Below are 56035 nucleotides of genomic sequence, written 5' to 3'. Positions count from 1 at the left end.
CGCGGCCTGATGGTGCCCGTCGTCCGTGACGCCCACCGTCTGACCACGGTCCGACTGGCGGCGGAGCTGGCCCGGTTGACCGACCTCGCCCGAAGCGGCAGCCTCCCGCCGGCGGCGCTGACCGGCGGCACGTTCACCCTCAACAACTACGGGGTGTTCGGCGTCGACGGCTCGACGCCCATCATCAACCACCCGGAGGCGGCCCTCCTCGGCGTGGGCCGCATCGTCGACAAGCCGTGGGTCGTGGACGGAGAGCTGACCGTCCGCAAGGTCACCCAGCTGTCGCTCAGCTTCGACCACCGCGTCTGCGACGGCGGCGTGGCCGGCGGCTTCCTGCGGTACGTCGCCGACTGCGTGGAACGCCCGTCGACCCTGCTCGCCGACCTCTGACGGACCTGTCTTCTCCCTCCCTCTGCCACCCGCCGCCACACCTCCGTGAAGGAGTCCGCCCCATGCCCGACGAGGTCTATCTGATCGACGGCGCCCGCACCCCGCTGGGCCGCCATCGCGGAGCCCTGGCCTCCGTCCGTCCCGACGACCTGGCCGCACGCGTCGTCGCCGAGGCGGTACGGCGCTCCGCGATCCCCGCCGAGGCCGTGGACGAGGTGATCCTCGGCGCCGCCAACCAGGCCGGCGAGGACAACCGCAACGTGGCCCGGATGGCGGCCCTGCTGGCCGGACTGCCGCACTCCGTGCCCGGATACACCGTCAACCGGCTCTGTGCGTCCGGCCTGACGGCCGTGGCGTCCGCCGCCCAGACCGTCCGGGCGGGCGAGGCCGACCTGGTCGTGGCGGGCGGAGTGGAGTCGATGACCCGCGCCCCCTGGGTGATGGCCAAGCCCGGCACGCCCTGGTCCCGGCCCGGCGAGGTGCACGACACCCCGCTCGGCTGGCGGTTCACCAACCCGCGTTTCCCCGCCGACACCACCCTGTCGATGGGCGAGACCGCCGAGGAACTCGCCGCCCTGGACGGCATCACCCGAGTCGAGGCGGACGCGTTCGCGCTGCGCAGCCACCGCCGGGCCGTCGCCGCCCAGCAGGCCGGCCGGCTCGACCGGGAGATCGTCCCCGTGCCGGTGCCGGACGGCGAGGTCACCCGGGACGAAGGCCCCCGGCCGTCCACCTCGCTGGAGCGGCTGAGCGGGCTGCGCCCCTCCTTCCGCGGCGACGGCATCGTCACCGCGGGCAACTCCTCGCCACTGTCCGACGGGGCGGCCGCTGTGGTGGTGGCGAGCGGGGCGGCGGTCGAACGGTACGGCCTCACGCCACGGGCCCGTGTCGTCACCGCCGCCTCGGCCGGGGTCGAGCCCCGTCTCATGGGGCTCGGCCCGGTGCCCGCCACCGCCAAGGCACTGGACCGGGCCGGCTGGAACATCGCCGCCCAGGTACTGGCGGTGGTGCGCCGCCTGAAGGTCGACGAGGACCGGGTCAACGCCGACGGCGGCGCGATCGCCCTCGGGCACCCGCTCGGCTGCTCCGGCACCCGGATCGTGCTCACCCTGCTCGGCCGGCTGGAGCGCGAGGACGGCCGCCGCGGTCTGGCGACCATGTGCGTGGGAGTCGGACTGGGCGTGTCGCTGCTGGTGGAGCGCGTATGAGCACCACGACGGCAGACTCGTACGCCTACGACACACTCCTCGTCGAGGAACGCGCGGACAGGGTCGTGGTCACCCTGCACCGGCCCGAGGCCCGCAACGCGATCGACGCCCACATGATCGCCGAACTCCACCGTCTCTGCGAGGAGTTGGAGCGTCACCCGCGTCTGCTGCTGCTCACCGGGCACGGGGGCGTCTTCGCCGGCGGTGCCGACATCGCCGAACTGCGCGACCGGGGCCGCGACGAGGCCCTCCAGGGCATCAACAGTCGCCTCTTCGAACGGGTTCGCAGGCTGCCCCTGCCCACCGTGGCCGCCGTCGACGGCTGGGCGCTCGGCGGGGGCGCAGAACTGGCCTACGCCTGCGACCTGCGGATCGCCGCCCCCGGCGCGGTCTTCGGCAACCCCGAGCCGGGCCTGGGCATCCTCGCCGCCGCCGGGGCCTGCTGGCGGCTCAGGGAACTGGTCGGCGAGTCGGTGGCCAAGCAGGTGCTGCTCGCCGGCCGGACCCTCGACGCGCCCGCCGCACTCGCCTGTGGGCTGGTCATGGACGTCGTACCGGCCGAGCGGCTGGCCGCCGAGGCGCACGCCCTGCTCGACCGGATGGCCCGCGCCTCCGCGCTCGCCCTGCGGCTGACCAAGCTCGTGACGGACGCCCCCGGCGGCCACCCGGTCGCCGACGACCTCGCCCAGGCCGTGCTGTTCGAGGGCCGGGACAAGCAGGAACGCATGACGCGCTTCCTGGAGAAGAAGGGAGGCCGGGCATGACCTCGGCAGCATCGACGGCACCCGCCGTCGTCGGGGTGATCGGCGGCGGGCGTATGGGCGCGGGGATCGCCCAGTCCTTCGCCGCCGCCGGGTCGGCGGTGGTGGTCGTGGAACAGGACGCCGATGCCACGGACGCCGCCCTGGCGCGCATCGCGGTTGGTCTGCGGCGGGCCGGGGCCGAGGAGGCCGTGCCCCGGGTCACCGCGGTCGCCTCGGTGACCGAACTGCCGCGCGACGCCGACCTGGTCGTCGAGGCGGTCCCGGAGAACGCGGCACTCAAGGCCCGCCTGCTCGCCGCCGCCGAACAGCGCGTGGGGGAGCGGTGCGTGCTCGCCAGCAACACCAGCTCCCTCTCGGTCACCGACCTCGCGGCGGCCCTGCGGCACCCCGGACGGTTCCTGGGCATGCACTTCTTCAACCCCGTACCGGTCTCCGCCCTCATCGAGCTGGTCACGGCACCCGACACCACCGGCGACACGCTGGAGTCCGCCGTCCGCTGGACCAGGGCCCTCCGCAAACAGGAGGTGATCGTCGGTGACTCGCCCGGCTTCGCCAGCAGCCGCCTGGGACTCGCCCTCGGCCTGGAGGCGATCCGCATGGTGGAGGAGGGCGTCGCCACCCCGGACGCCATCGACACCGCCATGTCCCTGGGCTACAAGCACCCCACCGGACCCCTGCGCCTGACCGACCTCGTCGGTCTCGACGTACGCCTCGCCATCGCCGACCACCTGCACGCCACCCTCGGCGAACGGTTCGCGCCGCCCCGGCTGCTGCGGGAGAAGGTCGCCCGCGGTGAACTCGGCCGCAAGAGCGGACAGGGGTTCTACCCGTGGCCGTGACCGGCACCGACGAACACCTCGCCCGCTGGTTCGGCGCGGGCGCCCGTACGCCGGTCCGACGGCCGTAGCCCCCGGACGGTCAGGAACTGCGCTGCAGCGCCCTCGTGTCGTCCGTGCGCCCTGCCGTCCTCGGCTGCGCCGGCCAGTAGGCGGCGGCGTGGGCCAGCGCCCGGCCCTCCAGCAGCGTGACCATCCGCTCGAAGAGCCGGACGGCGTCCGGGCCGCTCCAGTCCTCGGCCAGCACCTCGCGCGGCAGCCCGGGGTCGCGGAACGGCAGCTTGCGCCAGTGGTCGACGACCGCGAGATAGGTGACGAAGGCGTGGTCGCCGTCGATGACGGCGGCCTCGCCGAGCCGGTCGGCCTCCCCCTCGTACTCGTCGATGAACTCCCGGTAGCGGCGGTCGATCTCGTCGAGGTCCCAGCCGCCGCGGACCATGGCCGTCAGATCCTGTCCGGCGACGTAGTCGCCGACGAAGACGGCGCACTGCGCGGTGAGGTCGAGTTCGGCGATGGCGCGCTGGGCGGCCGGGAGCATCCGCGCCGGGGCGATCCAGACCGCCGATCCGATGTTGCCGAAGCCGAGGGAGGTGAGGTGTGCGGTGAGCCGGTGCCGCAGGGCACGAGCGGACTCCGGTACGGAGAAGTTCACGAAGCACCAGCCGTCGCCGAGGTCGGCGGGCTGCCGGGCGTGCCAGATGACCTCGTCACCGGCGACGAGCGCCTCCAGAGCGGCCGGGGTCAGGGTGTAGCCGCGCATGCCCGCACGGCTCTCCGAGACCAGCCAGCCGCGTTTCTTGAGCCGGAAGACCGCCGTGCGGACGCTCGGCGCGTCCAGCCCCAGACCGGTCAGCAGCTCGACCGTGCCGGCGATGGGCATCCAGTTGCCCATCTTGCGGACGACGGCGCCGAGGAAGCTCACGAGCACTGTCCGGGAACGCCGGGCGGCCGGGGAGGGCCGGTCGCCTTTGATCGTACTCATTCCAGTGAGTATGCCGGACGGTCCTGCGGCGACCCGACCGGCCCGGTGAGCGCGGCGACCCACTCCTTCGGCCACGGAGCGCTCGCGGCACCACCGCGGTGGTCCCCGCCGATGTGGACGGTCACATAACGGCCTTGCGCGGCCCGGCCGCGCGGGCGGCCGCGGAACTCCTCGCCCCAGACCTCGAAGTCGAAGGTCATCGACGTGGTGCCGATCCGCACCGGCTCCACCACCGCGCACACGTCCTGGCCGAAGAAGAGCGGCGCCTCGAAGTCCACCTCGTAGCGCACGCGCGGAGCGACCGGGAAGTAGCCGTGCAGGCCGAGCCCGTGCATGAGCGACGCCTCCGCGGCCTCCACGAAGCGTACGACCGTGCTGTTGTGGTAGATCCCGGCCGCGTCGGTGTCGATCCACTCGATCCGTGTCCGGTGCACGCCGACCGGACCGCCGGCCCGGAGCGAGGTGCTCACGCGGGCACCGTGCCGGAAGCGGGGGTCCACCGCAGGTGCACATCGGCCGCGGCCCCCTCGCGCAGCAGCGACAGTCGGGGCGCGACCTTGTCGGTGCGGGAGGAGGGCGGCTTGCGGCGACCCGCCGACCACTGCACCGGCCACCGCGCGCCGGGCCCGCGGTACTCCTGCTCCGCCGCCGCCTGCAGCGTCCACTGCGGGTTGTACAGATGGGTACGCCCCAGCGCGCACAGGTCGGCCCGCCCGGCCAGCAGGATCGAGTTCACGTCGTCGTAGGAGGAGATGGCCCCGACGGCGATCACCGGCACCCCGGCGGGCCCGGCCACCTTGTGCCGGATCCGGTCGGCGAACGGCGTCTGGTAGGAGCGGCCGTAGGCGGGCTGTTCGTCCCGGGCGACCTGCCCGGAGGAGACGTCGATGGCGGCCGCGCCGTGCTCGATGAACGCGCGGGCGATGTCCACGGCGTCGTCCTCGGTGTTGCCGTCGGGCATCCAGTCGGTCGCCGAGATACGGACGGTGACCGGGACGGAGGAGGGGACGGCCCGGCGCACCGCGTCGAAGACCTCCAGGGGGAACCGCAGCCGGTTCTCCAGGGAGCCGCCGTACGCGTCGGTGCGCCGGTTGGCGACGGGGGAGAGGAAGGACGAGAGCAGGTACCCGTGGGCGGCGTGCACCTCGATCAGGTCGAAACCCGCCTCCACCCCGCGCCGGGCGGCACGGGCGAAGTCCGCGACCACCTTGTCCAGGTCCGCGCGGGTGGCCTCGCGGGGGACATGGCACCCGGCGCCGTACGGCAGCGGCGAGGGGCCGATCACCTCCCAGTTGCCGTCCTCCAGCGGCTCGTCGATGCCCTCCCACATCAGCTTGGTCGAGCCCTTGCGCCCCGAGTGGCCGAGCTGCAGACCGATCTTCCCGCTCGTCCGCTCGTGCACGAAGCCGGTGACCCGGCGCCAGGCGTCGCGCTGCTCGTCGGACCACAGCCCCGGGCAGCCCGGGGTGATCCGCCCCTCCGGGGACACGCAGACCATCTCGCTCATCACCAGCCCGGCTCCGCCCAGCGCCTTGGAGCCCAGGTGCACCAGATGGAAGTCACCGGGGACGCCGGAGTCGCAGGAGTACATGTCCATCGGGGAGACGACGACCCGGTTCTCCAGCGCGAGCGGACCGATCCGGACCGGCTGGAACATCGCCGGGGCCACCTCCGGCGCCCGCTGGCTCCGGGCGAACTCCGCCTCCATCAGCGCGGCGAACTCGCCGTCGCGTTCCCTGAGACTGTCGAAGGTGATGCGCCGCGAGCGGGTGAGGAGGTTGAAGACGAACTGCGCCGGCTCCTGACCGGCGTACATCCCGATGTTCTCGAACCACTCCAGCGACGCCTGCGCCGCCCGCTGGGTCGACTCGACGACGGGCTTGCGTTCGCTCTGGTAGGCGGCGAGCGCGTCGGCCACCGTCGGGTGCTCGTGCAGGCAGGCCGCCAGCGCGAGAGCGTCCTCCATGGCCAGCTTGGTGCCCGAGCCGATGGAGAAGTGGGCGGTGTGGGCGGCGTCGCCGAGCAGGACCACATTGCCGTCGTACCAGCGCTCGTTGCGGACCGTCGTGAAGTTCAGCCACTTGGAGTTGTTGGTGAGGATCCGGTGGCCCTTCAGCTCGTCGGCGAAGATCTCCCCGATCCGCGCGACCGCGTGCTCGTCGGAGACACCCGGCGGGAACACCTCGTCCGCCGTCCGGTCGAAGCCGGCCCGCCGCCACACGTCCTCGTGCATCTCGACGATGAAGGTCGAACCCGTGGCGGAGTAGGGGTAGCCATGGATCTGCATGGTGCCCCACCGCGTCTGCTTGACGAAGAACTGGAACGCCTCGAAGACCAGGTCGGTGCCCAGCCAGATGTACTTGTTGCGCCGGGTGTCCAGCGACGGTCCGAAGACGTCCGCGTACTTGGTGCGGACGGCCGAGTTGAGGCCGTCGGCGGCCAGCACCAGGTCGTGGGAGGCCCGCAGTTCGTCCACGTCCGGGGCCTCGGTCCGGTAGTGGACGGTGACGCCGAGGTCCGCGGCCCTCCGCTGCAGGATCTGCAGCAGCTCCTTGCGGCTCATCGCCGCGAAGCCCTGGCCGCCGACGGTGAAGCGGCTGCCGCCGAACTCGACGTCGATGTCCGTCCAGCGGGCGAAGCGGCTCTCCATCGCGGCGTGCACGGTGTCGTCGGCGTTGTCGATGCCGCCCAGGGTCTCGTCGGAGAAGACGACTCCGAACCCGAAGGTGTCGTCGGGCGCGTTGCGTTCCCAGACGGTGAGTTCGTGCGCCGGATCCAGCTGCTTCATCAGGGCCGCGAAGTACAGCCCGCCCGGGCCGCCGCCGACGATGGCGATCCTCATGCTCGCTCCTCCAGGAGCCGACGGAGCTTGAAATGCTGCAGTTTGCCGCTGGGATTGCGTGGCAGGGCCTCCACGAAGCGCACCTCGCGCGGGTACTTGTACGGCGCGATCTGCTGTTTCACGTGGTCCTGGATGTCCTTCGCCCGCACGGCGTCACCGACGACCCCGTCGCGCAGTACGACGAACGCGCAGACGATCGCGCCGCGTTCGGCGTCCGGCGCGCCGACGACGGCCGCCTCGACGACGTCCGGGTGCGTGTCGATGGCGGCCTCCACCTCGGGACCGGCGATGTTGTAGCCGGACGACACGATCAGGCTGTCGTTGCGCGCCCGGTACCAGAAGTAGCCGTCCTCGTCCCGGAGGAAGGTGTCACCGGTGATGTTCCAGCCGTTGACGACGTAGCCGGCCTGCCGTTCGTCGTCGAGGTAGCGGCAGCCGACCGGGCCGATCACCCCGAGCAGGCCCTCGGTTCCCGGGCCCAGTTCCTCGCCGTCCGGCCCGAGGATCGCCGCACGGTAGCCCGGTACGGGTCTGCCGGTCGCCCCGGGGCGGATGTCGTCGCCGGCCGCCGAGATGAAGATGTGCAGCATCTCCGTGGCGCCGATCCCGTCGATGACCCGGAGGCCGAGCCGGTCGCGCAGTTCCTCCCACAGGCCCTGCGGGATGTGCTCGCCGGCGCTGACCGCCCGGCGCAGTCCGGCCAGCCGCGACACCTTCCCCGCGTGGAGGATCTGCCGGTAGGCGGTCGGGGCGGTGGCCAGGACGCTCACCCCGTGCTCGGCCACCAGGTCGGCGAGCCGCGGGGGCGGCACGGGTTCGGTGAGGAACGCGCAGGCGCCCGCCCGGAGGGTGAAGACGACCAGCATGCCGAGGCCGAAGGTGAAGGCGAGCGGCGCGGTGCAGGCGACCAGGTCGTCGGAGCGCAGCCCGAGCGTGTTCCTGCCGAAGGTGTTGTCGATCGAGAGGAGGTCGCGGTGGAAATGGGTGGTGATCTTGGGGACGCCGGTGGTGCCCGAGGTCGGGCCGAACAGCGCGACGTCGTCCGCTGCGGTGTCGACCGCCGCGAAGCGGCCCGGCTTCCGCCCGGCCCGGCCGCTGAGGTCGTCGGCCCCGGCCCCGCCGCATGGCACCACGGTCAGCTCCGGTGCGACCGTGTCCCGCACCGCGAGCACGTCGTCCAGGAAACGGGGGTCCACCAGCGCCACGGCGGGCCGCGTCTTCGCCACGATCGGCGCCAGCTCGCGGGCCCGCAGCGCGGTCATGACGGCGACGGCTATGCCGCCCGCCCGGAGCACGCCCAGCCAGGCGGCCACGGCCCAGGGCGTGTTGGGGGAGCGCAGCAGGACCCGGTTGCCGGGCACCAGACCCAGGTCCTCCGTGAGCACCTCGGCGATCTGCGCGGAGCGCCGCCGCAGCTCGCCGTAGCTCCATACCTCCCCGTCGGGCGTGCGCAGCGCGGGCCGGTCGGGGCCGAGGGCGGCGGCCGGACGGTCGATCAACTCGACGGCCGCGTTGAGGCGTTCGGGGTACCGCAGCTGGTCCGTGGTGAACTCCAGCACCGGCCAGTCCCCGGCCCCGGGGAGGTGGTCCCGGGCGAAGGTGTCGACGTGGCCCGAGGGCGACAGGGTCATGCCGGTCCTCCCTCGGACAGGGGCCGCGAGGCGCGGAAGCCTGCCGCCCGGATCATTCCCTCCTGGGCGACGGTCGCCAGGTGGGTGCCGTCCGGGGTGAAGAACCGGCCGGAGCCGAGCCCGCGTCCGCCGTCGGCCGCGACCGCCTGCTGCGTGTACAGCAGCCAGCCGTCCGTCACCCCCGCACGCGGAGCGCGGTGGAACCACATCGCGTGGTCGAGGCTGGCGGTGACCAGCCCCTCCTGTGCCCAGGGCAGACCGAGGACCCGCAGGACGGGCTCCAGGACGGTGTAGTCGCAGACGTACGCGAGGGCGGCCGCGTCACGCTGTGCGTCGGTGAGCCCGTCCACCGGCCGCAGGGCGTCGAACGGCTTGACCCAGACCGCCTGGTGCGGCTCCCGGGCACCCTCGACGTCGAGGTAGACCGGACCCGGCACATGGCGCATGTCGAAGCCCCGGCCCTCCGCCCAGTAGCGCTGCGACTCGGCGGTCATCGTGCCGCCGGTGCGTCCCGCGAGGTACTCCGCGGAGCTGGGCAGTTCCTCGGGATCGGGCAGGTCCCTGCCCAGCCAGTCGGGGACGGCGCCGGTGTGCGTTCCGCCGGGCTCGCCCGCCGCGAAGTTCGCCAGGCAGACGTAGAGCGGCTTGCCGTTCTGGTAGCCGCGCACCTGCCGGGTCGCGTAACCGCGGCCGTCCCGCAGCAGCTCCACCTCGTAGCGCACGTCGGCGCCGATGTCGGCGGGGCGCATGAAGTAGGAGTGCATGGAGTGCAGCGTCTTGCCGTCGTCGACGGACCTCATGGCCGCCGCCGCGGCCTGCGCGACCAGGTCGCCGCCGTACGCCTTCGGCCAGGGGCAGGGCTGGGTGACCGCGGTGAAGGCGAGGTCGAAGCGCTCGGCCTCGACCGGGGTCAGGGTGACGGCGGCGGTGAAGACGTCCGAGGTGGTGTCGGTCATCAGGGGCGGTCCGTCCAGTCACGCAGGTCCGTGTCGTCGACCTGGGGGAGGTTGACCACGATGTTCTCCGGAGTCCGGGTCGTCATCCAGGTCAGCGGCCGATTGCGGTCGAGGTTGCACTCGACGTGGGGCAGGAACGGCGGGACGAAGACCCAGTCGCCCTCCGCCATGTCGATGTAGTCCTCGAACCGGGCGCCGAAGTAGATCCGCGCCCGGCCGGAGAGCACGTAGCCGCCGGTCTCCGCCTCACCGTGATGGTGGGGCACGGAGCGGTAGCCGCCGTCGTTGTGGACCTTGCCGAACCAGATCCTGGTCGCCGGGGTGTGCTGGACGCTGACCCCCGAGATCCGGGTCGCGCCGGCGGACTGCCCGGTGTCCCCGGGCTCCGCACCGGCCCGTGTGACGACCGGTACGACCAGGCCGCTCGCGTCGGCGTACATCGAGTTGTCGCCGTCGAGGACGTACGGCCCGGGGTCGGGCCGCACCGGCAGGGCATGACCGGGGAGGGAATGTCCCGGGAGGGATTGACCGGGGAGGGAATGACCTGGGACGAATCGATCGGGATCGGGGTTCACGCGGTCTCCTGGTCGGTCGCGACGGGCAAGAGGCGGAGAGGGTCGGGCAAGAGGCGGAGAGGGTCGGGCAGGAGGAGATAAGGGGAGCGGTCGGAGAAGGAGGGGGAGCGGTAGCAGAAGGCGGGGGCGGCAGAGGGAAACGGGGGGCGTCAGTCGGTGAAGCGCACGGTGTTGCGCAGGGTGCCGATGCCGGCGATCTCGGTCTCCACGACATCTCCGTCGCGGAGGTAGCGCGGGGGCGTCCGGGCCGCCCCGACGCCGCCGGGCGTACCCGTGAGCACGAGGTCGCCGGGCCGCAGCACGGTGAAGGCGGAGATGTACGCGAGCAGGTCGGCGGCGTCGAACACCAGCGTCCGGGTGGTGTCGTGCTGGACCTGCTCGCCGTTGACGCGGCAGATCACGTCGAGGCCGTCGGCGGGGTCGATCTCCTCCGGTGTCACGACCACGGGACCCAGGGGAGTGGACGCGTCCCACGCCTTGCCCTGGAACCACTCCAGGGTGCGGTACTGCCAGTCGCGTACGGACAGGTCGTTCGCCACCGTGTAGCCGGCGATTCCGGCGAGCGCGGTCTCCCGGTCCGCGCGCCGCAGGGTCGCGCCCACCACGACGGCGAGTTCGGCCTCCCAGTCGACCTGGAGGCCGCCGGGCAGGACGATGTCGGCATCGGGGCCGGTGAGGGTGTCGGCGTACTTGGGAAAGAGCGTGGGGTGGGCCGGAAGCTCCCGGCCCGTCTCCCGGATGTGGTCGGCGTAGTTCAGTCCGCAGCAGATCACCTTGGTGGGGGCGGGGAGCGGAAGCACGGGAACGGCATCGTCGAGGACGTCGCCGGCCAGGTCCGCGAACCGTTGCGGTGGCGTGGTGGTCAGCAGCGCCGACAGGTCGGGGGCGGGGAGTGCTCGCCACGTGCCTCCGTGGAGGACCGCGGCGCTCGTACCCGCTGTGTGGGAGACGGTCGATAGACGCATGAGTGATCCCTCTCCGGGCCGTGTTCCGACCCTCGGGGTATTTCATTATTTCTACGACCGTCAGTGTCGTGTCAATAGATGCTACGGTGAGGCGGCAGGCAGCCAGCCACGGCAACGTTCCGCAGGAGCTTTCTATGGCGACCCACTCGGCCCCGGTTCCGATCAACCCCGCGTCCCTGCCCGAGCCCAGCGGCTACTCGCACGGGACACTCAGCGGCAACACGCTTCACCTGGGCGGCCAGACCGCCCTCGACCGGAACATGCGGATCGTGCCCGGCGGCATCGTGGAGCAGTTCCGGCAGGCTTTCACCAACATCCTCGCCACGCTGTCGGAGGCGGGCGGCCTCCCCGAGGACATGGTGAGCATCACGATCTACCTGACCGACATTCCCGACTACCAGGCGCACGGCAGGGAGATCGGCAAGGTGTGGCGCGAACTGGCGGGCCCGGTCTATCCCGCGATGGCCGGCATCGGCACCACGGCGCTGTGGCAGCCCGAGGCTCTGATCGAGATCGTGGGAGTCGCGGTCATCCCCGATGAGCGGCTGGTGCGGCCCGGGGCCGCGTGAAGTCCCCCCGTGGGGGCCCGTGCTCCGAGGCGGCCCGCGAAAGGCGGCGGCCGCTCCGATCCCGGATCCGGGATCGGAGCGGCCGCGTGACATGTCCGGCGCGGGCGGCGCTCAGTTCACGTTGACCGCGCTCCAGGCCGCCGCCACCGCGGCGTACTCGGTGCTGTCCGCGCCGTAGAGGTCGCGGGCCGCGTTCAGGGTGGCCGTCCGCGCCCCGGCGTAGTTCGTCGAGGACGTCATGTAGACGGTCAGGGCGCGGTACCAGATCGCGCCGAGCCCGGCGCGGCCGATACCGGTGACGGTCGAGCCGTTGTACGTCTCGGAGTGGTAGCTGACGCCGTTGACGGTCTTGCTGCCGCTGCCCTCCGCGAGGAGGTACGCGAAGTGGTTGCCGACGCCGGACGAGGAGTGGACGTCGAGCCGGGCGACCGCACTGCTCCAGTAGTCGACCGAGCCGCCGTCCTTGCTCGGCTTGTCCATGAAGCGCAGGGCGGCCCGTCCCAAGCCGGAGCGGACGACCTTCTCACCGATCAGGTAGTCCCCCGGGTCCTGCGCGTTCCCCGCGTGGAACTCGACCAGCATGGCGAAGATGTCGGACGTGGCCTCGTTCAGCCCGCCGGACTCGCCCGAGTAGACCAGCTTGGCCGTCCTGGAGGTCACGCCGTGGGACATCTCGTGCGCGGCCACGTCCAGTCCGACCAGCGGCCCGAACTGGGTGCCGTTACCGTCGCCGTAGGTCATGCAGAAGCAATTGTCGCTCCAGAAGGCGTTGGAGAGATTCTTGCCGTAGTGGACGCGGTTGAAGGAGCCCCTGCCGTCGTCGGCGATGCCGTTGCGGCCGTGGACGTCCTTGTAGTAGTCCCAGGTCATGTCGCTGCCGTACTGCGCGTCGACGGCGGCGGTCGAACGGTCGGCGGTCGTGCCCGTGCCCCAGCGGTTGTCGTCGTCGGTGAAGGGGGTGGTGGCGACACCGCCGCAGGTACCTGCGGTGCAGGTGTCGGTCCTGTCGGCCGCGTCGATGGTGTGGGTGTGACCGCGCGTGGCGTCCTTGAGCTGGTACGCCGAACCGGAGAGGGTCGTCTCCAGCGGGACCGTACCGCTGTACAGGGACTTGCCCTCACCGGTGACGGTCTGCATGGTGTCCCAGGCGTCGATCCGGGCACCGGTGCGGGCGTCGGTCAGCACCGTACGGGCGACCGGGTTGCCGAGCGGGTCCAGCCCGGTGGCTTCCGTGCGCCAGGCCAGTCTCGGGGCACCGTGCAGGGCGTCGACGACGAGCCGGGGCTCGGCCCCGGCCTGCCGCAGCGCGTCCCCCGGGTGGGCGGCGCGCAGGGCGTTCACGGCGACGCGTTCCGCCTCGGCGGCCGACACCTTCGGGGTGGTGGCAGGAAGCGAGATCACGGCCCTCGTCGCCCGGTCGGCACCGCGGAAGGTTCCGTCAGGATTCAGGTGGACGACGAAGTCGCCGCCCAGCACGGGGAGTTGACGGTACGTGCGGTCGTAACGAACGTGCTGGGTCCCGTCCTCGTCCACGATCACGTCCGTCACGGAGGTGTCCTGCGCGGAGGTGAGGCCCAGGGCCGCCGCCCGGTCGACGAGAGCCGCCGCCGCGTTGTCGAGGACGGTGGCGCGGGCGGGCCCGTCGGCCGCGTCGGCGGCCGGGGAGAGTAAGCCTGCCAGCAGCGTGGCGGTGGAGGCGAGGCCGGCCGTGGCGAGACGCGAGGCCCGGGCGTGCTGCCGTATCCAACTCATCGCGGTTCTCTGTCTCCTGGAGAAAGGCGCCGTCGGGCGCGTGTGGGGGTGGCGCCGTGGGTGGCGCGTAGGCATGACGCTGAGAGCGGCGCCGGAGGCAGCGCTGATCTTGTCCTGGCATTCAAGAGGCCGCAGCCCTGTCATGTCCATACCCCTACTGCCGTTCCCCGGACGGCACCTTCCACCCCGTCGGTCTCCCCGACCGGTGGGCCGCCGGGAGGGCACGGCCCTCCGCGGCCCGAGGTGGTGAGCGAGCGTCAGAGCATCAGCAGCAGGCGGGTGTTCGGAACGAGCTTGCGGTTCACGCTGGTGCTCTGCACGAAGATCGTGAAGTCGTCGTTGTGGTCCGGCTTGACGCGGACCTCCGTGTTCGGCAGGCCGAGCAGGGCTCGCGCCTCGGGCCCGGTGTACACACGGTCCGTCTTCTTCTCCAGCACCGCTATCTGCTTGCGGGACTGGACCTTCTCCGACTTGCTCAGCTGGTAGAAGGCGCACCCGGTGCGGTAGGTGTGCCCGCACTCGACGACCCAGTCCCGGATCGCCGCGTCCCGGGCCACCGGGATGAGCTGGTACTTCGACGCCTCCACCGGGGTGAGGCCGGCCGCCGCGATGGTCTCCTTGTTGACGGCCTCCGCGCCGGTGGAGAACACCGCCCGCGATCCCCTGATGCCCTGGGTGCGGCCCACCATGAAGTTCTCGGTGGCCTGTCGGATGACCTGACCGGCCTCCTCCAGACCCTGGGTGCTGGTGGCGTCCCAGATGGCGATGTTGTCCTTCGGGAAACCGCACTGCATGGCTTCGCGCTTGCCCATCTGGTCCGGCACCAGGACGGCCAGCGTCCAGTTGTCGTCCTGGGTCGCGATCATCTCGGCCACGGCCTTGACCAGTTCACGCTGGTTCCTGGCCGGGGCGTCCGGGCAGCGGTGGCTCGCGTTCTCCTGCCCGTCGGTCAGCACGAACGTCAGGAAGCTGTGGTCGCCGTACAGTTGGGCCGTCTGTGCCAGCTCCCGCTGCGACTTCAGGGCCGCCGCCAGCAGGGCGGTCATTCCGCCGGCGCGGTACAGCTGCTTCAAGGACGGCATCCGCAGCACGTCCTTGTCGTAGATGACGCACTCCACCTTGTCCGAGAAGACGTACACGGTCACCCGGGTCTCCTGGTCCAGCTCCCCCGACCGGCGGGCGAGGTAGGCGATCTGCTGGTCGGCGACCTCCACGACCTTGCGGCTCAGGTGCGACATGGACGAACTGGCATCCAGCACGAGAGCGACGTGGTTGATGTAGTTCTGGCTTCCGGACATGGAAAATCCCCCAATTTCGCGGCCTGTTGGCTTCCCGACCTGATGCTTCTACCTTCTCACCCACCACTGACAATCGATCTTGAACGCGGTGGAGGTGGGCGGACGTCCGGGAGGCCGGCCGGAGTTGTCGCAGTGCTGCCTCCGCTTCCCGGTCGGCCGGCGCTCACGATCGTGACGGCGACGCGCGAGCCGGGCTGTCAGAAGGTCCGGAAGTGCGGGGCGGCCGCGGGTATCGCCGGGACCTCTGTCAGGTGGACACCGCGGCGCACCAGCAGACGGTGCAGCTTCTCGAACCGCAGCCCGCGGGCGAACCGTCCGTACCGCGTGCGGAGCGTGTCGTCGGTACGGGTGCGGTCCCAGTAGAACTCGGTGAGCCCGTAGTCGCGGCACATGCCGTGGTCGCCGAAGGTGTCCTCGGCGAAGGCCGGCCCCAGGATCTCGGCGACCCGTGCGGGGGAGTCCGCGGGACCCGCCCCGAGCGCCGTGCCGGTGGTGACGACGTCCCCGTGGAACGCCAGGGAATGCGGTGTCAAAGACCGTCCCCCGATGTGGTGTGTCCGGCATGAGCGAGGGGCGCGGTGGCTCGGCGGCTCGGCGGCTCGGCGGGGCCTTACTTCAGGCACCCATCGAACTTGCGCGAGGAAACCGATCGGTTTACCTTGGTGGAAACCGATCGGTTTCCTGGTGTGGAGGCAAGCATGACCGCATTGAAGGGCGCACACGTCCTCGTCACCGGCGGCAGCCGGGGCATGGGCAAGGCCCTGGTGGAGGAGCTCTACGCGCGCGGCGCCGGCAAGGTCTACGCCACGGCCCGCGACCCGCGCGACGTGACGCACCCCGACGCGGTCCCCCTGGCCCTGGAGGTCACCGACCCGGCGTCCGTGGCGGCAGCCGCCGCACAGGCGCAGGACATCACCGTGCTGATCAACAACGCCGGCGCCTCGGTCGGCGCGTCCTTCCTCGACTCCCCGGTGGAGCACGTACGCCGGGAGTTCGAGACCAACTTCTACGGCCCCCTCCTGGTCACCCGGGCCCTGGTGCCGGTGATCGAGCGCAACGGCGGCGGCCACCTGCTCAACGTGCACTCCGTGCTCTCCTGGCTCGCCCTCGGCGGCTCCTACAGCGCCTCCAAGGCCGCCCTGTGGTCACAGACCAACTCCCTGCGCCTGGAGCTGCGCCCGCGCGGCATCGCCGTCACCGGACTGCACGTCGGCTACGTGGACACCGACCTCGCCGCCGGCGTCGACGCGCCCAAGTCCGACCCCCGCGCCGTCGCCGCCCTCGCCCTCGACGGCGTCGAGGCGGATGCCCACGAGGTGCTCGCCGACGACATCTCGCGGCAGGTCAAGGCGGGCCTGGCCGGTGACCTGGCAGGGCTGTACCCCCAGTTGGCGAAATAGCCCGCACGCACGAGGAGCCGACGAGATGCCCCACCACGGGTCACGTCCCACCATCACGATCCCCGGGACCACCAGCCACACCATCGCCCCGCGCGCGGGCGGACACGGCCACGAAGGACGGCTGCGCTACCTCAAGGCGGGCACCGGCGCTCCGCTGGTCCTGCTGCACACCGTGCGCACCCAGGCCGAGCACTTCCGCCACCTCATCCCGCTGATCGCGGACCACCACACCGTGTACGCCCTCGACCTGCCCGGGATGGGGTACTCCGAGATCGTGCCCGGCGCGTCCTACGACGAGCCGGCCATGCGCGCGGGCGTCCACCGGCTCCTCACCGCACTCGACCTCCACGACGTGACCCTGGCGGGGGAGTCCATGGGGGCGGTGCTCGCCCTCACCACCGCGGCCGATCTCCCGGAGCGGGTGCGGCGCGTCGTCGCGGTCAACACCTACGACTTCCGCGGCGGGATCGCCCGCTCCGGCCTCCTCGCCCGCGTGGTGGTCGGCGGAGTGCTCACGCCGGGAGTGGGCCCGGTGATCGCGGGGGTGGAGCCCCGGCCCGCCCTCGCCAGAATCCTCCGGGACGGTCTCGGCGACCGGAACGCACTGCGTGAGGACTACGTGGACGAACTCCTCCGGGTGGGCAGCCGCCCCGGCTACCCGGCCGTCGCCCGAGCCGTGTACCAGGCCCTGCCCACCCTGATCGCGGCCCGCTCGCGCTACCCCGAGGTGAAGGCCCCCGTCCACCTCGTCTACGGCGAGCACGACTGGTCCCGGCCCTCGGACCGGGAAGCGAACAGGCTGCTGCTGCCGGACGCCGCCTTCACGCACGTGCCGTCGGCGGGCCACTTCATCGCCCTGGAGCGGCCCGACGTCCTGGCCGACCTGCTGAACGCGAGGGCGTGACACGACGGAACCAGCCCTGGTGGCACCCCTGCCGACAAGGCAGGGGCGGCGCGGCCAGGAGCCAACCGCCGGAAGCCGCCCGGCGCCTGTGCCGTCCTAGGCGTCCCCTGTCGGGCGTCCCCTATGCCGCCCCGCCCTTCGGCCTGGTCATGGTCCTTCTCACCAGCACGGGGCCGCCGTCTGGCGGCTCCAGGTGGACGACAGCGAGCGCCCCCGTCTGCCGACGGGGGCGCTCGCTCACTTCCACTTCCCTTGTCCCGCTTGCCTCACTTCTCGGGGCTGTGCCCCTCACACTCCGCCTGATCGGCCCGTCAGGCGTGAGCGTGCCCGCGCCGGTGTCCGCGGTTCGTGAACAGCCGGTACAGCGCGAGGAGGATGACGGACCCGATGATGGCCGCGATCCAGGTGGAGAGATCGAAGAATCCGTCGATCGAGTCGACCCCGAATATCACCTTGCCGAGGAATCCTCCGAGCAGACCTCCGGCGATACCGATGAGCATGGTGACGATAATTCCGCCCGGGTCCTTGCCCGGCATGAGCGCCTTGGCAATGGCCCCGGCGAGCAGACCGATAGCTATCCACGCGATGATGCTCATGGCAGCGATTCTCCCTTGCGTTCTCTTCGATTCGCCAGACGTGTTTCCAAGAGAGACGCAGTCAAACGGAAGTCGACGACAGTTCCTCGGGCGCGTCGCCCCGGGAGCGGATCGGGAGGAGGGGCGAGCGCGATGATCGCCCGCCCTCCACGCCCTGTCCGGCCGTCCATCCTCTTCGTCGAATCAGCCGATTGATTTGAAACGCGGTGCCGGGGATTTCACGCCACTTCGTCCATTGACGGTCCCCTTGATGGTGATCGTCGACCGAACCGAAAGGTCGATCAAGGCTTTCCATGCGAAGAGTAAGGTCGCAGGGACATTGCCTCCGCAGGCGCGGGGAAAGGGACGGGTCAGTCGCCCGTCTCCGCCGCTTCCGAGGCGGGGGTCATGGGAATCCAGCCCTCGGAGTTCCGGTACCAGTACTGCTTGAGCCCCTCGATGCTCGTGGTGCGGAACGGGCGGCCGTGGTCGTCGATGCGCACCGTGCCGGAGCGGTCCTGGGAGGACCAGTCGAGTTCGAGGTACCAGTCGCAGGTGCAGGACTCGGTCTGCGCGGAGACCAGCAGGATCTCGGGCTTCCGCAGGGACACCTGATAGGGGAAGTCGATCGCCGGACCCGGCCTGTCCGGGTCGTTGCTGGGCATCGAACGGGCCAGCGGACGGCGCGCGTCGAGGTCCACGGCGAAGTGGCGAGGGACGAGGATGGCGCCGCAGCCTTCGTACGTGGAGTAGGCGATACCCCGGTCGGCGGCGGGGACGCCGCGGTCCACCATGCGTACCCGCAGGGCCTCCAGCACGACGGCGGCGGAGCCGCGCCCCTGCACCGAGATCCTCAGATCCGTGGTGCGCCCGTGTACGGCGCCCTGGGACGCCGCCCACACCGCCGCGTCCGTCGGGGACGGCGGCGGTGGGACCTGCCCGGGCGGCTTGGCGATGACGTAGTCATGGGCGCACTCGTGCTGCCAGAGCTGCGAGTCGGCCGTCCAGGTGAGCGGGACCTTCGGCGCGTCCGCGTCGGCGCTCGCCCGCGTCTCCCGCGAACCGCTGTCGGCCTGCGGGGCGGGTTCCGAGGGCTGCGGGGTGGTGCGGGCGGAGGACGGCGACTCGGGATCACGGGAGGGAGGCGCGGCAGCGGAGCGCGGGACGCCGTCGCGGCGCGGGGCCGACACGGGGGACCTCGGTGCGGTGCGGGCGGAAGCCGACGACTCGCCGCCCCCGGAAGGGCGCCCGGCGGCGGACGAGGCGAGACCGGCGAGCGCGAGGGTCAACGAGGCCGCCAGCGCCAGCGACCGCACGGACCGTCGCCGGAGACGCCTGGCACCGGGCCGTCGCCCGGCCGGTGCGGCAGGCCCGGGGGCCTCCTCCGCCGGGTCGCCGGGGGACGTGGACAGGGCTGAGGCGGCGGTGGCGATGCCGTCGGGCGTGGGCCCGGCGGAGGCAGCGGAACCGCTGCCGGACGCGCAGGCGGCGGAGTCCGCGGTGTCGACGCCGTGCGGCGTGGCTGCGGCAGAAGCCGCCGTTCCGGTGTCGTGGGGCGCGGGCACCGCCGCGGCCGCTCCGCGCGGGCCAGGGTGCGCGGGGGCCCGCCGCGCGTCGGACGCGCGTGAGCGTTGCCGGGCCGCGACGGCCAGGATCCACCGGCGGTGCAACTCCACGCGCTCCTCCGGGGAGGCTCCGCAGAGCGTGGCGAACCGCTCGATCCCGTTGAAGTCCGCGGGAACGGCCTCACCCGCGCAGTAGCGGTGCAGCGTGGAGGCATGCATGCCCAGCCTCCGGGCCAGTGCCGCGTAGCTGCGGTCCGTGCGCTCCTTCAGACGCGTCAGCAGAAGCGCCAGCTCCACAACGTCGTCGTGGATTGCATCCATGTGGTCGTACTCGCATCCATCCGTGTGCCCGGGCCCTCGTGTCCAGAACCGGGACCGCATCCAGGCCCTCTCCCTACCTGTACGCCCGGGCGCCCGGGACGGTTGCACGCGTGTGCCCGCCCTGCCGTCACAACCACCCGCACTCGGCGCCGTGTTGGAGCCGTGCCGGACTCTCCGGTCATGTCCGGCGGTGTGCGGTCAGGCGCCGAGCAGAGCCGTCTCCAGGTGGCGGCCCCAGCGCAGGGCGGCGGCCACGCACTCCTGGGTCCTGGGTTCCAGGCGTCGCCGCGGGCCCACGACCTGCACGGCGGCGACGACCTCGCCGGTGAAGTCACGGACCGGTACGGCGACCGAGTACAGGCCCGGCTCGGCCTCCTCGTCGACGACGGAGTAGCCACGTCGTCGCGTCAGCTCCAGCCGGCGCAGGAAGTCGTCCAGGTCGGTGGGTGTGTTGGGGCCGTGGCGGACGAACTCGGTGCGGCTGAAGACCGCGGCCACCTCGTCTTCGTCGGCGTCGCTCAGCAGGGCCTGGCCGCAGTCGCTGCAGTAGGCCGGGTAGGGACGGCCGATCCACGAGCCGAGCTGACGGCTGCCGGGGGGCACCCGCTCCGCGATGGTGACGGTGGTGTCGCCTGCCAGGACGCCGAGGTAGCAGCTCTCGCCGGTCTCGGTCGCCATGCCTTCCAGGGCGGTGAGCCCGTCCGTGCGCAGCCGGTGGGCCGTGAGGTCGCGTGCCGCCGTGTAGAGCCGCCAGTGCGGTGTGACACCCCCCGACACGTCGTCGCGGACGACGAACTCCTCCGCGGCCATGGCGGTGAGCATGCGGGACAGCTGGCTGCGGTCGCGTCCCATCTGCCGGGCCAGCTCCGAGACGGACGGGGCGGGACCGGACCGGGGTCCTCCGGCCGTACCTCGGGCGAGCGCCGACAGGGCGTCAAGGCCCTTCGTCACGCTTGAGTCCACGTGCTCCTCCGCCGTGCCGACGTGTGCCTGCGCCGGGGTGCCGGCCGCGTGACTGTCGGTCCGCACTGTATCGCCGCCCTGACATCCTGCCCAAAATTGTGCAGCATCTGCATCTTGCCGTGCATTTAATGCACGGCCTAGCATCCCTCCATCAGCCACCGCCCGAAAGCCGAGGGACGCATGCGCATGGCCACGACGACGTTCACACCCGGAGCCGGAGCCGGAGCCGGAGCCGGAGCCGGAGAGGAGCGGAGTGCCGCCCTCGCCTCCGTCCGACGGCGGACGGTCCGGACGGTCAAGGTGTACTGGCCGGTCGGAGCGGCCACCCTCGCCGCGTGCGCGGAGGGGGACCTCGAAGCACTGCGCGCCGACGAGTCCTTCGCCTCGCTGCTGCGAGTCCTGGAGTCCTCACCCGAACTGGGGGACTTCGGCGTCTACGGCGACGTCTTCGAGGTCGCCTTCGGCGCGGAGGGCTTCACCGTCCGGCCCGGCGCCCGCCCGTCCCTCGGCTCGGTCGGCGGACGGTTCCTCTCCTCCACCCTCGCCGTCACCACGTACGTCGACGCCGAGGCGGACGACGACGACCTGGCGCGGGTGCTCGCCCGCCTCGCCGACGCCCACCCCTGGGAGATCCCCGTGATCGAACTCTCCGCCCCGCTGGACCTCGTCTCCCGGGCCTGACCCACCCCCTCAGCCCGCCCACCCCCCTCGGACGTGCGCGAACACCCCGACGCGCACCCCCACCCGTCGAAAGTGGCCCCACCCCACAGCCATGCCGTGCCGATCACCCCCCACCCCACCCCGCACCTTCCGCTCAGCTCCGCAGAGGAGACCGCCATGTCCGTCTCAGCCGTACCGGAGAACGCTCCGGCCACCGCCGACTCCGCCCCCGAGCCGCCCGGCGACGGCCTGCGCCGCACCATGCGCTCCCGGCACCTCGTCATGATCGCCATGGGCGGTGTCATCGGCTCCGGGCTCTTCCTCAGCTCCGGATTCACCGTCTCCCAGGCCGGCCCGCTCGGTGCCGTCCTCGCCTACCTCGTGGGGGCGTTCGTCGTCTGGCTGGTGATGGCCTGCCTCGGCGAACTCGCCGTCACCTACCCCGTCTCCGGTGCCTTCCACGTCTACGCCAGCCGCTCGATCGGCCCGGCCACGGGCTTCGCCACCGCCTGGCTGTACTGGCTGACCTGGGCCGTCGCCCTCGGCTCCGAGTTCACCGCGTGCGGACTGCTGATGCAGCGATGGTTCCCGGGCGTCGACGTCTGGATCTGGTGCGTGGTCTTCGCCGCCGTCGTCTTCGGGGTGAACGCCTTCTCGGCCCGCGTCTTCGGTGAGACCGAGTACTGGTTCTCACTGGTGAAGGTCGTCGCCGTGGTCGCCCTCATCGTCCTCGGAGGCGCGGCGCTGGCCGGTTTCCACCCCCTCGCCGAGGGTGGTTCCCACCCGTTCCTGCTGGAGAACTTCAGCACCGAGGACGGCCTGTTCCCGCACGGCTTCTCCGGCGTCCTGGTCACCGTGCTCGCCGCGTTCTACGCCTTCTCCGGATCCGAGCTGATCGGCGTCGCCGCCGGCGAGACCGAGAACCCGGCCCAGGCCGTGCCCAAGGCGCTGCGCGTCACGGTCATCCGGCTGCTGGTCTTCTTCGTCGGCGCGATCACCGTGATCGCCGCGACCATCCCGTACGACGAAGTGGGCCTGGACGAGAGCCCGTTCGTCACCGTCTTCTCCTCCATCGGCATCCCCTACGCCGCCGACGTCATGAACTTCGTGATCATCACGGCGCTGCTGTCGGCCGGCAACAGCGGTCTCTACTCCTGCGCCCGCATGCTGTTCTCCCTCGCGCAGGAGAAGCAGGCGCCGCAGGCGCTGCGCCGGCTCACCCGCCGCGGCATCCCCCTGACCGCGCTGTCGCTCAGCATGCTCGGCGGTCTGGCCTCCCTGGTCAGCAGTGTCGCGGCGCCGGAGACGGTCTACCTGGTGCTGGTGTCGATCGCCGGATTCGCCGCGGTGGGGGTCTGGATGTCCATCGTCGCCGCGCAGTTTTTCCACCGACGGGCCTTCGTCCGCGGGGGAGGGGACCCGCGCACCCTGGCCTACCGGACGCCCTTCTATCCGGTGGTGCCCGTCCTCGCCTTCGTCCTGTGCCTCGCCTCGCTGGTCGGTATCGCGCTGGACCCGGCCCAGGCGACCGCCCTGTACTTCGGCGTCCCCTTCGTCGCGGGCTGCTACCTCTACCACTGGCTGCGGCACGGCCGGGACCGCACCTCAGGCACCGCGGACACGGTCGCGTGACGCCGCCCGCGGACCACGGGGCCGGCAGAGACAACCATGATCACCGAGACAGAGGACGAGCACGTATGACACCCGCCACCACCGCCGCCACGACCACCGTCGTACCGCCCCTGTGGGCCCTGCACCGGGAGCTGATGGGCAAGACGGTCCGCACCGACCTCACGCACGCCTTCCACCCCGGTCAGCCGCACTTCCCCGCCTTCCCGGACGAGAAGCGCGAGATGCCCTTCGACATGTCCCGCGGCGACGGCTTCAACGTGCACCTCTACACGATCGTCGGACAGTGGGGCACCCATGTCGACCCGCCCGTGCACTTCGTCGCCGGAGCCCGCGCCCTGGACGAGATCCCCGTCGACGAGATGATCCTCCCGCTCGTCGTCCTCGACATCTCCGACCGCGTCGCCGCCGATCCCGACGCCGTACCCACCCTCGACGACGTCGCGGCCTGGGAGTCCCGCAACGGCCGTGTCCCGCAAGGGTCGTTCGTCGCCCTGCGCACCGGCTGGGGCCGCCGCTGGCCCGACCCGGACGCCATGGCCAACAAGGACGAGGCGGGCGTCAGCCACTACCCCGGCTGGTCGGCGGACGTCCTGCGTTACCTCTTCGAGGAGGCCGGCGTCACCGCGATCGGCCACGAGCAGACCGACACCGACCCCGGACTGGCCACCTCGGCGGGCGACTTCAGCCTGGAGAGCTACGTCCTGGAACGGGACCGCTGGCAGATCGAGCTGATGGCCGGCCTCGACCGGGTGCCCGAGGCGGGCGCGCTGATCGTCGCCACCTGGCCCAAGCCGCAGGGCGGTTCGGGCTTCCCCGCCCGCGTCTTCGCCCTGCACCACCAGGACTGAACCCGGTCGTACCCGCACACACGGCTCCGGTGGCCCCAGGCCACCGGAGCCTTCGGCCAGTCAGGAGACGGACCGCGCCATGGACTCCATCGACGAGCAGATCATCACCGAACTCACCCGCAACGCCCGGATCTCCCACGCCGAACTGGGCCAGCGCGTACGGCTGTCCCGCAACGCCGTACGCCAGCGCGTCGAACGTCTGGAACGGCAGGGGCACATCGGCGGCTACACGATCGTCCGTCCCTCGTGCGGACCGGACCGGACCACGGTCGCGGCACACGTCCTGGTCTACCGGGAGGACCGGATGCGCGGCGGAGACGTCCTCGCCGCGCTCAAACGCATCCCCGAGGTGGTCTCCTGCGACGTCCTCAGCGGCCAGTTCGACCTGCTGGTCAGTGTGGAGGCCGCCTCCCTGGAACGCGTACAGGGCATCTGGGAACAGATCGCCCAGATGCCCGGTGTACGGGACACGGTGACAGCGCTGGCGCTGTCCCGGGTCGTCAGCCGGCCGCGCCGCTCATGATCCGCAGCACGGTCTCCCGGTCCAGCAGACCGAGTTCGACGACGACGTCGGCCATGTCGGTCCCGGTCCGCGACGCCCGGCGGGCCGCCTCCGCGGCGGCCTCGTGCCCGATGTGCGGGGCGAGCGCCGTCGCCGCGCCGACCGTCCCGGCGGCCCCGCGCGCGAGATGCTCCCGGTTGGCGGTGATGCCCTCCACGCACAGGGTGCGCAGCGCTGCGCAGCCACGCGTGAGCCAGACGATGTGTGTCAGCAGCAGATGCCCGATCAGCGGCTCGAACGCGTTGAGCTGCAGCTGCCCGTTGTCGGCGGCCATGGTGATGGCGACGTCCGCGCCCGCGGTGGCGAACGCGATCTGGTTCACCATCTCGGGGATCACCGGGTTCACCTTGCCCGGCATGACCGACGAACCGGCCTGTCGCGGCGGCAGGTTGATCTCCGCCAGACCCGCGTGCGGTCCGCTGGCGAGCAGCCGCAGATCGCTGCACACCTTCGACAGCTTCACCGCCGTCCGCTTCAGCACACCCGACACCAGCAGGAACACACCCGTGTCCGACGTGGCCTCCACCAGGTCGGCGGCCGGAGTGACATCGAGCCCCGTCAGCTCCCGCAGGTGCCGTACGACCGCCGCCGCGTAGCCCGGTTCCGCGGCGACGCCCGTACCGATCGCCGTCGCGCCGAGGCTGGTCTCGGCCAGCAGCGGCAGCGTCTCGCCGATCCGGGCGACGTCCTCGGTGAGCGTGACACCGAAGGCCGCGAACTCCCGGCCGAGCGTCATCGGCACGGCGTCCTGCAACTGGGTACGGCCGACCTTCACCACCGTGGCGAACTCCTCGCCCTTCGCCGCGAACTCGGCCGCCAGCAGCGTGAGTTCGGTGCGCAGTTCGGCGAGACAGGCGCTGATCGCGATCCGCAGGGCGGTCGGGTAGGTGTCGTTGGTGGACTGACAGCGGTTGACGTCGTCGAGCGGGTCCAGGTGCTCGTACCGTCCACGCGGGTGACCCAGGTGTTCCAGGGCCAGGTTCGCGATCACCTCGTTGGCGTTCATGTTCGTGCTGGTGCCCGCACCGCCCTGGACGACGTCCACGACGAACTGCTCATGGTGCCGCCCCTGCGCGACGGCCCGGCAGGCCGCCGCGATGGCCCGTACCTTGTGCGGCTCCAGCACACCGATCTCGCCGTTGGCCAGGGCCGCGGCATGCTTCACCTGGGCCAGGGCCCGTACGAGGTGGGCATGGACGCGGACGGGAACACCGCTGACGCGGAAGTTCTCCAGGGCCCGTGCCGTATGCACGCCCCAGTACGCCTCCGCGGGCACCGCCGCATCACCCAGCGCGTCGCTCTCGATCCGGAACCCGGTGCCCCGAGCACGGTTCGCCCCGCCGAATCCGCTGAGCGCGAGGTCGTGTCCAGCCATGCGGACCTCCTCCTTCCTCTCCGGTACGCCACCCGTCCGGCGGCGCGACCTCGCTCAGCGTCCCGCCCCGCGAGGTCGGTACGGCCATGCCGAAACGGCCGACGCGGCTGCCGATGCGCTCCGGTCCCACGCCACTCGTCCTGCCGTCCCTCCGCCACGACCCCGAGCCGTGGATCATCGGCCCGATATAGTGCCCGGGTGACGACCAACGGCCCCACATCCGGACAGCCGGGCCTGGGAGCGGCCTCCTCGCTGCGGATGGCCCTGCGCATGGTCAACACCGTGCTGGACCGCGAAGCCTCCGGCCGGACCGGCTTCAACGTCAGCAGGCTCGCCGACGAGGTCGGTGTCGAGCGCAGCAAGGCGTCACGCACCACCCAGGACCTGTGCGACAAGGGCTTCCTCGAACGTCGCGACGACTCGACCCTGCGCGCCGGCAACGCCTTCTTCGCCGCCGCCGCGTCCCTGCACCCGGGGCTGCTGCGCCGCAGCCGCCCCCTCCTGCGCCGCATCGCCGTCGAACACGGCGTCGGCGCACGCCTGTCCGTCCGCGACGGCGTCCAGGTCCGGCTGCTGCGTGCCGAGTCCGCCGCGGACTTCGTCCACGAGTGGCCGGGCCGGGCCGGTCTCGTCACCCCGTGCTGGTGCACCGGCGCGGGCCGTGCGCTCCTCCTCGACCACAGCGCCGAGGACATCTCCGCCCTGCTCGACGACTACGAGCTGATCGGCGTCGGCGGCCCCAACGCCGCCCACTCCGCCGCGGAACTGACCGCCGCCAACGACCGAGACCGCCTGCGCGGCATCATCGCGGCGCACGGCGAGTTCGAACATGGCGTCACCGAGTACGCCGTACCCGTCCGCGACACCGACGGGCACATCCGCGCCGCCGTGTCGGTCGTCGGCAGACAGCAGGACCTGCTCTCCCGCGAGCGCACCCTGCACACCGCCCTCACCACGGCCGCCGCCGCACTGGCGGAATCCATCGACGGCGACACGACCGACCGCTAGGTCCTCGGCCCCACCCTCGTACGCCTGCGTCTCCTCGCGCGCGACAACGTCGCAGGCCGGGCTCCCCATCCCGGACGGGCATCCCAGGCTGCCGTGTTTCTGCAGGTCACCGGGGGTGGGATCACCCCACCGTTGCATCTTGAGGGCTGGCGTTGCTCCCGGCCCATGAGGCAGCCGACGCTATGTCCGTCGCACCGGCTGAGCGGCCGTCACGACGGCGCCGCCGCGACACTGCGGCTCACGCATATCAACATGCCGCCATACCGACATGCCGATACCGGGTGGGCCAATACGTCGATACACCGACACACCGATCAGAAAGAGGAACACGCACATGAACACGAAGCCCCTCCCCGCCCGCCGAGTGGCCGTGGCCGCAGGGCTCGTCCTGGCTCTCGGATGCGGTGTGTCGGCACAGGCGTCCACCGCCGGGCCGCAGACGGTCGACGCCAAGGCCACCATCGCCGCCTGCTCCCAGAAGGACCTCGGGGTCTCCGCCACGAAGGAGCCCGCGGACAGCAAGGACGCCCGGCACCTTCTCCTGACCGTCCAGAACGCCGGCGACAAGAAGTGCAACCTCTACCGGTACCCCCTGGTACGGCTCGGCGCCGGCCGGAACACGGCCCCCGTGATCAAGGAGAGCGACGCCACCCCGGGGGTGCCCGTCACCCTCGCTCCGGGGCAGGAGGCGTATGCCGCTCTGCTCGTCAACGGCCCCATGGACGAATACGAGGCCAAGAGCATCACCCTCAGCCTCCAGGGCAGCAAGCCCGGCAGCGCCGCGGGCAAGCCGATCGATGTCCCCATGCCCGTCCCGACGCTGTACGCCAACGACTTCCAGCGGGTCACCTACTGGACGACCGCATCCGGTTTCGCCCTGGATTTCATCATGTCGCTGTGACGGACCCCGACCGGCACCGTTTCCCGGTGATCGACCGGACCCCGGGGTCCCGCTGATCACTGGCTCAACACCGGCCGGTGACACGACAGTTCCCCACGCGCCCACCTGCCCTACGCCCATCCCTGGGACACCCATGTCCTCAAGCCCAGGACACGGGGTACGGCAGGTGGGCGCGGCGATTTCCGTGCCCCGGGAGTTCGGCGAAAGTTTCGGGTCAGTCATCGAGCGGAGCCCCTGTGGGCCACCGGCCTCGGTCGGTGCGATGTGCTCCTGACCTTGCCGCGTTCGAGTCGCCCGGTGTAGGTAGCGGACTGAACGGGCTGCCGCACTCGACGGCCGGCCGAGGTGAGGAGATGCCGATGGGGTTCCAGGAGCGGTGGCAGAGCAGACAGGAAGAGCTCGCGGCTCAGGCGGAAGTCCGAGAGGGCGCCGCCGCCGATCAATGGGACGATTTCGTGGAACGGCTCCAGGGCCCCATCCTCGAACAGGCGCGGCTGGCGTTCGAACGCGGTGACGGCTGGTTCGAGACCGAGATCGACCAGCGCAGCTCGGGCAGTCTGAACCCCTACGGCAACACAGGGATGGACCTCGGCTCGCCGGCCGTGGGCAGGGTCAAGGTGGACCGCCCTGAAGCGCCTCCCTCGCCGCGTGGCGACCTGCTCTCCCGCATCGAGGATGTCGGCTGGAAGCTGCATACCGCTCAGTACATCTACGTACAGCTGGGCGAGGAGTCACGCGACAAGTGGTTGTCGTCGGGGCAGCGGGTGGCGATCAAGGGGAAGATCGTCGGCATGTACCTGTTCGAGAGGGTGGCGCCGCCGCGCTGAACCGGAGGGCGGGCGGCGGCACATCTGCGGCCCGCGCTTCGGCGCGGCGCGGCGCGGCGGCAGTGCCACCGGACCCTCTTCGGCGCGGCGCCCCGGGGGACGGACTCTCTTCGCTGATGCAAGGCGCGGTCGGCGGCTTCAGTGGCAACCGACAGCGGCGGGGCGATTCGAAAAATTCGGCGTCCATGGCGAATCTTGCGTGAAGTATTGACGTCGCCTGTCGCTTCCCTATGATCCGACTGGTCGACACTTCGCCCCTCGTTCGATATTACGCACACGCCAGACCTGCCCGCTCGCAGAGCGAGGCGGTTCCGGGTCGCGCCCACGCCATGCCGAGCCGCAGGGAGTACGTCGCTCATGTCTATGTCATGCACGCGTCACTACCGCACCTGAGGCGAGACCCGCGGCTCTGCCGGACCCCGGCTGCTCACGGACGGCGGTCCGACGGGCCGCGCCACACGGAGCCCCAGCCCCTCACCCAAGAATCGAGAGGTCGTCATGCGCAAAGCGAACTTCACCCGTAAGCGTCTGTCCATGGGCCTGGCCGCCACGGTCGCGGCCCTGGTCTCGACAGCGGCGTCGCTCGTCGCCAACCCGGCTCAGGCGGCCACCAACGCGTGCGCCCTTCCGTCGACGTACCGCTGGACATCGACCGGCGCGTTGGCGCAGCCGGCGAACGGGTGGACCTCGGTGAAGGACTTCACCACCGTGACGTACAACGGAAAACACCTGGTCTACGCGTCGAACGTGGCGGGCTCGTCCTACGGCTCGATGCGGTTCAGCCCCTTCACGAACTGGTCGGACATGGCCTCGGCCGGCCAGGCCGGCATGAACCAGGCCGCGGTGGCACCGACCCTGTTCTACTTCGCACCCAAGAACGTGTGGGTGCTGGCGTACCAGTGGGGTTCGTGGCCCTTCATCTACCGCACGTCGAGCGACCCCACCAATCCCAACGGCTGGTCCGCGCCGAAGCCGCTGTTCACCGGCAGCATCTCGGGCTCGGGCACCGGTCCGATCGACCAGACGCTGATCGCCGACGGCCAGAACATGTACCTGTTCTTCGCCGGTGACAACGGCAAGATCTACCGGGCGAGCATGCCGATCGGGAACTTCCCGGGCAGCTTCGGTTCGTCGTACACGACGATCATGAGCGACACCGAGAAGAACCTGTTCGAGGCTCCGCAGGTCTACAAGGTCCAGGGTGCGAACCAGTACCTCATGATCGTCGAGGCTCGGGGCGCGAGCGAGCGGCGCTACTTCCGCTCGTTCACGGCCAGCAGCCTGGGCGGTTCGTGGACGCCACAGGCGGCCAGCGAGAACAACCCCTTCGCGGGCAAGGCCAACAGCGGTGCCGGGTGGACCAACGACATCAGCCACGGCGACCTGGTCCGCAACAACCCCGACCAGACCATGACCATCGACCCCTGCAACCTGCAGTTCCTCTACCAGGGCAAGTCCCCCTCGGCGAGCGGTCCGTACAACCAACTGCCCTGGCGGCCGGGCGTCCTGACCCTGCAGCGCTGACCCGGCGCGTCCGGGACGCCGATGAACGAGTGCCTGACAGGACAGCTTTCCCGTCAGGCACTCTCGCGTACGGGCGGTGCCGTCGCGCTCGTCCGCCCCCAGTGCGCCCCCGGCGCCGCCCACCCCCGTGGTGTGCGCCGATCTACGATGTGGGGGCGTGTGCGCGCAGCAGTGCGGGGGAGGATGACGTGGCCGTCTACGAGCTGAGGAACCGTCTGGTCGTCGGTATCGCCTCCAGCGCACTGTTCGACCTGGCCGAGGCGGACGCCGTCTTCCGCGACCAGGGTGAGGACGCCTATCGCGCGTACCAGGAGGACCATGTCGACGACACACTGGGGAAAGGGGTCGCGTTCCCCTTCATCCGCAGGCTGTTGTCCCTGAACGACCTCTCACCCGAGGACCCCTTGGTCGAGGTCATCATCCTGTCCCGCAACGATCCCGACACCGGTCTGCGGGTCATGCGGTCGATCCAGACCCACCATCTGCCGATCAGCCGGGCGATCTTCATGCAGGGCCGCTCGCCGTACCACTTCATGCCCGCCCTGAACATGTCCCTGTTCCTGTCCGCGAACGAGGACGACGTCCGCGAGGCCGTCGCGCTCGGGCTGCCCGCCGGGCGCGTGATCGGTCCAGCCGTGGCGGACGTGGGCGACGACCAGGATCTGCGGATCGCCTTCGACTTCGACGGCGTCCTCGCCGACGACGCCGCGGAACAGGTCTACCAGGCCGACGGCATCGAGGGCTTCCGCTTCCACGAGACGGCGAACGCCGCCACTCCGCACGACCCGGGCCCGCTGCGCGACTTCCTCGCAGGCGTGAACATGCTCCAGCGGCGGGAGGAGGAGCGACGGGCCGCAGACGCCGACTACGCGAGCCGCGTCCACGTCTCCCTCGTCACGGCCCGCGACGCGCCCGCCCACGAACGGTCGGTGCGCAGCCTGAAGAACTGGGGCGTGACCGTCAACAACGCCTTCTTCCTCGGCGGCATAGACAAGAGCACGATCATGGAAGTCCTCAGGCCCCATATCTTCTTCGACGATCAGGTGGGGCATCTGACCGGCACCGCCCGCAGCACGCCCAGCGTGCATGTGCCCTTCGGCAAGATCAACGCACCGGGCGGGCCGGCGTCCGACCAGGCCCAGCGCCAGGGCTGACGGCCTTCTCCTACGCCCTTGTTCCACGTCCTTGTCTCACGCCCTTGTCCCGCGCCCCTGTCCCACGCCCTTGTCCCGCGCTCTTGTCCGACCGCCGAGCCGGCGGGGATCATGATCGCGTGCATCCCCGAGAGAGACTCCACGCCCTGCTCCCGTGCGCCGGACTCACGCTTGTCGAGGACGTACGTCCAGGGAGCCTGTTCCCGCCGGAGGCTGGCTGGCGCGTCGCACGAGGCATCGCGGCACCGGACGGTGTCGTGCGGGAAGCGCTCGACGCCGGGTGGTGGCGCCGGCTCGCGGACGCCGAAGGCGAGTTCCTGGTGGCCGTCCTCGGACACAGGATCGGCGGCAACGACGCCTGGTGGACCCGCGTCCGACACGACGGCACGGGTGTGCCGGGGCTGACCGGGGACCCCGGCTTCGTGGCGCTCTCCCTCGACGGGCAGGTGCTGCTCGCCGAGGTGCCCGCCGAGGACGGCACCCGGGTGACCGCGGTGGACCGGCTGCCGGAGCGACTGGAGGAGGCCGCCGCGGCCGTCGCGCGCGAGACGGAGGCCGAGCGTGCCGAGGTGTGGGCCGCGGTGCCCGGCCGGCCCGCGTGGCCGCTGCGCTGGGCGGAGGGCATCGGCTCGAATCCGGCCGCACCGGACGACCTGCTGATCGAACTGCTGGATGTCGCGGAGGGCTTCCTGCACGGCTGCGAGCGGCCCGCCGTTCTCGACGCCGCCGTCGCGCACCCCGATCCACGGGTGCGCGCGAGGTCGGCCGACACCTTCCGTCCCAAGCTCACGCCCGATCAGTGGATACGCCTCGTCCGCTCCGAACCCTCACCGAGCCGGCGCGTGCTCTGGGCGGAGCAGGCCTGCGTGTGCGGCGTCGAACTGCCCGAGGACCTGTACGACGAGTTCCTCGCCGGTCCGTCCCGTGACCTGGCCGCCCGGTTCCCCGGACTCCCCGCCGACCGTCTCCCGGACCTCGCGGCCGACGCCGATCCCGGGGTGAGGGAGGCTGCCTGCGCCCGGTGGGACGACCTCACCGCGGCACTGCGGGAGCGGCTGCTGGCCGACACCGACGACACCGTCCGTACGGCCGCGTTGCTCGCCCACCACGCCGGTGTCCCCATGCCGCGCGAGGTCTTCGCCGCCCTGCCCGACCCGTCGCGGGCGCTCGAACGATGCCGCCTCGCACCCGAGTTGGAGGCGGAGCTGGTCCGGGACGGGGACGCCGGGGCGCGCCGTGCGCTGGCCGCCAATCCGGGCCTGAGCGCCGCAGGCGTCGCCGTGCTGGCGGAGGATCCCCAGGCAGGCGTTCGCTCGGCGGTGGCGCTGCGCCCCGACCTCACCGAGGAGCAACGAGCCGGCGTACGCCACGACTTCGACCCCAAGCTGATGTCGCACACCCTGCCCTGGGTGCGCGACCTGCACGGTGATGCCGATGCCCTGCGCCGGCTCGCCGCGTCGTCCCACCCGCTGGTCCGCCGCAGCGTGGCGCGAGCCCGGCACCTTCCGCCGGACGTCGTGGAGCTTCTGGCCCGGGACGAGGACCGGGCCGTTCGCCTGTTCCTCGCCGAATCGTGCGACGACGCACCGGCCGACCTGCTGTTGGAGGTCTGGGGCTGGTGGGACGGCAGCTTCAGCCACCCCGGCCGCCCGCGCAGCCACCCCAACTTCCCCCGGACGGGCCTGCTGCGCCATGCGGACGACCCCAGCGGGCGGATGCGCCGTCTGGTCCTGGACGACCCGGAGTCGACACCGGCCGATGTCGCACGCCTGGTCCGGGATCCCGAACCCGAGGTGCGCCGCCGCGCGGCCGAGGACCCCCGGCTGTCACCGATCGACGCCGTGCGGCTGCTGGACGACCCGGAGTCCTTCGTCCGTCACACGGCGACGCGCAGTCCCAGGCTGCCGGCCCGTGTCCTGGCCGGGCTCCTGCACGACCGCGACACGGCAGGCGTGGCGGTCACCAATCCGGCGATCCCGGTCCCCGTCCTGCACCGCCTCCTGGCCGCGGCCTCGGACGCCGTGGCGGCGCTCTGAGCCGACGGACGTGCGGTGGGGGAGTCCGTGGCAGGACACCCGGCACACCGGCCACGGCGGGAAAACGGTTCGCGACGTCGGTGGAGCGAATGACAGGGTGCGGCACATGGCACCCCCGTACCAGATCCGAGCGGACCACGACGCCGACACGATCGTCGTCTACCAGGCGTACGCGCCCGCCATAGCCGACGCGGCGCTGCGAGCGGGCCGCTTCGTCGCACCGTTCTCGTTCCGCAGGATGACATGGATCAAGCCCTCGTTCCCGTGGCTGATGCACCGCAGCAACTGGGCCCGCAAACCCGGCCAGGAACGCGTGCTCGCCGTGCGGATGTCCCGGCAGGGCTGGGAGGAGGCCCTGTCCCGGGCCGTGCTCACCACCGCGGATCCGGCAGCCGTCGCCCGGGCGGCGGTGCACGTCCAGTGGGACCCGGAACGCTCGTCGCGCGGAGCCGCGCTGAACCATTACAGCATCCAGGTCGGCATCGGCCGCGATCTCATCCGCACCTTCACCGACGACTGGATCGTCAGCCTCACGGACCTCACCCCCCAGGTCCGCAAGGCCGCGACACTGACACAGACCGGGCATGCCGCCAAGGCCCAGCGGCTGTTCCCGGCGGAACGGGTGTATCCGCTGCCACCGCACCTGGAACGCCTCCTGACCCCGGGCGGATGACGCCCGACGCCCCTAATCGCCCGTCTGCTCCACGGCCGCGCGCTGATCGAGCCTGCGCAGCGCCATGTCCCCCCACTGCAGGTTGTCCCGTTCGAAAGACATCCCGCGCAACAGGGTGAGGTAGGGGCCGATGCGTTCGGCCTCGGCGAAGTACGCCTCCTCCGAGCGCCCGTCGAGGAGACGCAGGCGGAGCCGCTCGTAGCGGGCGAGCTTGGCGGTGGCCCAGTCCATGCGCTCGGTGACGGCGGCCCGTACGGCGTCGAGGTCGCCCGCGTCCAGACACTGCACCTTGACCAGCAACTCGTCCCGGATCACCGCCGGTTTGCCCAAGGGTTCCGCGGTGTAGGCGCGGACGGCCTCCCGGCCCGCTTCCGTCAGTGAGAACAGCCGTTTGTTGGGACGGCGTTCCTGCTCGACCACCCGGGCGGTGACCAGCCCGTCCGTCTCCATGCGGTCCAGCTCCCGGTAGAGCTGCTGAGGCGTCGACATCCAGAAGTTGGCGACCGTCGCGTCGAACGCCTTCGCGAGGTCGTACCCGGACGCCTCGCCCTCCAACAGTGCGGCCATGACCGCGTTCCGCAGTGCCATGGGCACACGCTAACAGCAGAGTGACTAATCAACGAGGTGAGTAGAGTCTCGCTCTCTACGTCCGCTCTCTATGGCAGCTCTTCGTGTCTGCTCTCCATGTCCTGCCCATGCTTATGGACAGAGCAAGGGTCCAGCCTCTAGCCTCCCTCACGGTTATTCAATTAGTTGCATAAGAGAGGTCGGTTTCATGCATCCCTTCCGCAAGGCCGTCGAGAGCGACGACATGGACGCGGTGGCCGCGCTGCTGGCCGACGACGTCGTCTTCACCAGTCCGGTCGCCTTCCAGCCGTACTCGGGCAAGCCGATCACCGCCGCGATCCTGCGCGCGGTCTCCCGCGTCTTCGAGGACTTCACGTACGTCCGTGAGATCGCCAACCCCGACGGCCGCGACCACGCCCTCGTCTTCACTGCCACCGTCGGCGGCAAGAAGCTCCAGGGCTGCGACTTCCTGCACTTCGACGAGCACGGCCGCATCGACGAGTTCACGGTGATGGTGCGTCCGCTCTCGGCCGCGATGGCACTGTCCGAAGCGATGGGCGCCCAGTTCGACCGGATCGCCAAGGAGGCGGCCGGCGAGTGACCGCGCCTTCGAGCGGCCTCGGGGCTTCGGCCGCCCGGCCGGGGGAGTCGTACGGGACGCCGTGCCGAACGGGTGAGGCGGTCATGGCCGGAAGGACCGGCCCGGTGGCCGCCTGACGGCGCCGCAGGCTGACGCTCCGGTACAGATCTGGTACTACGGGACGGTGTACCCCGTTCCTGGAGTCTGTTCATTTCTGTACCGTTTCGTTCCGTGGCGGGCGGCGCGTTCGCTCGCTCCGTCACCGTCGTCGCGGTCCCGCGTGCGCGCAGAAGGAGAACCGTCGTGAGCGAACTTCCCGACCCGGTCGAGGCCGACCGCGCCCTCAAGGCCAAGCACAGGGCGATGTGGGCACAGGGTGACTACCCGGCCGTGGCCGCCGAGATCATCCCCGAACTGGGCCCGGTCCTGGTCGAGGCGTGCGGGTTGCGCGGCGAGGGCGGCCGAGGAGCTTCCGGCGCCGCGGGGCGGCCGGTCCGTGTGCTGGACGTGGCGGCCGGTTCCGGCAACGCGGCGATCCCCGCGGCGCTGGCCGGCGCGAGCGTGGTGGCGAGCGACCTGACCCCGGAGCTGTTCGAGGCCGGACGGCGGCTCGCGGCGGAGCGGGGCGTCGAGGTGGAGTGGCGACAGGCCGACGCCGAGGCGCTGCCGTTCGAGGACGACGAGTTCGACACGGTGCTGTCCTGCGTCGGGGTCATGTTCGCCCCGCATCACCAGGCAGCCGCCGACGAGCTGGTCCGCGTCTGCCGCCCCGGAGGCACGATCGGCCTGCTGAGCTGGACGCCCGAGGGCTTCCTCGGCAAGATGCTCGCCACCATGAAGCCGTACATGCCGCCCCCGCCGCCCGGTGCGCAGCCGCCGCCCCTGTGGGGGGACGAGGCGCATGTCCGCGCCCTGCTCGGGGACCGGGTCACGGACGTCGAGGCACGCAAGCAGACGGTCCTCGTCGACCGTTTCAAGAGCCCCGAGGAGTTCCGCGACTACTTCAAGGCACGCTACGGCCCCACCATCGCGGCCTACCGGGCCGTGGCCGACGACCCCGCCCGCACGGCCGCGCTGGACCGGGACCTCGCCGAACTCGCCCAGCGGCACGACCGGGGAGCGGGCAGCACGGCGATGGAGTGGGAGTACCTGCTGTTCACGGCCCGCACCGTGTGACCGCCTGACAGCACGTGAGAAAGGGCGCCGCGGCCCGACCGAGGTCTGTCGCGGCGCCCGCCGGGATCTGCTCGATGTGCCGTGAACGTCGCCGCCCAGTTGGCTGGAACCAGTGTCTCGGTAGCGGTCTCGGCGGTGAACAGGCAGGTCCGGTGCGGCCGTTGCGGACGGGGAGCCGCCGGTCCGGGCTCGAAGCACGCGTGGGGTGTCGGGCGCCGGCCCCGCCGGCTCGCGGTGCGTCGCACGCCGGTCCTCGGATCGCTTGCTGCAGGGGGGATGTCGGGTGGGCTCGTCCAGGGATTCCCGCGGTTCGCCGACCTGGTTTCGCCGCCCGTTCTCCCCTGGGAATCCTTCGGGCAATCTCTGGTGAAGAGGCTCCCCGGGCCTGCTAGTCTTCGGCGTCTTGTCGCACATTCGTGCGCATACATCACGCCATTCGTTGCACCTGTCTGACGGGGGAATTCTGTCATGTCCGAGTCATCGCCATCGCCGTCGTCGCCATCGAGCGGTAACCCGTTCGCCCAGCAGCCTGCCGACGCCAATCCGTACGCGCAGCAGCCTGCCGACGGCAACCCGTTCGCCCAGCAGCCCACCGACGGCAATCCGTTCGCTCAGCAGCCCGGTGCCGCTGTGCCGCCTCCGGCCCCCTACGCGCCTCCGGCGGCTTCGTTCGACAGCAGCCTCGTCATGGGCCTGGTGGCCGCCGTCGTCACGGCGCTGGTCACCGCCGGCGTCTACGGCGCGATAGTCGGCGCGACCGAGTACGAGATCGGGTACGCGGCTGTCGGCGTCGGCTTCCTCATCGGCTTCGCGGCGGGCAGGATCGGCGGCGCCAGTCCCGTGCTGCCGGTGGTCAGCGCACTGCTGTCGGTGGGCGCCGTCTACCTCGGCCAGCTCATCGGCCTCGCGATGATCGGTGCCGACGAAATCGGTGTCTCCGCGACCTCTCTGTTCCTCGACCACTTCGACGTGCTGACCGACGGGTGGAGCGAGACGGCCGACCCGATGACCTTCCTGTTCCTCGGCATCGGCGCTTTCGCCGCCTTCTCGGGCGCGAAGAAGGCCGTCGCCCGGTAGACACGTGGGGGCCAGGTGAACGCGTACCTGGCCCATGGGTCGCCCCGCCGTTCACTCGGCGGGGCGATTCGCTTTCCGTCAGGAGTCCCGGTCGGCCGGAATCCGCAGACTCACCTCGTAGCCGCCGTCCGGGGTGGGCCCGGAGCGAAAGGTGCCGTCGAGGAGTTCGGCGCGTTCTCTGAGACCGATGAGGCCCTGCCGGGAGCCGGGGAGGGGCAGTGAGGGGCGGGTGGGGGGTGTGTTCGTGATGGTCACGCCGAAGGTGGCGCGGTCGTCGGCGCTCCAGAGCCGTACGGTCGCCCGGGCACCCGGGGCGTGTTTGCGGACGTTGGTGAGGGCTTCCTGGACGGTGCGGTAGACGGTGCGCTGTGCGGTGGTGCTCACCTCCGGCGGGAGTTCGCCGGTCAGCTCGGTGTCGATGCCGCTGCTCCCGACGAGTTTGTGCAGGTCGGCGAGGGTGGGCTGCGGGGTGAGTTCGGTGGCCCTGCCCCCGGAGGCACGCAACAGGGTGACCATGTGCCGTAGTTCGTCGAGCGTGTCCACGCTCAGGGAACGGATGGTGCGCGCCCCCTCCTTGAACGCCGGGTCGATGGCGGCGACCTGGAGGGCCCCGGCCTGCACGGCGATCAGGCTGACCTGGTGGGAGACGACGTCATGCATCTCACGGGCGAGCTGGGCGCGTTCGTGCGCGAGCACGGCCTGGGAGTGCAGCAGGCGCTCGTGCTCACGCGCCTCCTCGATCTCGACGATACGGCGGGCCAGGTCCCGGCGGGCCTGCACGAGCTGGCCGAGCAGGACCGGGGCCGCGGCGGTGGCGAGTGTGTAGAAGAAATAGACCAGGGTCCATGCTCGGTCGTGCGCGCTGAGGTCGCTCAGCGGCCACGGGGTGGCGGAGGCCAGCGCGAACATCACGGCGCAGGAGACGAGCAGCCGGCGGTTGCGGGAGCGTTCGGCCAGCGTGAACAGGGCGGCGAACGGGGCGAACACGATGTCCAGCATGAGGGTGGCGGGAAGCGCCAGAAGGAAGACCGGCAGGGGGAAGCGCCGTCGCACCACGAGAGCGGCGCACGCCAGCGCGGCCATGCCCTGGGAGACGGGGGTGGAGTCCTCCAGGCAGAACAGGACGTCCACGACAGCGATCGCGACGACCACGAGGTCGAGCACCCGATCCGGGATCCGCGCCCACCAGGCTCGCGGCGCGGTCACCGCCCCGCCTCGGCAGGCCGCTGCCGACCGTCGAGCAGCCCGGCCCGCTGGGCGAGCAGGGCCGCCTGCACCCTGCCGGCGACCCCGAGCTTGCCGAGGATCGCGCTGACATGGTCCTTGACGGTACCCGCGCTGAGATGGACGACCGTACCGATCTCGGCGTTGGACAGTCCCTCCGCCACCAGCAGGAGGACCTCGCGCTCACGTTGGGTGAGCAGGCCGAAGCGGACGACGTCCTCGTCGTCGACGGTCGCGGCGCGGGGATGGCTCTGCCAGACGGCGCGGGACGCCTTCGGTGACATCACGACCCCGCCCGCGGCCAGCGTGCGTACGACCTGGGCGAGTTGGTCGGGCTCGGTGTCCTTGAGCAGGAAGCCGGCCGCACCCGAGCGCAGCGCGGTGAGGATGTACTCGTCGGCGTCGAACGTCGTCAGCATGGCCACCACCGGCGGGTCCGGGAGGGCACACAGCTGCCCCAGCACGGTCAGCCCGTCCACGTCCGGCATCCTGATGTCCAGCAGCACGACGTCGGGAGCCTCCCGCCGTACGGTGTCGACCGCTTCGGCACCGACCGCGGTCGCGACGACGTCGATGTCGGGGGCCGCGTTCAGGATGAGCCGGAAGCCCGAGCGCACCAGCGCCTCGTCGTCGACCACCATGACCCGGATCACTCGCGCTCCGCCTCGTCGTAGTTGTGCGTACGTTGCGGGCCGTACGTCGCTGCTGATTGTCACAGGATCGACCGTGGAACGGGAACCGCCGACAGGAACGGATCGCACGGACACTCCCGGTCCCGAACCGCCTGACGTCGCGTCCGCCCCGGGGCCCGACCGCCCCGTAGCGCGCGGCTCCGCGTTCGCGGCACTCCGTCCGGTTCATGCCGATCGTCGTCGCGTACCGTTGATCATCGTCCCCGTCGGAGGACAGGAGCCCATGACCCACGCGCACTCGGCCCGCGTCACCCTGCTGGTGCTGTACTCGCCCCGGCTCGAGGAATGCCGGCACTTCTACCAGGGGCTCGGCCTGAGCTTCGCGGCGGAGCGGCATGGCCAGGGGCCCGCGCACTATGCCGCCGTCCTGGGCGACGGAGTGGTCTTCGAGCTCTATCCGGCCCGCCCGGACCGGCAGACCGACGCCCTGCGTCTGGGCCTGCGGGTCGACGGCACGACCTCCACTCCGCCGCTCTCCCCGGGGCGCCATCTGCTCACCGACCCCGACGGCCGCACCGTCGAGGTCCACTCCACCTGAGCAGGGTGATCTCCGGTACGTGGCCCGCCCGTAGTCCGGCGCTCGGCGACCGGCGGTCTTCATGCCGATCACCCCCACGCCCGGGTGCGGTCCCGGCCCGAGCATGAGCAGTGGCAGTGGCAGTGGCAGTGGCAGTGGCAGCGGCAGCCGAATCGGCCGAATGGTCGAGGGAACGGTGGGGGTGGCTCCCCGATCCTGACCGTTCGGCCGAGGCGAGTGTCCGGGCGCGTGGGCGAGATTGGAGCCGTGTCCCCACCACGGACATCCGGAGCACGCGCTGCGGTGCGACAGGTTCCTCCCCGGCTGGGCTCGGAACCGTAGCCGTAGTCGTAGCCGTAGCCGTAGCCGGAGTCGCCCTCGTCCGCATCGGCGCCCGGAGCTACGGCGCCGCCGCCGGCATCCCGGGGCGTGCGGCCAAGGCCCGCGCCACGAGCGTCACCCGGACATCAGAGCACGGAGAAGGAGCCACGACGCCCCATGAACACGGTCCTGGCCGGACACGGCCTCGTGAAGAAGTACGGTTCCACCCGCGCCCTCGCCGGCGTGGACGTGGAGATCCGTGAGCGCGACTCACTGGCGATCATGGGCCCGTCGGGATCCGGCAAGTCGACCCTGCTGCACACCCTCGCCGGGATCGTCCGACCCGACGCCGGCCAGGTGCTGCTGGGCGGCGACCGCATCGACAACCTCGGTGAGAACAGGCTCAGTGCCCTGCGCCGCAAGCGCTTCGGGTTCGTCTTCCAGTTCGGCCAGTTGCTGCCCGAACTGCCCGCAGAGGAGAACGCCGCCCTGCCGCTGATGCTGGAGGGCGTACCGCGTGCCGAGGCCGTCGTCCGGGCCCGCCGTTGGTTCATGCCTCTAGGGCTGGAGGGTCTGGAAGGCCGTCGGCCCGGTCAGCTCTCCGGCGGGCAGGCCCAACGGGTCGCCATCGCGCGCGCCCTGGCCGTCGAACCGGACGTGGTCTTCGCCGACGAGCCGACCGGTGCCCTGGACCAGCGCACCAGCACGGAGGTCGTCCAGCTGCTGACCTTTGCGACCCGGCAGACCGGCGCCGCCCTGGTCATGGTCACCCACGACGCGGACGTGGCCGCCCACTGCGACCGGGTCCTCCAGGTCCGTGACGGCCGCATCAGCGGCCACACCCAGTACACCGTCGCCTGATCCCGCAGGAGCGCTTCCCATGCCTTCCCCCGTCCTGCCCCTGACCTGGCACCTCGCCAGGTCCTCCGGCCGCCGCGGCCTCCAGGCCCAGCTGCTCGCGGTCGGCGCCGCCGCGGTCGGCGCGTTCCTCCTGCTGGTGATGACCGCCGCCGCTCTCGGCGCGGGCGCCCGCGCCGATCACACGGCCTGGCGCACCCCCGACTCCGTACCGGCGAAGCGGGCGACGGCCGTCCAGGCGACGACCGTGACGTACGTACGCCGGGAACCCGTCACCGTCGTCAGCCTGGCCCAGTTGCCCGGGCGGGAGCGGACGCCCGCGCCACCCGGTGTCCAGCGCTTCCCGAAGGACGGCGAGGTGTATGTCTCGCCCGCCCTGGCAGCTCTGCTCCACGATCTCCCCGCGAACCAACTCGCGGACCGCTTCGCCCAGTCGACGTCCTACGGCACCATCGGCACCGCCGGTCTGGCCTCGCCCGACGACCTGGTCGCGGTGGTCGGCCGGGCCCCCACCGCCGCGGCCGTCGCCCCACATGACGACCTGCTGAACTACTACGACGAGGGGCTCACCGAGCGCGCCCCGATCGCCGGGTTCACCGGCACGAAGGCCGACCTGTTCACCGGCAGCGACCAGGGAACCGTGCTGCTGGGGGTGGTCCTTCTCGTCATGCCGGTCGTGGTGCTGGCCTCGGCCGCCGGCCGGCTCGGCGCGGCCCGGCGCGAACAGCGGCTCGCCGCGCTGCGTCTGGCCGGGGCGACACCGCGGCAGATCCTCGCCATGACCGCCGTCGAGGCGGCGGGGGTCGGCGCGGCCGGCGCCCTGGCCGGCGCGCTCGCCTACACGCTGCTGCTGCCCGCCCTCGCCGAACTCCCCTACGGTGTCGGCGCCTGGTACACCGGACAGTTGTGGGTGGGGCTGCCCTGGCTGACGGTGATCGTGCTCGCCGTCACCGTGCTGATCACACTGAGCGCGGTGACGATGCTCCGCCAGGTGGCCACCTCCCCCCTGGGCGTCGCCCAGCAGGCGAATCCACGCCGCACCCGCGCGATCCGGCTGGTGCTGTTCCTCGCCGCCCTCGCCTACATCTGGATCTCCACCGGCGACAGCGGCCAGCTGAACGCCCGGCAGCTGATCGCCCTGCTGGTCCTCTTCTACGGAGCCTTCTGGCTGTTCGGCCCCTGGGTCGTGGACCGTCTGGGCCGGCTGGTGGGCCGTCGCGCCAAGCGCCCCGCCACGCTGCTCGCCGCGCGCCGCCTCAGCGACGACCCGCGCGCGGCCTGGCGCACCGTCAGCGGGCTGGTGCTGGCGGGGTTCGTGGCCGGATTCTTCTCCATCAGCACGCTGGGCGCACAGGGCACGAGTCATCAGGGGCAGGTGGCCGTGATCACCGCGAACGCCGCCGACGCCCGGCACGCCGCCGGTGAGGCCCGGGCACTCCTGCGGAAGGCGGGAGTGAGGGCGAACGTCACCGTGACGAGCGAGGACGCGTACGACAGTCTGCTCGGCGGCATGGACGGCGTGACCGTCCAGGTCTCCGGCGGGCAGGCACACATCGACACCGCCGTGACGGCGTTGACGCCCCTCGGCTCGGGCAGGTATCCGCTCACACAGGAGTACGTGTCCGCTGCCGACGACACCGTCACCGCGCGTGTCGCCACGGTCAGCACCGCGACCCTGGTCGTGAGCTTCCTCGTCGCCGCAGCCTCGGCGGGCCTCACCTCGGCCGCGAACGTCCTGGACCGGCGTCGGGTCTACGGCTTGCTGAGGCTCGCCGGGACCCCGCTGAAGGTGCTGGACAGCGCGCGGGTCCGGGAGACGGTCATCCCGTTGGCCGTGCTGGCCGGCGGCACCACGGCGATGGGGGCCTTCGGAGCCATGCAGCTCAACAAGGTCGCGGGCACGACGATGAACACCTCCGGTGCCGTTCAGCTGGTCATCTGTGGCGTGGTCGGCGCGCTGGCCATGATCGCCGCGATCGCCGGCAGCAGGCCGCTGCTGCGGAAGGTGACGGCGGGCCCCGTACAGACGGCGGACTGACCCCGCCCCGAGAGGCCCGTCCTCCCCACGAGGCCGCCCGGGGCCGGAGGCTCAGCAGGCGATGACGTACCAGACCGGGGTCCAGAAGACGTCGTTCTTGGCGGGAGCGTCGATGGAGAACATCCAGGCGCCGTTCGCGTCGTAGAAGTGCGCCCTGGTTCCCGGAGTCTGGTTGTTGTGGAGGGATCCCCAGCCCACGAGGTTGGGCAGCGTGTACGTCGTGCCGCATACGGTGTAGTCGAATCTGTTGCCGTTCCCGCCCTTTCCGCACACGTAGTAATAGGCACAGTTCAGCGGAGCGGCGAGCGTGCTCGCCCGCGCCTCGCCGGGTACGACGGCGTTCTTCATCTGGGCCGCCGTCAGGGACGGCTGACGGGCGTCCTCGGACGTCAGGATGCCGTTCGTCCCCGGGACGCCGCTGCTGTCGGCGGCCGCCGTACCGTCGAGCCCGAGCGTCGAGGTCACGATCGCCGCCGCCGCGAACAGCGCCGCCGCCAACTTGCGTACTGACATGTGGAGGTCCCTCTCTCTGACGTCAACTCGCCTTCCAGGCAGGGCGATCGACGGTCCTTCACCATCGGACACCGGGCCGGAACAGACAACCCCTGAGCAAAGGACGACTCCATCGCCGCCGCCACCGACGTCAAGTACCCGGAGTCCGACCACGCCCCCGTCGTGGCCACCTTCGGCTTCGACTGACGCCACGCGGCGGCGGCACGAGAGTCGACCCGGCGCCGGCGGTGCCGGGTCAGCGGGGGCGTGATCCGCTGGCCAGCTCCATGTAGAACACGTAGGCGATCAATTGCTGGAATGTGGCGAACGTGCGCTGGAGGTCGCGTGTGCCGATGGTGAGGGGAGGTGTGCCCGCGTTCTGGAGCACCCGGTAGAGCCAGTTGGAGATGGTTCCCCAGTTCTGCTGCAGGTTGACGTTCTCCGCGCCCATCTGGGCGCCGCCGGTGTGGTAGTCCCGGATGTTGGTCCGGATGTTGTCGAAGATCCGGCCGAAGCGGGCGGCTTCGGACGTGGCCTGGATGATCATGACGAGGGCCTGGCTCAGCACCGCCCTGCCGTTCTGGCTCTGCAGGTGTGAGTTGGCCCGGCCCAGCTGCTGCAGGGCGTTGTCGAGGCGCAGGCCGTTGATCTGGAGGTTGCTGCGGCTGCCCTGGTCACCGGCGTTGCCGGAGAAGCCGGTGTAACTGCCGCTCCACGGGAGCGTCGTGGACTGGATGCGGAGCAACTCGTTGAACCTGGCGCGCCGGGGCTCGTTGAAGGCGTAGTGGCCGCCGCCCGCCCCTGCCTGGTAGAAGCCGGCCAGGTACAGGTCGTTGGTCCAGAAGTACAAGGCGCCCACGTAGGTGCCGTACCGGTGCACGCTGACCTGGAAGAGGGCGTTGCCGTTGGTGGTGGTCTCGTCGAGGGTGTCACGGAAGAAGTCGTGGCCGGTGACGCGATGCATCGCCGCGACCATGTTCCAGTACTGCTGGTGGGGGTCCTGGCCCCCGTTCTCCAGGTCGTCGATGACCCAGTCGTGCACGGTGAGGATCCGGTCGGGATCGGCGGACGCCGCCGGAGCGGAGAGCCCCACCAGGCCGATCGATAAAGCCAACGCCACCAGGGCGCCTACTGCGCGTTGTCCCGCTCGGGCGAGAAATTTCAGAGGGAACATGACAGGTCTGCTTCCTTCACGTGGCGAGTCGGCCGACGCACACCGACGACCGAGCAGCGGCCCCCTTACGGGGCGGGTCTCCTCGACGCTAGGGCCGGGCTCGACGCCCGGGTCGACTGTCGGTGCTCCGGTCCTTGCCTCACAGCGCACAGTGGGCGAACGATCACCCGGAGCGACCGCCGGTGCGAAGCCGGCCGCTCCCGCCGACGCCCCGGGACGCGGAAACCGCGTCCCGGGGCTCACGATCAGCTGTCGAGCCAGGGGCTCGCGGCGCTAGTTCCGGTACCGGAACACGATCCGGCCGCGCGCCAGGTCATACGGCGGCAGCTCCACCAGCACCCGGTCCTCCAGCATGATCTTGATGTAGTTCTTGCGGATCTTCCCGCTGATGTGCGCCAGCACCTGGTGGCCGTTCTCCAGCTCCACCGTGAACATGGCGCTGCGCAGGCATTCGACGACCTTGCCCTCGACCTCGATGACGTTCCTGTTCCTCGTCATCGCACCAGCTCCAGGTTGCTGCTCATGGGCCGGGCGCCGATGCCCTCGAACAGCGCCCTCGCCGCCCGGTTGGACTCCTGCACCTCGGTCCAGGCCGTCGCGAACCCGGATGCGTGGAGTGCCCCCAGCGCGTGGGCGAGCAGTGCCCGTGCGATACCGCGGCGCTGCTCGCCGGCCCGGACCGCGAGCAGCCCGATGCGCGGCCGGATCGGGATCACCACCCGGATCAGCCCCAGGTAGCGGTCCGGTGCGGAGGCCACCGCGTACTTCGACGGGTCGACGATGCTGTCGCCCTCCGGAAACGGAATCACCTCCGCGGGCATCGACTGCCACCCGGCGCCCGCCTCGACCTCGTCACGGACGGCACGGTCCACCGCTCGCAACAGTCGCTCGTCCGCCTGCCCGGCAGGCACGATGCGCACGCCGGACGGCGGCCGGACCGTCCGCAGCCCTGTGACGTGCGGGTCGGTCGGTACGGCGTACTCCCACTCCCGGCGCCGGACCGTGAAACCGGCCCCCCGCCAGCGAGCCGTCAGCTCGACGTCCGCTTCGTCGACCACCGTGTGCAGCGGCCCCGGCAGTCGCGCCAGCATCGCTTGCGCGAGCCGGTGGAAAGCGGCGTCGTGCCAGGCGTCGATGCTGACGAACAGACGCCCGTCGGCCCGGTGTTGCGCATGCCCCCGCCCGACGACCAAGTCGTCGTCCAGCGCATGCCATTGCCCGTCCGCGACACGCGTGATCTGCACCGCGTTCTCGCTCAGGCCGGATGGGAAAGGCTGTGTGTTCATCGGAGTCTCCCTCCAGGAGTGCCTCGATCTCAGGCGCTCCCGGCGACACCGAACGTCAGCCGCCGAACCGTGACGGATCGAGGGAGCACCCACGGGTAACTGTGTTCACGGGGACTCACCTCCTACGACGACTTCACGGTCCGCCGCGACGGTAACAGCCGGACTCCCTCGCGCTCAAAGCCTTTTGCGGGAGCGGGCGTGGACTACGGCCGGCGCGGCAGATCCCGTCGGTACCAGGTCCCCGACTTTCCGCCCAGATCGGCCGGTTCGGCCGGACCCGTCCTGACGAACCCGGCCTTGACCAGCACCCTTTGGGACGCGAGGTTCTCGTGGGCGGTCGCGGCCCGGAGCGTGTGCAGCCCGTGCCGTGACGCCGCGAGCAGGCACAGCTGCCGTACCGTCGCGGTCGCCACCCCGCGGCCGGTGACGTGCTGCGCGACCCGGTAGCCCAGCACCGCAGTCCTCGATGTCGACCAGGTTGAACCTGCCCAGTACGGAACCGTCCTCGGCGAGCAGCACATGGAAGGCGCAGATGCCGGCCTCCTGCTCGGCCAGAAGGGCGTGGTACCGGTCGGCGAACCGGTCGAAGAAATCGTCACCACGGTCGGTGACCGAGGCGGCGAAGTAGGCACGGTTCGCACGCTCGAAGGCCAGGACCGCCGGCGCGTGCCGCACGTGCAGCCGCTTCAGCTCAGGCATGCCTCGACCCTAGCGGGACGGCGCGGCGGGGCTGCCCGATTTCTCGCCGGTGACGGCCGGGGGCGCGACCCTGCAGGGCCGGCGCTCTCCCGGTGGGGACGACGGCGGCGGATCAGCGCAGTCCCGCGAAGAGGTCGTCCTCGGGCAGGGCCGCGCCGGTGGGGTCCTGGACGCGGGCGAAGGTCTCCACGCCCATGAACCCGCCGAACCGCTCCTTGCCCATCTTGAGGAAGAAGATGTTCTCGCCCTGACTGGCGTGCGCGGCCAGCGAGTCGTACTTCTGGTCACTGAACGCGGTGGTGTCCACCCAGGTGCTGATCTCGTCGTCCGGCAGGCCGATCTTGGCCATCGCGGCGACCTCGGCGGGGTCCGGCTCCGGCATCTCCGGATGGAACTCGCGCATGATCTCGCCGAACCGCTGCATCATGGAGCGGGGCATCGTGGTCCAGTACACCTTCGGTGTCAGGTCCGTCATCTCCAGTGCCGCCATCGTGATGCGATGGGCCTGGATGTGGTCGGGGTGGCCGTAGAAGCCGTTCTCGTCGTAGGTGACGACCACGTCAGGGCGGTAGTGCCGCATGAGTTCCGCGAGCCGGGCCGCGCCCTCCCGCACCGGGGTCTGCCAGAAGGATCCGGGGGCGTCGTTGCTCGGCCAGCCCATCATTCCGGAGTCGGCGTAGTCCAGCGTCTCCAGATCGCTGATCTTCAGGACCTCACAGCTCGCTTCCAGTTCCCGGCGGCGCATCGAGGCGACGGCCGCGGGGTCGTGCCCGGGATCGCCGGGCTTGACGCCGCCCGGACCGTCACCGCATCCGCCGTCGGTACACGTCACGAGCACCGTGCGGACACCCTCCGCCGCGTACCGCGCGAGGACCCCTCCGGTTCCGGTGGCCTCGTCGTCGGGGTGGGCGTGCACGGCCATCAGCGTCAAGGGACGGTCGCTCATGAAAGAAGTCCTCCAGCGGACATACGTGTCGGTCCGAGCACGTGGCGGGCATGCCTCGGCTCTCCGTGGGTCTAACCGTGACGGCCGTACCGACTGTTCCCGGCACCGCCGCTTGTTCCCGGCGGCCGCGTCCCGGCCTCGTCCGGCCCCCGGCCGGCGCCCGCAGGGGCCCCGAGCACGCCACGACTCGGCGCCCGCCCCCCTACGCGGAGGCGAGGGCCGAGTCGTGCCGCAGGGCGCCCCGGGTGGCAGTCAGCCGCTCGCCGCGGCCTTCTTGATCGCTTCGCGGATCCGGGAGTACGTCCCGCAGCGGCAGACGTTCTCGATGCGGTCGATGTCCGCGTCGGTCGGGTGGGACGTCTTCTTCAGCAGCGCCACCGCGGCCATGATCTGACCCGGCTGGCAGAAACCGCACTGCGCCACGTCCCGGTCGAGCCACGCCTGCTGCACGGGGTGCAGCTCGTCGCCGTCGGCCAGCCCTTCGATCGTGGTGACCTCACGGTCCGCGCAGTCGGCGACCGGAACCACGCAGGGCTGGATCTCCCCGCCGTCGAGGTGGCTCGTGCAGGCGCGGCAGACGCCGACACCGCAGCCGTACTTGGGGCCGGTGACGTTCAGCATGTCCCGCAGGACCCAGAGCAGCGGCATGTCGGCCGGTGCGTCGACCGTGACCGGCTTCCCGTTGAGGACGAAGGAGTAGGAGGGCATCGGTACCTTTTCGGAGATCGGCTCAGAAGTCGAGCGGGAAGCGGCGGGGCTTGGTTCCGGTCGCCCGGGCGTAGGCGTTGGCCACGGCTCCCGCCGCCGCGGGGACACCGAGTTCACCCGCCCCGCCCGGCTCCCGTCGGGAGGGCATGATGTGCGCCTCGAAGCGCAGCGGGGCGTGTCGCTGGCGGGCGTACCGGAAGTCGGCGTAGCTGCTCTCGCGGACGGCGCCCCGGTCGATGTGCAGGCCGGCGTGCAGGACGGTGGAGATGCCGTCGATCGCGGTGCCCATGAGCTGGGCTTCGAGCCCCCGGGGATTGACGGCCGTTCCGACGTCGGCCGCCATCACCGCCTTGGTCACCCGCGGGTTCTTCGGGTCCGTGGCGTCGATCTCGACCAGGCACGCCACGCACGAGCCGTACTCCTCGTGGACCGCGACCCCCTGCGCCCGGCCTTCGGGCAGGGCGCGGCCCCATCGCCCGGCGTCGGCGACCTTGTCCAGTACGGCCTTGACGGCCTTGCTCCTGAGCGTGGCGCGTCGGAAGGCGACGGGATCCTTGCCCAGGCTCCACGCGACCTCGTCGACGACGATCTCCTCCGCCGTCCGCATGGTCCCGGAGTCCACCGACCGCCAGGCGCCGAGCGGGATCGCCAGGTCGACCGAGCCCGAATCCCCGGTGACACGGCCGAAGTTGTACAGGCCGCTGTCACTGGGCAGCGGACCGGCTGCGCGGGCGACCGCCCGGCTCACCCGGCCCTGGACGGGCCCCCGGGCGCCTCCCTGGCCGGAGAGTCCCTGTTCCTCGTACGCCTCGCTCACCGAAGCCATCGTGTGGGCGAACGCCACCACCCTGCCCCGTGCGTGGCTGGCCCGGATCCGGTGGTGACTGGCCGGGCGCATCCTGCCGTGCCGGATGTCGTCCGCCCGGCTCCACATCAGTTTGACCGGCAGGTGTGCCGCCTTGGAGATGAGCGCGGCCTCGATCGCGGCGTCATGGTTGAGCCTCCGCCCGAAGGAGCCGCCGCCCCGTACGACGTGGACCTTCACCTTCGACGCGGACAGTCCGACCTCCGAGGCGATGGTGTCCCGCGCGTCCATCGGAGACTGGGAGGAGAACCAGATCTCGGCCCGGGTCGCGCGGACGTCCGCCACCGCGGTCAGCACCTCCATCGGGGCGTGCCCGACGAAGGCGAACTCGAACTCGGCCTCGGTCTGCGCCGAACCGCGCGGCGGGGTGCCGAGCCGGGGGACGGCGGCCCGCAGCCGTGAGCGGATCGCGGCGTCGGAGAGCGGCACGAGCGGGCCCGGGGCCCAGGTGATCCGCAGGGCGTCCCTCGCCTCGAAGGCGTGATGGAACGTCTCCGCCACCACGGCGACCCCGCCCGCGATCTCGACGACCGCGTGGACGCCGGGCATGCCCCGCGCGGCCCGGGAGTCGACGGAGAGGGCCTTCCCGCCGAGCGTCGGCGGCCGGGCCACCACGGTCGGCTTGGCCCCGGCCACGGTCAGGTCTCCGGTGTAGTCGGCCTTGCCGGTGACGATGTCCCGGGCGTCGATCCGGGTCGTCGCCTTTCCGATCACCCGGTGCCGGGAGGCCGGCTTGGGTGTGGCCGACACGGCCGGCCGGCCGATCCCCGCGGCACTCGCGGTCAGCGAGCCGAAGGTGGCCTTGCGTCCGTCCGGTGCGACGACCTCGGTGTTCCGCGTCCTCAGGGTCCGCGCGGGCACCTTCCAGCGCCTGGCCGCCGCGGTCACCAGCTTGGCGCGCGCCAGGGCGGCCAGCTCGCGGGCCGGGCCGTAGAGCGAACTGACCGAACTCGAACCGCCGGTGAACTGGTTGCCCCGCGCACGGGCGTCGGCGAGCGGGATCTCGACGTCGGCGAGCCGGGCGTCCAGCTCTTCGGCGATCATCATGGCGACCGCGGTGGTGACCCCCTGGCCGACCTCGACGCGGGGCAGTCGGACGACGACCTTGTTGGCCTTGGTGACCTCGAGAACCAGCATCTCCTCGTCGGCGCCGGTCACCAGGACGTCGGACGGTCGGCGCGTGACGTCCGCGGAGGGCTCGGCTCCTTCCGCCGGCGCCGCGTCGCAGCCCAGCGGCGCGGCCACGGTCAGGGTGGACGCCGCGAGCGTGTAGACGACGAACTTCCGGCGGGACAACTGACGCGCCAACGAACGCCCCTCTCCGAGTATCCCCGTGCTTCGACTGGTCTGAGGGGCCGGGGCCCTCCGGGGTTGCCTCGCGGAGCAGAACTGGCCGAAAGTGTGCCGCGGCGAGCCGGGGCGGAGGTCTCCGGGCGCGGCGCTACGGTCGTGGGATGACGGGAATCAATGCCGACCACCGGTGGTCCGCGTCCATGCCGGCGGCCTACGAGCGGTACCTGGTGCCGGTGGTCTTCCGGCCGTTCGCCGAGGACCTGACCGGGAGGGCGGAGGCACTCCACTCCTGGGGCGATCTTCGCCGCGTTCTCGAACTTGCCGCAGGGACAGGCGTGTTGACCTCACGGCTGCTCGCGGCGGTACCGTCGGCCGACATGACGGCCACCGACCTGAACGAGGCCATGGTCGCTCTCGGGTCCGCCCGCGCTCCGGGCGCCGTGTGGCGGCAGGCCGACGCACAGCGGTTGCCGTTCCCGGACGACGACTTCGACCTGGTCGTCTGCCAGTTCGGCGTGATGTTCTTCCCGGACCGCGTCGCGGCCTTCACGGAGATCCGGCGTGTGCTGGCCCCGGGTGGCCGGTTCCTGTTCAACACCTGGGGCCCGCTCGCCACGCACGCCTTCGAAGTCGCGCTGCAGGCAGGGTTGGAGCGGGCGTTTCCGGTCGACCCGCCGCGCTTCTTCCCGACGGTTCCGCACGGCTACGCCGATCCTGCCGTCGTGGCCGCCGATCTGGCGGCCGCGGGGTTCACCGTCGAGGAGGAGCAGGAACTGACGCTGCGGGGGCGTGCCGAGTCGGTCGCCGACCTCGCCACCGGGTACCTCACCGGCACACCGGTGTGCGCGGCCGTCGCGGAGCGCGGCGACTTCGAGGCTGTCCGGGCCACCGTCGTCGAGGAGATGACGGCCCGTCTGGGCCCGGGTCCGGTCACCGCCCCGATGACGGCGTACGTCTTCCGGGCCGCGGCCTGAACGCGGCGCACACCCGTGGCCTGGCTCAGGCGTTCCGTTGCCGTGCTGGAGGCAGGGCGCAAGGGGACCTGAGGGCACCGGTTCCTGCCCGTTTCGGACCTTCCTCCGGGGGCGGCGCGTCGGTTACAAGGAGGGGGCGGAGTGGTCCGGCCCGCGGCCGGACCGGTCGGGTGGGCCGGAACGGTGGAGTGTGGTGGAGAGCGAGGCGTCGCGGGACTCGACGGCGACGACCGGGGTGCGGCACGAGGAGCCGTCCGCCGTGGAGACGACAATCGCGCGGTCCGCTCCGGAGGTCTCCGTGGTCGCCCGCCTGGCCCACCTCCAGGACACGGCCGGAAACGCGGCCGTCGTGCGGCTGCTCGGCCGGGACGACGCCGCCGCGCAGATCCGGGAGACCGCCGTCGACACCCTGCACCCGGCCGGGATCGCCCCCGAGCGCCTGCACCCGGACGGCATCCCCGAGACGGGCCCCACGACGGCCAAGGGCAAGGGCAAGGGCCGGAGCACGGCCTCGGACTTCGCGGCCAAGGACGCCCGGGCCCGCGAGATGCTCACCAAGGTCCTGCTCATCCTGCGGAACGGGCTGAAGCTGTACGACCCGAAGGCCGAGACCCACGTGGCCGACTACGACAAGGACGTCATCCGGGCCCTCGCCCACGGCGGGCGGGTCAACATCCGTATCCCCGCCCTGAAATCCGCGGACGAACCGGCCTACTCCCTGCCGGAGTTCCTGGGCGTGACCCAGGACGACCGGACGAACACCCGGGCGGGGGACGTCATCGACCGTGGTTTCGCCACGCACCGCACCTCGATCACGGCCAACAAGGAGGGAAAACCCGGCGCGTTCAAGGAGAAGGGCGGCCCCATGGCGTCGCTCACCAACGTGGTCTCCGTCGGCGCCGACCGTCCGGATCTGTGGGGCCAGAACCTCTCCGGCGGCGGCCTCGGCTCCCAGGACTGGAACGGCGACGTCGTCCTGCCGGACGGGACGCACGGCCACATGCTGCTGGTCCACCACCGGCCGACCACCAGGAAGGACGGTTCGCTGCAGATCGGGATCGAGACCCTCGCGCCGCATGCCGTGAGCCCGGTGGGCTACGAGCACGACTTCCGCTCCACCGAGGCCACCGCGAACCCGGAATCGGTCCTGCACGGTCACAAGGGCGACAAGGTCGGCTCGGGCGGCCTCGGAAAGAACGAACGGCTGGTCGAACTGGCGGAGATGGGGGCGGCCCATTCCAGCGGCGACTGGCGCACCTTCCTGGACGAGATCAAGAAGCAGTGGGACGCCGCGCTGGCGGAGACCGAGGACGGCTCCCCGGCACGGCGTGCCCTGTACGAGGACCTGGTGGGCCCACGGGCCAGGCCGAAGTCCTGACGCACGGCAAACCGGCGGGCAGGCTCAGTCGCCGTCCTCGCTGATCGCGTACACCTTGCCCTCGTCGTCGCCCACATAGACCGTGCCGTCGGCCACGGCCGGCGCGGAGCCGGCCATGGCGGTCGTGGTCGCGTTCCACTTCGTGTCGCCCGTGCCCGCGTCGACCGCGTACACGTGGTCGCCGCTGACCACGTACACGACGCCTTTCGACACCACCGGGGCGTAGGGGGTTCCGTAACCGACGGACTTACTGCGCCACTTGTGGCGGCCGGTCGCCGCGTGCAGGGCCATCAACTCGCCCTCCCCGGAGGCGTAGACGGTGTCGCCGACCACCGCGGGCGCGGAGCCCTGCCAGTCGCCGCTGGCCACGGACCACTTCTCCGCGCCGGTCGCCGCGTCCAGGGCGTAGAGCGTCTCGTCCCGGCTGCCGACGTAGAGCGTGTCACCCGACAGGACGGGTGCCGACTCGATCCAGTCACGGGTCGGATACGTCCACTTCTCGTCGCCGGTGGCCGCGTCCAGGGCGTACACCTTGCTGTCGCCGCTGCCGACGTAGACCGTGCCGTCCGACACCACGGGGCGGCTCTCGACGGCACCCTCGGTGCGGTGGGCCCACTTCCGGGCGCCCGTCCGCGCGTCGAGCGCGTACACCTGGGCGTCACCGCTGCCGACGTACACCGTGCCGCCGGCCTCGACCGGTGTGGACTCGACGCCCGCCCCGGTGGTGTACGCCCATTTCTTGTCCCCGGTGGCCGCGTCCAGGGCGTACACCTTGCCGTCACGGCTGCCGACGTAGACCGTGCCGCCCGACACGAACGGCGAGGCCTCGATCGCCTCCCCGGTGCGGTACGCCCACTTCCTGTCGCCGGTGGCCGCGTCCAGCGCGTACACCTTGCGGTCGTTGCTGGTCACGTAGACGGTGCCGTCCGACACCACGGGCGCCGACTTCACGGCCCCGGTCGTGGCGAACGTCCACCGGTTGCCGCCCGTGGGGGAGTCCTCGGCGTCGATGCCGTCGTACACATGGGACAGGCTCGAGATGAGGGCCGTCCCGCCGACGGCGAGACCCGCGACCACGACGGCGGCCGCCAGACCGCCTCCCAGTACCGCGGCCCAGGGGCGGGCACGGCGCGCACCCGGCCCGACGGTGACCGACACGGACAACGGGTCCGTGAAGGGGCCGCCACCGGCCGGCGGCGGTGAGCCCGGTGCGGTCTGCGTGGCCCATGCCGGAGCGCCGAACGGCAGGGAGTGGGCCCGGGTGCGCCCCTGGGGCGGAGTGGCCCATGCCGGGGAGCCCGGCGCGGTCGGTGCGAACGACGTGACGACGGCGGTCGGCGCGTCTTCGCCGGCCGCCGGGCCCGGGGCGGCCGAGCCGTCCGGCGCTCCGGGCGGCGAACCCGGTCGGCGGGGTCCCGCGGGAGCGGTCGGCCGTGTCACCGCCGCCGGGTCGGCGGGCACCGTCGCGGTGGCCCGCCCGGGCTGCGAGGGGGCCGGCAGGGCGGCCCGCAGCCGGTCACGGACCTCGTCCGCCGTGGCGGGACGGTCCCCGGGGTCCTTCGCCAGCATCTCCAGCACCAGCGCGTCCACCGCCGGCCCCGGACCCGGACGCACCCGGCTGGGAGCCGACGGAACCTGCTGCAGATGGGCCACCAGCAGTGCGGCGGTCTCCAGGTCCCCGAACAGGCGCTCACCGGTGAGGAGTTCGTACAGCACGCAGCCCAGCGCGTACAGATCGGCCCGGCCGTCGCCCGCCTGCCCGGACAGCCGCTCCGGCGGCATGTAGGCCACGGTCCCCACCACCGCGCTGCTCGCCGTGGTCGTGGCCGCGTAGCGCGCGATGCCGAAGTCGAGGATCTTGAGCAGGCCGCTGTCGGTGAGCATCAGGTTCGCCGGCTTGAGGTCGCGGTGCACGATCCCCGCGGCATGGGCGGCGGCCAGGGCGTCCGCCGCCTGGGCGGTCCAGTCCAGCGCGTCCGCGACGGGCGGAGGGCCGTCCTTGCGGAGCACGGTCGACAGGTCCCGCCCCGAGAGCATCTCCATGACCAGGAAGAGCGTGCCGTCCGTGTCCTCGCCCAGATCGTGGACGGTGACGATGCCGGGATGGTTCAGACCACCGGCCGTGCGCGCCTCGCGGAAGAACAGCCGGGTCCCCTCACCGCCCTCCAGATGCGGCTGGAGGAGCTTGACCGCCACCCGCCGCCGGATACGGGTGTCGTGCGCGACCCAGACCTCGCCCATCCCCCCGCGCCCCAGCAGCACCTCCAACTCGTAGCGACCCGCCAGCATTCGCCCCGCCATGACGCTCCCTCAACCACCCGAAGACCCCGCAGACCCCCCTTTGCGGCACCGGGCCGCGCAGGACACGCGGGCGATCGTAGTGCCCCGTCGGCCCGCGCACGGCGGACGAACCGGCGGCCGCGGAAACCGTCCTCCACGAAACGGGACACATGCGTGCGCACTGGTACGGCCCAGAGGTGAGGGGCGGTTCCCCCGCCCGTAAACACCGGGAGCGGGTCAACCCACGGACTCCTCTTCTCGTCCTACGTGACGCGTGAGACGCCTGGGACCGACCGGACGTCTGCGATACGGGGGTTTGAGGAGAGGACCATTGATGCGTGCCCGGCGAATAGGTGTGACCGCCGTGGTGGTGCTGGCGGCCCTGACCGGCTCGCCCGGACCGGCGCTGGCCGAACAGCCGCACACGCCAAGGTCGTCGGACGTGACGGACGACGGCCCGCTTCCGCCGGGATGGCGGATCGACAGCAAGGGCGGGGCGCACGAGCTGGTCTGGCGGGCGCCGACGAGCGTGCCCGCGCGGGACGCGCGGGTCGAGTTCCGTACCGGGGACCGGCTGCTCGGGGTGCCGAAACCGGCGAGCGACGGGCGGACCTTCCGGCTCGACCTCGGCCGCGCACGGCCCGGACAGCTGACGGATCTGCAAGTGACCGCCGCGGGGCGCCGTCTGGACGCGGCGGCCGACGACACGCGCGGGCTCGTACCGGGCGCGGTACGGGTGCCCGCGCAGCTTCCGGCGAACGGCGTCGATCCGGGCAGGCCCGGCTGGTACCGCACCGTCACCGGGACCTACGACCTCGACCCGGTGCGTCTGCCCGGCTACGCCACCCCGGTGGAGATGACCGCCCGGGTCGTGGCACCGAAGGGCGCCCAGGGCAGCCGGCCGCTGGCCCTGTTCCTGCACGGCCGTCACATGACCTGCTACAAGCCGGGCACCGAGGACGACGTGACCCTCGACTGGCCCTGTGCGGACGGCTACAGACCCGTCCCGAGCCACTCGGGCTATCTGCGGGACCAGCGACTGCTGGCCTCCCAGGGCTATGTGACGGTGTCGATCTCGGCGAACGGCATCAACGCCCAGGACGGGGACATCGAGGACTCCGGCGCGCAGGCGCGCTCCTCGCTCGTACGGCAGCACCTCGCCCGCTGGGCCGAGTGGAGCGCCCGGCGGTCCAC

Annotated in this window: 51 protein-coding genes and 2 pseudogenes (2 of these 53 cut by a window edge); 27 read left to right on the top strand and 26 right to left on the bottom strand. The window is 71.5% G+C overall.

The annotated features are described in order from the left end of the window. The 4 genes from PYR72_RS06320 to PYR72_RS06305 all read left to right on the top strand — a co-directional run. A protein-coding gene (locus tag PYR72_RS06320) for a dihydrolipoamide acetyltransferase family protein (RefSeq protein ID WP_275454324.1) crosses the window boundary here: on the top strand, positions 1–390 show its 3' end. The gene continues 1197 nt to the left of window position 1, outside the view; 390 of the gene's 1587 nt are visible here — the last part of the coding sequence; its start codon lies beyond the left edge, outside the window; it ends in the stop codon at positions 388–390. Positions 391–452: 62 nt separating this feature from the next. Further along, positions 453–1598 carry a thiolase family protein gene (locus tag PYR72_RS06315; RefSeq protein ID WP_275454323.1) on the top strand — a complete coding sequence of 382 codons (1146 nt, stop codon included), beginning with the start codon at positions 453–455 and terminating at the stop codon, positions 1596–1598. Next, positions 1595–2362: an enoyl-CoA hydratase/isomerase family protein gene (locus PYR72_RS06310; protein ID WP_275454322.1), complete on the top strand. Its 768-nt coding sequence runs from the start codon at positions 1595–1597 to the stop codon at positions 2360–2362. The genes PYR72_RS06315 and PYR72_RS06310 overlap by 4 nt, the downstream gene beginning before the upstream one ends. After that, positions 2359–3201 (top strand): 3-hydroxyacyl-CoA dehydrogenase family protein, encoded by an 843-nt coding sequence (locus PYR72_RS06305; protein ID WP_275454321.1) that lies wholly within the window; start codon positions 2359–2361, stop codon positions 3199–3201. Before PYR72_RS06310 ends, PYR72_RS06305 begins: the two co-directional genes overlap by 4 nt. Positions 3202–3280: 79 nt before the next feature. Here the strand turns inward: PYR72_RS06305 and PYR72_RS06300 are convergent, their stop codons facing one another. From PYR72_RS06300 to PYR72_RS06270, 7 genes are all read right to left on the bottom strand, one after another. Beyond that, a complete protein-coding gene (locus tag PYR72_RS06300) occupies positions 3281–4180 on the bottom strand; it encodes a PaaX family transcriptional regulator C-terminal domain-containing protein (protein WP_275454320.1) in 900 nt (299 codons plus the stop codon). After that, a complete protein-coding gene (locus PYR72_RS06295) occupies positions 4177–4650 on the bottom strand; it encodes a hotdog domain-containing protein (protein WP_275454319.1) in 474 nt (157 codons plus the stop codon). The genes PYR72_RS06300 and PYR72_RS06295 overlap by 4 nt, the downstream gene beginning before the upstream one ends. Continuing rightward, positions 4647–7022, bottom strand: coding sequence for a bifunctional salicylyl-CoA 5-hydroxylase/oxidoreductase (locus tag PYR72_RS06290; RefSeq protein ID WP_275454318.1), 2376 nt, complete (start codon positions 7020–7022; stop codon positions 4647–4649). Before PYR72_RS06290 ends, PYR72_RS06295 begins: the two co-directional genes overlap by 4 nt. Then, positions 7019–8653: an AMP-binding protein gene (locus PYR72_RS06285; protein ID WP_275454317.1), complete on the bottom strand. Its 1635-nt coding sequence runs from the start codon at positions 8651–8653 to the stop codon at positions 7019–7021. The genes PYR72_RS06290 and PYR72_RS06285 overlap by 4 nt, the downstream gene beginning before the upstream one ends. Then, positions 8650–9609, bottom strand: coding sequence for an acyl-CoA thioesterase domain-containing protein (locus tag PYR72_RS06280; protein ID WP_275454316.1), 960 nt, complete (start codon positions 9607–9609; stop codon positions 8650–8652). The genes PYR72_RS06285 and PYR72_RS06280 overlap by 4 nt, the downstream gene beginning before the upstream one ends. Next, complete coding sequence (locus PYR72_RS06275; RefSeq protein WP_275454315.1) at positions 9609–10094, bottom strand: cupin; 486 nt, start codon at positions 10092–10094, stop codon at positions 9609–9611. The genes PYR72_RS06280 and PYR72_RS06275 overlap by 1 nt, the downstream gene beginning before the upstream one ends. Positions 10095–10333: 239 nt before the next feature. After that, positions 10334–11149: a fumarylacetoacetate hydrolase family protein gene (locus PYR72_RS06270; RefSeq protein WP_275454314.1), complete on the bottom strand. Its 816-nt coding sequence runs from the start codon at positions 11147–11149 to the stop codon at positions 10334–10336. A 134-nt stretch (positions 11150–11283) separates the two neighbouring features. Here PYR72_RS06270 and PYR72_RS06265 point away from each other — a divergent pair, with 134 nt between their 5' ends. Then, a complete protein-coding gene (locus PYR72_RS06265) occupies positions 11284–11718 on the top strand; it encodes a RidA family protein (protein ID WP_275454313.1) in 435 nt (144 codons plus the stop codon). Between the two features lie 111 nt (positions 11719–11829). Here the strand turns inward: PYR72_RS06265 and PYR72_RS06260 are convergent, their stop codons facing one another. From PYR72_RS06260 to PYR72_RS06250, 3 genes are all read right to left on the bottom strand, one after another. Further along, a complete protein-coding gene (locus tag PYR72_RS06260; protein ID WP_275454312.1) occupies positions 11830–13470 on the bottom strand; it encodes a M4 family metallopeptidase in 1641 nt (546 codons plus the stop codon). A 257-nt stretch (positions 13471–13727) separates the two neighbouring features. Next, positions 13728–14768: a vWA domain-containing protein gene (locus PYR72_RS06255; protein ID WP_275454311.1), complete on the bottom strand. Its 1041-nt coding sequence runs from the start codon at positions 14766–14768 to the stop codon at positions 13728–13730. Positions 14769–14965: 197 nt separating this feature from the next. Further along, a complete protein-coding gene (locus PYR72_RS06250; protein WP_275454310.1) occupies positions 14966–15301 on the bottom strand; it encodes a hypothetical protein in 336 nt (111 codons plus the stop codon). A 165-nt stretch (positions 15302–15466) separates the two neighbouring features. On the opposite strand from PYR72_RS06250, the gene PYR72_RS06245 reads away from it, so the two are divergent. Continuing rightward, complete coding sequence (locus tag PYR72_RS06245; RefSeq protein ID WP_275454309.1) at positions 15467–16168, top strand: SDR family oxidoreductase; 702 nt, start codon at positions 15467–15469, stop codon at positions 16166–16168. A 25-nt stretch (positions 16169–16193) separates the two neighbouring features. Continuing rightward, a complete protein-coding gene (locus PYR72_RS06240; protein WP_275454308.1) occupies positions 16194–17072 on the top strand; it encodes an alpha/beta hydrolase in 879 nt (292 codons plus the stop codon). Between the two features lie 311 nt (positions 17073–17383). On the opposite strand, the gene PYR72_RS06235 is transcribed toward PYR72_RS06240, so the two are convergent. From PYR72_RS06235 to PYR72_RS06225, 3 genes are all read right to left on the bottom strand, one after another. Next, entirely contained in the window at positions 17384–17668 is a 285-nt protein-coding gene (locus PYR72_RS06235; RefSeq protein WP_013006167.1) for a GlsB/YeaQ/YmgE family stress response membrane protein, read from the bottom strand. Between the two features lie 350 nt (positions 17669–18018). Beyond that, positions 18019–19533 (bottom strand): transcriptional regulator, encoded by a 1515-nt coding sequence (locus tag PYR72_RS06230; RefSeq protein ID WP_275454307.1) that lies wholly within the window; start codon positions 19531–19533, stop codon positions 18019–18021. A 198-nt stretch (positions 19534–19731) separates the two neighbouring features. Then, positions 19732–20484, bottom strand: a complete 753-nt coding sequence (locus PYR72_RS06225) for an IclR family transcriptional regulator (protein ID WP_275454306.1) — start codon at positions 20482–20484, stop codon at positions 19732–19734. Positions 20485–20682: 198 nt separating this feature from the next. On the opposite strand from PYR72_RS06225, the gene PYR72_RS06220 reads away from it, so the two are divergent. From PYR72_RS06220 to PYR72_RS06205, 4 genes are all read left to right on the top strand, one after another. Then, on the top strand, positions 20683–21177 hold the full coding sequence (locus PYR72_RS06220; RefSeq protein WP_275454305.1) for a hypothetical protein: 495 nt from the start codon (positions 20683–20685) through the stop codon (positions 21175–21177). Between the two features lie 156 nt (positions 21178–21333). Beyond that, positions 21334–22788 (top strand): amino acid permease, encoded by a 1455-nt coding sequence (locus PYR72_RS06215; protein ID WP_275454304.1) that lies wholly within the window; start codon positions 21334–21336, stop codon positions 22786–22788. A gap of 65 nt (positions 22789–22853) precedes the next feature. Next, positions 22854–23636, top strand: coding sequence for a cyclase family protein (locus tag PYR72_RS06210; protein ID WP_275454303.1), 783 nt, complete (start codon positions 22854–22856; stop codon positions 23634–23636). A 79-nt stretch (positions 23637–23715) separates the two neighbouring features. Further along, positions 23716–24159 carry an Lrp/AsnC family transcriptional regulator gene (locus tag PYR72_RS06205; protein WP_013006173.1) on the top strand — a complete coding sequence of 148 codons (444 nt, stop codon included), beginning with the start codon at positions 23716–23718 and terminating at the stop codon, positions 24157–24159. Here PYR72_RS06205 and PYR72_RS06200 read toward each other — a convergent pair. After that, positions 24137–25573: an aspartate ammonia-lyase gene (locus tag PYR72_RS06200; protein WP_275454302.1), complete on the bottom strand. Its 1437-nt coding sequence runs from the start codon at positions 25571–25573 to the stop codon at positions 24137–24139. The genes PYR72_RS06205 and PYR72_RS06200 overlap by 23 nt on opposite strands. A 198-nt stretch (positions 25574–25771) precedes the next feature. Between PYR72_RS06200 and PYR72_RS06195 the strand changes: the two genes are divergently transcribed. The 7 genes and pseudogenes from PYR72_RS06195 (at position 25772) to PYR72_RS06165 (ending at position 33696) form a co-directional block, all read left to right on the top strand. Further along, positions 25772–26581 (top strand): IclR family transcriptional regulator C-terminal domain-containing protein, encoded by an 810-nt coding sequence (locus tag PYR72_RS06195; protein ID WP_275454301.1) that lies wholly within the window; start codon positions 25772–25774, stop codon positions 26579–26581. Positions 26582–26915: 334 nt separating this feature from the next. After that, a complete protein-coding gene (locus PYR72_RS06190) occupies positions 26916–27482 on the top strand; it encodes a DUF4232 domain-containing protein (protein WP_275454300.1) in 567 nt (188 codons plus the stop codon). Between the two features lie 359 nt (positions 27483–27841). Continuing rightward, complete coding sequence (locus PYR72_RS06185; RefSeq protein WP_275454299.1) at positions 27842–28309, top strand: hypothetical protein; 468 nt, start codon at positions 27842–27844, stop codon at positions 28307–28309. Between the two features lie 618 nt (positions 28310–28927). Further along, positions 28928–29833 (top strand): annotated as a pseudogene (locus PYR72_RS06180) (non-reducing end alpha-L-arabinofuranosidase family hydrolase); the annotation flags it as partial. Positions 29834–30021: 188 nt separating this feature from the next. Continuing rightward, positions 30022–30987: a 5'-nucleotidase gene (locus PYR72_RS06175; RefSeq protein ID WP_275454298.1), complete on the top strand. Its 966-nt coding sequence runs from the start codon at positions 30022–30024 to the stop codon at positions 30985–30987. Positions 30988–31244: 257 nt separating this feature from the next. Beyond that, entirely contained in the window at positions 31245–33023 is a 1779-nt protein-coding gene (locus PYR72_RS06170) for a hypothetical protein (RefSeq protein WP_343245515.1), read from the top strand. 106 nt (positions 33024–33129) lie between these two features. Continuing rightward, positions 33130–33696 carry a DUF4291 domain-containing protein gene (locus PYR72_RS06165; RefSeq protein WP_275454296.1) on the top strand — a complete coding sequence of 189 codons (567 nt, stop codon included), beginning with the start codon at positions 33130–33132 and terminating at the stop codon, positions 33694–33696. Between the two features lie 12 nt (positions 33697–33708). On the opposite strand, the gene PYR72_RS06160 is transcribed toward PYR72_RS06165, so the two are convergent. After that, positions 33709–34284, bottom strand: coding sequence for a PadR family transcriptional regulator (locus tag PYR72_RS06160; protein WP_275454295.1), 576 nt, complete (start codon positions 34282–34284; stop codon positions 33709–33711). A 187-nt stretch (positions 34285–34471) separates the two neighbouring features. Here PYR72_RS06160 and PYR72_RS06155 point away from each other — a divergent pair, with 187 nt between their 5' ends. The 3 genes from PYR72_RS06155 (at position 34472) to PYR72_RS06145 (ending at position 37096) form a co-directional block, all read left to right on the top strand. Then, entirely contained in the window at positions 34472–34864 is a 393-nt protein-coding gene (locus PYR72_RS06155; protein ID WP_275454294.1) for a nuclear transport factor 2 family protein, read from the top strand. A 282-nt stretch (positions 34865–35146) separates the two neighbouring features. Next, a complete protein-coding gene (locus PYR72_RS06150) occupies positions 35147–36019 on the top strand; it encodes a class I SAM-dependent methyltransferase (protein ID WP_275454293.1) in 873 nt (290 codons plus the stop codon). Between the two features lie 468 nt (positions 36020–36487). Next, entirely contained in the window at positions 36488–37096 is a 609-nt protein-coding gene (locus PYR72_RS06145) for a hypothetical protein (RefSeq protein ID WP_275454292.1), read from the top strand. Positions 37097–37174: 78 nt separating this feature from the next. Here the strand turns inward: PYR72_RS06145 and PYR72_RS06140 are convergent, their stop codons facing one another. Together PYR72_RS06140 and PYR72_RS06135 are read right to left on the bottom strand one after the other, a co-directional pair. Then, positions 37175–38302, bottom strand: a complete 1128-nt coding sequence (locus PYR72_RS06140) for a histidine kinase (protein ID WP_275454291.1) — start codon at positions 38300–38302, stop codon at positions 37175–37177. Beyond that, entirely contained in the window at positions 38299–38961 is a 663-nt protein-coding gene (locus PYR72_RS06135; protein ID WP_275460340.1) for a response regulator transcription factor, read from the bottom strand. Before PYR72_RS06135 ends, PYR72_RS06140 begins: the two co-directional genes overlap by 4 nt. 274 nt (positions 38962–39235) lie before the next feature. Here PYR72_RS06135 and PYR72_RS06130 point away from each other — a divergent pair, with 274 nt between their 5' ends. The 3 genes from PYR72_RS06130 (at position 39236) to PYR72_RS06120 (ending at position 42746) form a co-directional block, all read left to right on the top strand. Continuing rightward, positions 39236–39550: a glyoxalase/bleomycin resistance/dioxygenase family protein gene (locus PYR72_RS06130; protein ID WP_275454290.1), complete on the top strand. Its 315-nt coding sequence runs from the start codon at positions 39236–39238 to the stop codon at positions 39548–39550. Between the two features lie 477 nt (positions 39551–40027). Further along, positions 40028–40711 carry an ABC transporter ATP-binding protein gene (locus PYR72_RS06125; protein WP_275454289.1) on the top strand — a complete coding sequence of 228 codons (684 nt, stop codon included), beginning with the start codon at positions 40028–40030 and terminating at the stop codon, positions 40709–40711. A 19-nt stretch (positions 40712–40730) separates the two neighbouring features. Next, entirely contained in the window at positions 40731–42746 is a 2016-nt protein-coding gene (locus tag PYR72_RS06120) for an FtsX-like permease family protein (protein ID WP_275454288.1), read from the top strand. Between the two features lie 51 nt (positions 42747–42797). On the opposite strand, the gene PYR72_RS06115 is transcribed toward PYR72_RS06120, so the two are convergent. The 8 genes and pseudogenes from PYR72_RS06115 to PYR72_RS06080 all read right to left on the bottom strand — a co-directional run bounded on the left by PYR72_RS06115 (position 42798) and on the right by PYR72_RS06080 (position 50224). Next, complete coding sequence (locus PYR72_RS06115) at positions 42798–43259, bottom strand: hypothetical protein (protein ID WP_275454287.1); 462 nt, start codon at positions 43257–43259, stop codon at positions 42798–42800. Between the two features lie 235 nt (positions 43260–43494). Continuing rightward, positions 43495–44412, bottom strand: coding sequence for a ribosome-inactivating family protein (locus tag PYR72_RS06110; protein ID WP_275454286.1), 918 nt, complete (start codon positions 44410–44412; stop codon positions 43495–43497). A 273-nt stretch (positions 44413–44685) separates the two neighbouring features. Next, complete coding sequence (infA, locus tag PYR72_RS06105) at positions 44686–44910, bottom strand: translation initiation factor IF-1 (protein ID WP_013006194.1); 225 nt, start codon at positions 44908–44910, stop codon at positions 44686–44688. Next, complete coding sequence (locus PYR72_RS06100; RefSeq protein WP_275454285.1) at positions 44907–45698, bottom strand: GNAT family N-acetyltransferase; 792 nt, start codon at positions 45696–45698, stop codon at positions 44907–44909. The genes infA and PYR72_RS06100 overlap by 4 nt, the downstream gene beginning before the upstream one ends. Before the next feature lie 203 nt (positions 45699–45901). After that, positions 45902–46397: pseudogene (locus tag PYR72_RS06095) on the bottom strand (GNAT family N-acetyltransferase). Positions 46398–46509: 112 nt separating this feature from the next. Further along, entirely contained in the window at positions 46510–47343 is an 834-nt protein-coding gene (locus tag PYR72_RS06090) for a PIG-L family deacetylase (protein WP_275454284.1), read from the bottom strand. Positions 47344–47595: 252 nt separating this feature from the next. Continuing rightward, positions 47596–48051 carry a (2Fe-2S)-binding protein gene (locus tag PYR72_RS06085; protein WP_275454283.1) on the bottom strand — a complete coding sequence of 152 codons (456 nt, stop codon included), beginning with the start codon at positions 48049–48051 and terminating at the stop codon, positions 47596–47598. A gap of 22 nt (positions 48052–48073) precedes the next feature. After that, positions 48074–50224, bottom strand: coding sequence for a molybdopterin cofactor-binding domain-containing protein (locus PYR72_RS06080; protein WP_275454282.1), 2151 nt, complete (start codon positions 50222–50224; stop codon positions 48074–48076). A gap of 146 nt (positions 50225–50370) precedes the next feature. Here PYR72_RS06080 and PYR72_RS06075 point away from each other — a divergent pair, with 146 nt between their 5' ends. Both PYR72_RS06075 and PYR72_RS06070 read left to right on the top strand, forming a co-directional pair. Beyond that, the gene (locus tag PYR72_RS06075; RefSeq protein ID WP_275454281.1) at positions 50371–51183 is read left to right on the top strand and encodes a class I SAM-dependent methyltransferase; all 813 of its coding nucleotides are present in this window, start codon (positions 50371–50373) and stop codon (positions 51181–51183) included. A gap of 259 nt (positions 51184–51442) precedes the next feature. Then, positions 51443–52561, top strand: coding sequence for a hypothetical protein (locus tag PYR72_RS06070; protein WP_275454280.1), 1119 nt, complete (start codon positions 51443–51445; stop codon positions 52559–52561). 24 nt (positions 52562–52585) lie between these two features. Here PYR72_RS06070 and PYR72_RS06065 read toward each other — a convergent pair whose 3' ends face one another. After that, positions 52586–54862 (bottom strand): PQQ-binding-like beta-propeller repeat protein, encoded by a 2277-nt coding sequence (locus tag PYR72_RS06065; RefSeq protein ID WP_275454279.1) that lies wholly within the window; start codon positions 54860–54862, stop codon positions 52586–52588. Positions 54863–55175: 313 nt separating this feature from the next. On the opposite strand from PYR72_RS06065, the gene PYR72_RS06060 reads away from it, so the two are divergent. Beyond that, positions 55176–56035: the 5' portion of a hypothetical protein gene (locus PYR72_RS06060; RefSeq protein WP_275454278.1), read on the top strand. The gene runs 1906 nt beyond the window's last position; only the first 860 of its 2766 coding nucleotides appear in the window; its start codon is at positions 55176–55178; its stop codon lies off the right edge, out of view.

This window comes from Streptomyces sp. VNUA24, assembly GCF_029167005.1.
Classification (GTDB): domain Bacteria; phylum Actinomycetota; class Actinomycetes; order Streptomycetales; family Streptomycetaceae; genus Streptomyces; species Streptomyces scabiei.
This window is presented reverse-complemented; position numbering and strand designations above follow the sequence as displayed.

What these genes read in the sequence shown, in the direction of transcription:
- PYR72_RS06315 (WP_275454323.1), top strand. Translation starts at nt 453, where the DNA reads ATGCCCGACGAGGTCTATCTGATCGACGGCGCCCGCACCCCGCTGGGC.
- PYR72_RS06310 (WP_275454322.1), top strand. Translation starts at nt 1,595, where the DNA reads ATGAGCACCACGACGGCAGACTCGTACGCCTACGACACACTCCTCGTC.
- PYR72_RS06305 (WP_275454321.1), top strand. Translation starts at nt 2,359, where the DNA reads ATGACCTCGGCAGCATCGACGGCACCCGCCGTCGTCGGGGTGATCGGC.
- PYR72_RS06300 (WP_275454320.1), bottom strand. Translation starts at nt 4,180, where the DNA reads ATGAGTACGATCAAAGGCGACCGGCCCTCCCCGGCCGCCCGGCGTTCC.
- PYR72_RS06290 (WP_275454318.1), bottom strand. Translation starts at nt 7,022, where the DNA reads ATGAGGATCGCCATCGTCGGCGGCGGCCCGGGCGGGCTGTACTTCGCG.
- PYR72_RS06285 (WP_275454317.1), bottom strand. Translation starts at nt 8,653, where the DNA reads ATGACCCTGTCGCCCTCGGGCCACGTCGACACCTTCGCCCGGGACCAC.
- PYR72_RS06280 (WP_275454316.1), bottom strand. Translation starts at nt 9,609, where the DNA reads ATGACCGACACCACCTCGGACGTCTTCACCGCCGCCGTCACCCTGACC.
- PYR72_RS06270 (WP_275454314.1), bottom strand. Translation starts at nt 11,149, where the DNA reads ATGCGTCTATCGACCGTCTCCCACACAGCGGGTACGAGCGCCGCGGTC.
- PYR72_RS06265 (WP_275454313.1), top strand. Translation starts at nt 11,284, where the DNA reads ATGGCGACCCACTCGGCCCCGGTTCCGATCAACCCCGCGTCCCTGCCC.
- PYR72_RS06260 (WP_275454312.1), bottom strand. Translation starts at nt 13,470, where the DNA reads ATGAGTTGGATACGGCAGCACGCCCGGGCCTCGCGTCTCGCCACGGCC.
- PYR72_RS06255 (WP_275454311.1), bottom strand. Translation starts at nt 14,768, where the DNA reads ATGTCCGGAAGCCAGAACTACATCAACCACGTCGCTCTCGTGCTGGAT.
- PYR72_RS06245 (WP_275454309.1), top strand. Translation starts at nt 15,467, where the DNA reads ATGACCGCATTGAAGGGCGCACACGTCCTCGTCACCGGCGGCAGCCGG.
- PYR72_RS06240 (WP_275454308.1), top strand. Translation starts at nt 16,194, where the DNA reads ATGCCCCACCACGGGTCACGTCCCACCATCACGATCCCCGGGACCACC.
- PYR72_RS06235 (WP_013006167.1), bottom strand. Translation starts at nt 17,668, where the DNA reads ATGAGCATCATCGCGTGGATAGCTATCGGTCTGCTCGCCGGGGCCATT.
- PYR72_RS06230 (WP_275454307.1), bottom strand. Translation starts at nt 19,533, where the DNA reads ATGGATGCAATCCACGACGACGTTGTGGAGCTGGCGCTTCTGCTGACG.
- PYR72_RS06220 (WP_275454305.1), top strand. Translation starts at nt 20,683, where the DNA reads ATGGCCACGACGACGTTCACACCCGGAGCCGGAGCCGGAGCCGGAGCC.
- PYR72_RS06215 (WP_275454304.1), top strand. Translation starts at nt 21,334, where the DNA reads ATGTCCGTCTCAGCCGTACCGGAGAACGCTCCGGCCACCGCCGACTCC.
- PYR72_RS06210 (WP_275454303.1), top strand. Translation starts at nt 22,854, where the DNA reads ATGACACCCGCCACCACCGCCGCCACGACCACCGTCGTACCGCCCCTG.
- PYR72_RS06205 (WP_013006173.1), top strand. Translation starts at nt 23,716, where the DNA reads ATGGACTCCATCGACGAGCAGATCATCACCGAACTCACCCGCAACGCC.
- PYR72_RS06200 (WP_275454302.1), bottom strand. Translation starts at nt 25,573, where the DNA reads ATGGCTGGACACGACCTCGCGCTCAGCGGATTCGGCGGGGCGAACCGT.
- PYR72_RS06190 (WP_275454300.1), top strand. Translation starts at nt 26,916, where the DNA reads ATGAACACGAAGCCCCTCCCCGCCCGCCGAGTGGCCGTGGCCGCAGGG.
- PYR72_RS06185 (WP_275454299.1), top strand. Translation starts at nt 27,842, where the DNA reads ATGGGGTTCCAGGAGCGGTGGCAGAGCAGACAGGAAGAGCTCGCGGCT.
- PYR72_RS06165 (WP_275454296.1), top strand. Translation starts at nt 33,130, where the DNA reads ATGGCACCCCCGTACCAGATCCGAGCGGACCACGACGCCGACACGATC.
- PYR72_RS06160 (WP_275454295.1), bottom strand. Translation starts at nt 34,284, where the DNA reads ATGGCACTGCGGAACGCGGTCATGGCCGCACTGTTGGAGGGCGAGGCG.
- PYR72_RS06155 (WP_275454294.1), top strand. Translation starts at nt 34,472, where the DNA reads ATGCATCCCTTCCGCAAGGCCGTCGAGAGCGACGACATGGACGCGGTG.
- PYR72_RS06145 (WP_275454292.1), top strand. Translation starts at nt 36,488, where the DNA reads ATGTCCGAGTCATCGCCATCGCCGTCGTCGCCATCGAGCGGTAACCCG.
- PYR72_RS06135 (WP_275460340.1), bottom strand. Translation starts at nt 38,961, where the DNA reads ATGGTGGTCGACGACGAGGCGCTGGTGCGCTCGGGCTTCCGGCTCATC.
- PYR72_RS06130 (WP_275454290.1), top strand. Translation starts at nt 39,236, where the DNA reads ATGACCCACGCGCACTCGGCCCGCGTCACCCTGCTGGTGCTGTACTCG.
- PYR72_RS06125 (WP_275454289.1), top strand. Translation starts at nt 40,028, where the DNA reads ATGAACACGGTCCTGGCCGGACACGGCCTCGTGAAGAAGTACGGTTCC.
- PYR72_RS06120 (WP_275454288.1), top strand. Translation starts at nt 40,731, where the DNA reads ATGCCTTCCCCCGTCCTGCCCCTGACCTGGCACCTCGCCAGGTCCTCC.
- PYR72_RS06115 (WP_275454287.1), bottom strand. Translation starts at nt 43,259, where the DNA reads ATGTCAGTACGCAAGTTGGCGGCGGCGCTGTTCGCGGCGGCGGCGATC.
- PYR72_RS06110 (WP_275454286.1), bottom strand. Translation starts at nt 44,412, where the DNA reads ATGTTCCCTCTGAAATTTCTCGCCCGAGCGGGACAACGCGCAGTAGGC.
- infA (WP_013006194.1), bottom strand. Translation starts at nt 44,910, where the DNA reads ATGACGAGGAACAGGAACGTCATCGAGGTCGAGGGCAAGGTCGTCGAA.
- PYR72_RS06100 (WP_275454285.1), bottom strand. Translation starts at nt 45,698, where the DNA reads ATGAACACACAGCCTTTCCCATCCGGCCTGAGCGAGAACGCGGTGCAG.
- PYR72_RS06090 (WP_275454284.1), bottom strand. Translation starts at nt 47,343, where the DNA reads ATGAGCGACCGTCCCTTGACGCTGATGGCCGTGCACGCCCACCCCGAC.
- PYR72_RS06085 (WP_275454283.1), bottom strand. Translation starts at nt 48,051, where the DNA reads ATGCCCTCCTACTCCTTCGTCCTCAACGGGAAGCCGGTCACGGTCGAC.
- PYR72_RS06075 (WP_275454281.1), top strand. Translation starts at nt 50,371, where the DNA reads ATGACGGGAATCAATGCCGACCACCGGTGGTCCGCGTCCATGCCGGCG.
- PYR72_RS06065 (WP_275454279.1), bottom strand. Translation starts at nt 54,862, where the DNA reads ATGGCGGGGCGAATGCTGGCGGGTCGCTACGAGTTGGAGGTGCTGCTG.